The 57,671-nt window shown below is 50.2% G+C and carries 43 protein-coding genes and 3 pseudogenes (1 of these 46 running past the window's edge); 45 read left to right on the top strand and 1 reads right to left on the bottom strand.

What is annotated here, in order from left to right; translation table 11 throughout:
• From atpF to TY10_RS25515, 36 genes and pseudogenes are all read left to right on the top strand, one after another.
• Window positions 1-452, top strand: partial view of a F0F1 ATP synthase subunit B gene (gene atpF / locus TY10_RS25690; protein ID WP_042170227.1) — the 3' portion only. The gene continues 31 nt to the left of window position 1, outside the view; only the last 452 of its 483 coding nucleotides appear in the window; its start codon lies off the left edge, out of view; the stop codon is at window positions 450-452.
• The gene (locus tag TY10_RS25685) at window positions 449-985 is read left to right on the top strand and encodes a F0F1 ATP synthase subunit delta (RefSeq protein WP_042170224.1); all 537 of its coding nucleotides are present in this window, start codon (window positions 449-451) and stop codon (window positions 983-985) included. The genes atpF and TY10_RS25685 overlap by 4 nt, the downstream gene beginning before the upstream one ends.
• A 15-nt stretch (window positions 986-1,000) precedes the next feature.
• Window positions 1,001-2,518, top strand: a complete 1,518-nt coding sequence (atpA, locus tag TY10_RS25680) for a F0F1 ATP synthase subunit alpha (protein ID WP_042170221.1) — start codon at window positions 1,001-1,003, stop codon at window positions 2,516-2,518.
• A 114-nt stretch (window positions 2,519-2,632) separates the two neighbouring features.
• Window positions 2,633-3,493, top strand: coding sequence for an ATP synthase F1 subunit gamma (atpG, locus tag TY10_RS25675; RefSeq protein ID WP_042170219.1), 861 nt, complete (start codon window positions 2,633-2,635; stop codon window positions 3,491-3,493).
• An 83-nt stretch (window positions 3,494-3,576) separates the two neighbouring features.
• Complete coding sequence (atpD, locus tag TY10_RS25670) at window positions 3,577-4,980, top strand: F0F1 ATP synthase subunit beta (protein ID WP_042170218.1); 1,404 nt, start codon at window positions 3,577-3,579, stop codon at window positions 4,978-4,980.
• A gap of 24 nt (window positions 4,981-5,004) precedes the next feature.
• The gene (locus tag TY10_RS25665; RefSeq protein ID WP_042170216.1) at window positions 5,005-5,403 is read left to right on the top strand and encodes a F0F1 ATP synthase subunit epsilon; all 399 of its coding nucleotides are present in this window, start codon (window positions 5,005-5,007) and stop codon (window positions 5,401-5,403) included.
• Between the two features lie 153 nt (window positions 5,404-5,556).
• Entirely contained in the window at window positions 5,557-6,342 is a 786-nt protein-coding gene (locus TY10_RS25660) for a tyrosine-protein phosphatase (RefSeq protein WP_042170214.1), read from the top strand.
• A 247-nt stretch (window positions 6,343-6,589) separates the two neighbouring features.
• Window positions 6,590-8,812: a methyl-accepting chemotaxis protein gene (locus TY10_RS25655; protein ID WP_042170288.1), complete on the top strand. Its 2,223-nt coding sequence runs from the start codon at window positions 6,590-6,592 to the stop codon at window positions 8,810-8,812.
• 209 nt (window positions 8,813-9,021) lie between these two features.
• Entirely contained in the window at window positions 9,022-10,635 is a 1,614-nt protein-coding gene (locus TY10_RS25650; protein ID WP_042170211.1) for a spore germination protein, read from the top strand.
• Window positions 10,632-11,873 carry a Ger(x)C family spore germination protein gene (locus tag TY10_RS25645; protein WP_042170209.1) on the top strand — a complete coding sequence of 414 codons (1,242 nt, stop codon included), beginning with the start codon at window positions 10,632-10,634 and terminating at the stop codon, window positions 11,871-11,873. Before TY10_RS25650 ends, TY10_RS25645 begins: the two co-directional genes overlap by 4 nt.
• A 10-nt stretch (window positions 11,874-11,883) precedes the next feature.
• On the top strand, window positions 11,884-12,129 hold the full coding sequence (locus TY10_RS30875) for a hypothetical protein (RefSeq protein ID WP_042170206.1): 246 nt from the start codon (window positions 11,884-11,886) through the stop codon (window positions 12,127-12,129).
• Window positions 12,126-13,355 (top strand): GerAB/ArcD/ProY family transporter, encoded by a 1,230-nt coding sequence (locus TY10_RS25635; RefSeq protein WP_042170203.1) that lies wholly within the window; start codon window positions 12,126-12,128, stop codon window positions 13,353-13,355. The genes TY10_RS30875 and TY10_RS25635 overlap by 4 nt, the downstream gene beginning before the upstream one ends.
• Window positions 13,356-13,406: 51 nt before the next feature.
• The gene (locus tag TY10_RS25630) at window positions 13,407-13,817 is read left to right on the top strand and encodes an NADH-quinone oxidoreductase subunit A (protein WP_042170286.1); all 411 of its coding nucleotides are present in this window, start codon (window positions 13,407-13,409) and stop codon (window positions 13,815-13,817) included.
• Entirely contained in the window at window positions 13,802-14,320 is a 519-nt protein-coding gene (locus TY10_RS25625) for a NuoB/complex I 20 kDa subunit family protein (protein WP_042170200.1), read from the top strand. Before TY10_RS25630 ends, TY10_RS25625 begins: the two co-directional genes overlap by 16 nt.
• Window positions 14,317-15,045: an NADH-quinone oxidoreductase subunit C gene (locus tag TY10_RS25620; RefSeq protein WP_042170197.1), complete on the top strand. Its 729-nt coding sequence runs from the start codon at window positions 14,317-14,319 to the stop codon at window positions 15,043-15,045. Before TY10_RS25625 ends, TY10_RS25620 begins: the two co-directional genes overlap by 4 nt.
• Before the next feature lie 7 nt (window positions 15,046-15,052).
• Window positions 15,053-16,153, top strand: a complete 1,101-nt coding sequence (locus TY10_RS25615; RefSeq protein ID WP_042170195.1) for an NADH-quinone oxidoreductase subunit D — start codon at window positions 15,053-15,055, stop codon at window positions 16,151-16,153.
• Window positions 16,153-17,169 (top strand): NADH-quinone oxidoreductase subunit NuoH, encoded by a 1,017-nt coding sequence (gene nuoH / locus TY10_RS25610; protein WP_042170192.1) that lies wholly within the window; start codon window positions 16,153-16,155, stop codon window positions 17,167-17,169. The genes TY10_RS25615 and nuoH overlap by 1 nt, the downstream gene beginning before the upstream one ends.
• A 15-nt stretch (window positions 17,170-17,184) precedes the next feature.
• Window positions 17,185-17,634, top strand: a complete 450-nt coding sequence (nuoI, locus tag TY10_RS25605) for an NADH-quinone oxidoreductase subunit NuoI (protein ID WP_042170189.1) — start codon at window positions 17,185-17,187, stop codon at window positions 17,632-17,634.
• Window positions 17,635-18,237 carry an NADH-quinone oxidoreductase subunit J gene (locus TY10_RS25600; RefSeq protein ID WP_081735495.1) on the top strand — a complete coding sequence of 201 codons (603 nt, stop codon included), beginning with the start codon at window positions 17,635-17,637 and terminating at the stop codon, window positions 18,235-18,237. It begins immediately after the preceding gene.
• 1 nt (window position 18,238) lies between these two features.
• Window positions 18,239-18,541, top strand: coding sequence for an NADH-quinone oxidoreductase subunit NuoK (gene nuoK, locus TY10_RS25595; RefSeq protein ID WP_042170186.1), 303 nt, complete (start codon window positions 18,239-18,241; stop codon window positions 18,539-18,541).
• A 9-nt stretch (window positions 18,542-18,550) separates the two neighbouring features.
• Window positions 18,551-20,435 (top strand): annotated as a pseudogene (nuoL, locus tag TY10_RS25590) (NADH-quinone oxidoreductase subunit L).
• Window positions 20,435-22,042, top strand: a pseudogene (locus tag TY10_RS25585) (complex I subunit 4 family protein); the annotation flags it as partial. The pseudogenes nuoL and TY10_RS25585, both read left to right, overlap by 1 nt.
• A gap of 28 nt (window positions 22,043-22,070) precedes the next feature.
• Window positions 22,071-23,642, top strand: a complete 1,572-nt coding sequence (locus TY10_RS25580) for an NADH-quinone oxidoreductase subunit N (protein WP_042170183.1) — start codon at window positions 22,071-22,073, stop codon at window positions 23,640-23,642.
• 423 nt (window positions 23,643-24,065) lie between these two features.
• Complete coding sequence (locus TY10_RS25575; protein WP_081735494.1) at window positions 24,066-26,969, top strand: S8 family peptidase; 2,904 nt, start codon at window positions 24,066-24,068, stop codon at window positions 26,967-26,969.
• A 39-nt stretch (window positions 26,970-27,008) separates the two neighbouring features.
• A complete protein-coding gene (locus TY10_RS25570; protein WP_042170180.1) occupies window positions 27,009-27,272 on the top strand; it encodes a DUF1146 domain-containing protein in 264 nt (87 codons plus the stop codon).
• Between the two features lie 372 nt (window positions 27,273-27,644).
• Window positions 27,645-29,036 (top strand): UDP-N-acetylglucosamine 1-carboxyvinyltransferase, encoded by a 1,392-nt coding sequence (gene murA / locus TY10_RS25565; protein ID WP_042170178.1) that lies wholly within the window; start codon window positions 27,645-27,647, stop codon window positions 29,034-29,036.
• A gap of 1,122 nt (window positions 29,037-30,158) precedes the next feature.
• Window positions 30,159-31,640 carry an efflux RND transporter periplasmic adaptor subunit gene (locus TY10_RS25560; protein WP_042170175.1) on the top strand — a complete coding sequence of 494 codons (1,482 nt, stop codon included), beginning with the start codon at window positions 30,159-30,161 and terminating at the stop codon, window positions 31,638-31,640.
• On the top strand, window positions 31,637-32,401 hold the full coding sequence (locus TY10_RS25555; protein WP_042170172.1) for an ABC transporter ATP-binding protein: 765 nt from the start codon (window positions 31,637-31,639) through the stop codon (window positions 32,399-32,401). Before TY10_RS25560 ends, TY10_RS25555 begins: the two co-directional genes overlap by 4 nt.
• Window positions 32,343-33,515, top strand: a complete 1,173-nt coding sequence (locus TY10_RS25550; protein WP_042170170.1) for an ABC transporter permease — start codon at window positions 32,343-32,345, stop codon at window positions 33,513-33,515. The genes TY10_RS25555 and TY10_RS25550 overlap by 59 nt, the downstream gene beginning before the upstream one ends.
• A gap of 108 nt (window positions 33,516-33,623) precedes the next feature.
• Window positions 33,624-34,769, top strand: coding sequence for a stage II sporulation protein D (spoIID, locus tag TY10_RS25545; protein WP_042170168.1), 1,146 nt, complete (start codon window positions 33,624-33,626; stop codon window positions 34,767-34,769).
• Window positions 34,770-34,864: 95 nt separating this feature from the next.
• Window positions 34,865-35,596, top strand: coding sequence for a M23 family metallopeptidase (locus tag TY10_RS25540; RefSeq protein ID WP_042170165.1), 732 nt, complete (start codon window positions 34,865-34,867; stop codon window positions 35,594-35,596).
• Between the two features lie 166 nt (window positions 35,597-35,762).
• Entirely contained in the window at window positions 35,763-36,050 is a 288-nt protein-coding gene (gene spoIIID, locus TY10_RS25535) for a sporulation transcriptional regulator SpoIIID (RefSeq protein ID WP_042170162.1), read from the top strand.
• A 135-nt stretch (window positions 36,051-36,185) separates the two neighbouring features.
• Entirely contained in the window at window positions 36,186-37,187 is a 1,002-nt protein-coding gene (mreB, locus tag TY10_RS25530; RefSeq protein ID WP_042170159.1) for a rod shape-determining protein, read from the top strand.
• 181 nt (window positions 37,188-37,368) lie between these two features.
• Entirely contained in the window at window positions 37,369-38,235 is an 867-nt protein-coding gene (locus TY10_RS25525; protein WP_042170156.1) for a flagellar hook-basal body protein, read from the top strand.
• Window positions 38,236-38,264: 29 nt separating this feature from the next.
• The gene (locus TY10_RS25520; RefSeq protein WP_042170152.1) at window positions 38,265-39,092 is read left to right on the top strand and encodes a flagellar hook-basal body protein; all 828 of its coding nucleotides are present in this window, start codon (window positions 38,265-38,267) and stop codon (window positions 39,090-39,092) included.
• Between the two features lie 16 nt (window positions 39,093-39,108).
• Window positions 39,109-39,429 (top strand): DNA-directed RNA polymerase subunit beta, encoded by a 321-nt coding sequence (locus TY10_RS25515; RefSeq protein ID WP_042170149.1) that lies wholly within the window; start codon window positions 39,109-39,111, stop codon window positions 39,427-39,429.
• Between the two features lie 124 nt (window positions 39,430-39,553).
• Here the strand turns inward: TY10_RS25515 and TY10_RS29225 are convergent, their stop codons facing one another.
• Entirely contained in the window at window positions 39,554-41,752 is a 2,199-nt protein-coding gene (locus tag TY10_RS29225) for a hypothetical protein (RefSeq protein WP_052350771.1), read from the bottom strand.
• Window positions 41,753-41,993: 241 nt separating this feature from the next.
• On the opposite strand from TY10_RS29225, the pseudogene TY10_RS25505 reads away from it, so the two are divergent.
• The 9 genes and pseudogenes from TY10_RS25505 to TY10_RS25460 all read left to right on the top strand — a co-directional run bounded on the left by TY10_RS25505 (window position 41,994) and on the right by TY10_RS25460 (window position 57,614).
• A pseudogene (locus TY10_RS25505) lies at window positions 41,994-42,546 on the top strand (CDP-alcohol phosphatidyltransferase family protein).
• Between the two features lie 238 nt (window positions 42,547-42,784).
• Window positions 42,785-43,216 carry a 3-hydroxyacyl-ACP dehydratase FabZ gene (gene fabZ, locus TY10_RS25495; RefSeq protein WP_042170145.1) on the top strand — a complete coding sequence of 144 codons (432 nt, stop codon included), beginning with the start codon at window positions 42,785-42,787 and terminating at the stop codon, window positions 43,214-43,216.
• Window positions 43,217-43,276: 60 nt separating this feature from the next.
• Window positions 43,277-44,992 carry a phospho-sugar mutase gene (locus TY10_RS25490; protein WP_042170143.1) on the top strand — a complete coding sequence of 572 codons (1,716 nt, stop codon included), beginning with the start codon at window positions 43,277-43,279 and terminating at the stop codon, window positions 44,990-44,992.
• 100 nt (window positions 44,993-45,092) lie between these two features.
• Window positions 45,093-47,240, top strand: coding sequence for a DUF5693 family protein (locus TY10_RS25485; RefSeq protein WP_042170141.1), 2,148 nt, complete (start codon window positions 45,093-45,095; stop codon window positions 47,238-47,240).
• Window positions 47,201-48,352 (top strand): polysaccharide pyruvyl transferase CsaB, encoded by a 1,152-nt coding sequence (gene csaB, locus TY10_RS25480; RefSeq protein WP_042170138.1) that lies wholly within the window; start codon window positions 47,201-47,203, stop codon window positions 48,350-48,352. Before TY10_RS25485 ends, csaB begins: the two co-directional genes overlap by 40 nt.
• Before the next feature lie 64 nt (window positions 48,353-48,416).
• Complete coding sequence (locus TY10_RS25475) at window positions 48,417-49,121, top strand: WecB/TagA/CpsF family glycosyltransferase (RefSeq protein ID WP_081735498.1); 705 nt, start codon at window positions 48,417-48,419, stop codon at window positions 49,119-49,121.
• A gap of 103 nt (window positions 49,122-49,224) precedes the next feature.
• The gene (locus tag TY10_RS25470; protein WP_042170133.1) at window positions 49,225-50,364 is read left to right on the top strand and encodes a glycosyltransferase family 4 protein; all 1,140 of its coding nucleotides are present in this window, start codon (window positions 49,225-49,227) and stop codon (window positions 50,362-50,364) included.
• 416 nt (window positions 50,365-50,780) lie between these two features.
• Entirely contained in the window at window positions 50,781-54,425 is a 3,645-nt protein-coding gene (locus TY10_RS25465) for an S-layer homology domain-containing protein (RefSeq protein WP_052350770.1), read from the top strand.
• 537 nt (window positions 54,426-54,962) lie between these two features.
• The gene (locus tag TY10_RS25460; protein WP_081735492.1) at window positions 54,963-57,614 is read left to right on the top strand and encodes an S-layer homology domain-containing protein; all 2,652 of its coding nucleotides are present in this window, start codon (window positions 54,963-54,965) and stop codon (window positions 57,612-57,614) included.
• The last annotated feature ends 57 nt before the right edge of the window (window positions 57,615-57,671 follow it).

The raw sequence follows: 57,671 nt of genomic DNA, 5'->3' as shown, positions 1-57,671 counted from the left end.
CGATGGTTGCGTTCGGGATTTTGTACTGGTTGTTGAGCAAGTACGCGTTCGGACCATTGTTCAACATTATGGAGCAGCGCAGACAATTGGTGCTGGAACAGATGAATACGGCAGAATCCAGCCGCAAACAGGCTGAAGCGAATATGGCTGAGCAGAAGGCGGCGCTTGATCAAGCTCGCAAGGACGCTTACGACATTATCGAGCAAGCGAGAACGACAAGCACGAAACAAGCGGACGACATCGTTCAAACGGCGAAAACGGAAGCGACTCGCCTGAAAGATGATGCTTTGAAAGATATCGAAAGCGAGAAAAACAAAGCAATCGCTGCGCTTCGTACAGAAGTTGGCGGTATCTCGGTTAAAATCGCATCGAAAATCATCGAGAAGCAAATCGACGAAAAATCTCAGGAGCTGTTGGTTAATCAATACCTGAAAGAAGTAGGAAGCAAATGAGCCGGGATACAGTCGTAGCGAAGCGCTACGCCAAAGCATTGTTCGAGCTGGCTCAGCAGAATGGCATCGCAGCAGAAGTTGAAGATCAGTTGAAGCTAATCGTCGATACGCTGGCACAAAACGAAGAAGTCGTGAAGTTTCTTTCCTTCCCAAACATCGATCCGGCAAACAAAATTTCGGTTTTGAAAACGACATTTGGCGACAACGTATCCAATCTTGTATTGAATACGCTTGAATTGCTGGTCGTTCGCGGACGTCAGGATGTTATTGCGGAAGTATATGAAGCCTTCACTAAAATTGCGGGCGAGGTTCTTGGTCAAGCCCATGCAACGATATATGCCGCTACTCAGCTGTCCGTAACGGAATTCGCGGACGTTGTGACTCATTTCAGTCAAGTAACCGGCAAAAAAATTATTGCTCAGCAAGTTGTAGAGCCTGCTTTGCTCGGCGGCGTACAAGTACGCATCGGCGACCGTCTGTACGACGGAAGCTTGTCCGGCAAACTGGATCGTTTACAAAAATCGTTTAAGTAGATAGGGGTGAACGAATTGAGTATCAGACCTGATGAAATCAGCACGCTGATTAAACAACAGATCGAACAATATAAATCCGACATTCAAGTCGTCGACGTCGGTACCGTAATTACTGTCGGTGACGGTATCGCCCGCGTTCACGGTTTGGAGAATGCGATGCAAGGCGAATTGCTCGAATTCGCTAACGGTGTTGTGGGTATGGCGCTTAACTTGGAAGAAAGCAACGTGGGTGTCGTTATCCTCGGGCCTTACAAGGATATTAAAGAAGGCGACCAAGTTAAACGTACGGGCCGCATCTTGGACGTACCAGTTGGCGAAGAGCTGCTGGGCCGCGTTGTTAACCCGCTGGGCCAACCGCTTGACGGCAAAGGTCCAATCAACACGAAACATACTCGTCCGATTGAATCTCCGGCACCAGGCGTAATCGACCGTAAATCGGTTCATGAGCCAATGCAAACTGGGATCAAAGCAATCGATGCGATGGTACCAGTAGGCCGCGGCCAACGTGAGCTTATCATCGGTGACCGTCAAACGGGTAAAACGACGATCGCAATCGATGCGATCATCAACCAAAAAGGCAACGGCGTGAAATGTATTTACGTCGCTATCGGCCAAAAACAATCCACGGTTGCAGGCGTTGTTGAAACGCTTCGTAAACATGGCGCGCTTGATTACACAATCATCGTAACAGCTGGCGCTTCTGATCCGGCTCCACTCTTGTACCTGGCTCCTTACGCTGGTTGCTCGATGGGCGAATATTTCATGTATAAAGGCGAGCACGTTCTCGTTATTTATGATGACTTGACGAAACAAGCGGCAGCATACCGCGAATTGTCCTTGCTGCTGAAACGTCCTCCGGGCCGGGAAGCTTACCCGGGTGACGTATTCTACATTCACTCCCGTCTGCTGGAACGCGCAGCTAAGCTGAGCGACGCGCTGGGCGGCGGTTCCTTGACGGCTCTGCCTTTCATTGAGACGCAAGCATCCGACGTATCAGCTTACATTCCAACAAACGTAATCTCGATTACAGACGGTCAGATCTTCCTGGAAGCCGACCTGTTCAACTCCGGCCAACGTCCGGCAGTAAACGTAGGTATCTCGGTATCCCGTGTAGGCGGCTCCGCTCAAATTAAAGCAATGAAAAAGGTTGCCGGTACGCTCCGTCTGGACCTTGCGGCATACCGTGAGCTTCAAGCGTTCTCGCAGTTCGGCTCTGATCTTGATAAATCGACGCAAGCCCGTCTGAACCGCGGCGCTCGCACAATGGAGATTCTGAAACAAGGTGCTAACCAGCCGATGCCGGTTGAGAAGCAAGTTATCTCGATCTACGCTGCAGTTAGAGGCCATCTGGACGAAATTCCGGTTGTTGACATTCTGCGCTTCGAGAAAGAATTCCACGCGTTCCTCGACTCCAACCATTCCGAAATCGGCGAATCGATTCGCACGAAAAAAGAAATGGATGCAGACACCGAGAAAGCATTCGTCGACGCATTGAATAAATTCAAGAAAAGCTTCTCTGTAACAGAAGCTTAAATGAGAATCGCCTGACGCCCGTCCTGCATTGTACGGGCGTAGGTTCCATGCTCAACACCAGGCCCTGTGCATCGCGCGAAGCGCGGACCGGGCATCAAAGGCGGGTGAAATGAAATGGCTAAAGGCATGCGCGAGATTAAACGCGAAATTAAGAGTAAACAAAGCATGAAGCAAATCACGAAAGCGATGGAGATGGTTGCAGCATCCAAGCTGAGAAAAGCTCAGGAAGCAGCAGTAGCATCCCGTCCTTACGCGGATAAGCTGAAAGAAGTGGTAGCTAGCATTGCGGCCGGCTCGAAGGACGCGAAACATCCAATGCTGGAGACGCGTCCGGTCAAGAAAACGGGTTATCTCGTTATTACGTCGGACCGCGGCCTCGCAGGCGGCTACAACTCCAACATTTTGCGCAAAGTTACGCAAACGATTCGCGAGAAGCATAAATCGACAGACGAATACACGTTGTTCGTTATCGGTCGTAAGGGCGCGGATTATTTCCGCCGCCGCAATATGCCAATCACCGAAGACGTTATCGGATTGTCCGATTCACCTACGTTCGCTGATATTAAGTCGGTTGCTTACTCCGCTGTGAAGAATTTCACGGAAGGCACGTATGATGAATTGTACTTGTACTATAACCAATTCGTGAACGCGATCACTCAAATTCCGACAGAGACCCGCTTGCTGCCGCTTGATGAAGTAAGCAGCAACACGGCTGTATCCTCTTACGAGTACGAGCCTTCACCGGAGGGCGTACTGGAAGTGCTGCTGCCGAAATATGCGGAGACGCTTATTTACAGCGCTGTACTGGACGGCAAAGCGAGTGAGTTCGGCGCGCGGATGACTGCAATGGGCAGCGCGACGAAAAATGCTAACAAAATGATTAATCAGCTGACGCTGACTTATAACCGAGCTCGTCAAGCAGCGATTACCCAGGAAATTTCCGAGATCGTTGCGGGAGCTAATGCACAATCGTAAGACTAATGCTGCGCCATACCGCTGTTGCGTTTAGCGAGGGTGGTATGGTTTTCGCAGAACATGAGGAACCAGGAGGGAAAACCATGAAAAAAGGACGCGTTGTATCCGTCATGGGTCCGGTCGTCGATTTAGAGTTCGAACGCGGCAACCTGCCGGAAATTTTGAACGCTGTCAAAATCAAGGAGAAGGGCGAAGCAGGCGGAGTTCCAATCGATCTGACGCTTGAAGTAGCTCTTCATCTGGGAGACAACATGGTTCGTGCTGTTGCAATGAGCACAACTGATGGTCTTGTACGCGGCATGACCGCTACTGACACAGGCGCACCTATTACGATTCCAGTTGGCGCACCAACATTGGGCCGTGTATTCAACGTATTGGGCGAGCCAATTGACCAAGCGGGCGGCGTGAAATCGGAAGTTAATCTTCCTATTCACCGTGAAGCTCCAGCATTCGACGAATTGTCCACACAATCGGAAATTCTCGAAACCGGCATTAAAGTTATCGACTTGCTTGCTCCTTACGCAAAAGGCGGTAAAATCGGCCTGTTCGGCGGCGCTGGCGTAGGTAAAACGGTAACAATTCAAGAGCTTATCAACAACATCGCTCAAGAGCATGGCGGTATTTCCGTATTCGCCGGCGTAGGCGAGCGTACTCGTGAAGGTAATGACCTTTACCACGAGATGAAAGATTCCGGCGTACTGAGCAAAACAGCGATGGTATTCGGACAAATGAACGAGCCTCCAGGCGCGCGTCAACGCGTTGCACTGACAGGTCTGACAATGGCTGAGTACTTCCGTGATACGGAAGGCAAAGACGTATTGTTGTTCGTCGACAACATCTTCCGCTTCACGCAAGCGGGCTCTGAGGTTTCGGCCCTTCTTGGCCGTATGCCATCCGCGGTAGGTTACCAGCCAACGCTGGCAACTGAAATGGGTCAATTGCAAGAGCGGATCACGTCGACGAAAAAAGGTTCGGTTACTTCGATCCAAGCGATCTACGTACCTGCCGATGACTATACCGACCCGGCTCCTGCTACAACGTTTGCTCACTTGGATGCTACGACAAACTTGGAACGTAAAATTTCCGAGATGGGTATTTTCCCAGCGGTTGATCCGCTCGCGTCGTCGTCCCGTATTCTGAGCGCCGACATTCTCGGTCAAGAACACTACAACGTTGCTCAAGGCGTTAAGCAAATCCTGCAACGCTACAAAGAGCTTCAAGATATTATCGCGATCCTGGGTATGGACGAGCTGAGCGAAGAAGACAAACTGACTGTCGGCCGCGCACGCCGCATTCAACTGTTCTTGTCGCAACCGTTCCACGTTGCCGAGCCTTTCACAGGCCTTGCAGGCAAATACGTGCCGGTTAAAGAATCTGTACGCAGCTTCAAAGAAATTCTCGAGGGCAAACATGACGACCTTCCGGAAGAAGCTTTCCGGTATGTAGGTACGATTGAAGAAGCCGTGGAGAAAGCCAAAACGCTGTAATAGCGAAAGGCGGGAGGAATCCACATGAGTACGTTTTTAGTAGAAATCGTAACACCGGAACGCAAAGTTTACGCAGAAACAGCTAATATGGTTAGCGTTACGGGCGTGGAAGGCGAGCTCGGCATTTTGCCGAATCACATTCCGCTTGTTACGGCGCTGCGTATTGCTCCGATCGTCATCAAACGTGATAACAAAGTGGACGTTATCGCGGCAAGCGGCGGCTTTATTGAAGTCCGCAAGGATAAAATCGTTATTCTTGCCGAGAGCGCTGAGCTCGCGACTAATATCGATATTAACCGTGCGCAATCCGCGAAAGAACGTGCCCAGCAGCGTCTGGCTGCAAAGCGCGACGAAATCGATTATCGCCGGGCAGAGCTTGCTCTGCAGCGTGCGATGAACCGGATCAACGTCAGCGAGCGTTAATTTACAATAAGCACCGTTCAAGTCTCAATACTGAGCTTGGGCGGTGTTTTTCTTTTCAGTCTCAAAATTGGGGCTCCGGGCGTTTGACAGTAACGGCGCTGTATCCCACAATGGAGTGTAAGGAAACTGAACGTGAAGAGAGGTACCGCTCCAATGATCGATATACATTCGCATATCTTGCCAGGGATCGATGACGGCGCCGCTGACTGGGCCGATTCATTGATGCTAGCCCGTGCTGCTGTTGCTGAAGGCATTACCGATATTATTGCAACGCCTCATCATTACGACCGGAAATACAAAAACGATGCCGATCAGGTATTAGCGCTGGTTAATGAGCTGAATGACCGATTGAACAAGCAAGACATACCTTTAATGGTTCATGCAGGTCAAGAAATACATATCCATGAAGAGCTCCTTGCCCACTTGGATGAGGGAAATCTGCTTAAACTAGCAAATTCCGATTACATGCTGTTAGAAATGCCGCATTCCCGTATTCCGAATGCGATGGAGCACATCGTCTATGAGCTTTGTCTAGCTGGCATCAAACCTATCATTGCGCATCCGGAACGGAATGCCGAAGTCGTGAAGCACCCGGAACGTCTTGCAGCATTAATAGAGCTCGGCGCATTCGCGCAAGTAACGAGTCATTCCTTGCTCGGAGGGTTCGGACGGGAGATTGAACGTATTTCATGGGAGCTTTGCCGTCAGGGCCTCATTCATTTTATTGCTTCCGACGCCCATAATCTTGCTTGGCGGGGCTTCAGAATGCGGGAGTCGTTCGAGAAAACGGAAGAGGTGCTTGGCGTAAGTACAGCTGCTGCCTATGCGCGCAATGCCGAGCTGCTCTTGCACAATAAAGAGGTCGGTATGACAGCGATTCGCCAGTCGGAACGCCGGCATAAGGGTTGGAGCTCCTTTCGTTCTTTATTTCGAAAGTGATCTTCCCTTACATATAGGACAATAATAGAGTAAGGTAATAGGTTAATGTTGAGTTAAAAAATCATAATTATGACAAAAACAATCAATTTAACATGTTACTATTCATGTTTGATTGATTTTTTTGCGTTCATAGTACTTTATACATAAATAAATTTATCAAAAAAGCCCTGCAATGGATGTGATAAGAACTATTTTATGTTAATATTGTTGACATGAGATCGTACGACACAGGATGTGGGGGATGCGCATGTTTGACTGGTTAGGCGCGAAGAAAGGGCTGCCTCTATGGATTTCATGGCGGCTTAACAGTAAATTGAAAGATGACGTAGAACAGATATTCGAAGGTATTGCAGATACCCGTAAAGAGCTGCTCATGTCATGGGCCCATGAATACTGGGGACATATGAAGAAACTGGCCGAACAGCTAGGGCCCTATTTGCCGGCAGACAGCGAAGCGATCACAGATGTACAACGGCAAGCAGCCTCACGCTTGCTGGAGCGAACATATTTAAGAGGAATGGATTTCACCGAAATCTTCGTTCTGAACATAGCCAATGAGGTTATTTATTCTACATATCAGAAGCACGAGGGAAACGGTTACGGCGCAGATACAGACTTGTTTCCAGGTTTACAGCATCTTCACAGCAGTGGTCAGCCTAAGTCCTGCCTTTATGGTCCGTACGGAGATCCGATTACATTAGAGCTGGGGCCGAGGTCGTCCAGCTTCCACGATAAAATGACACTGACGTTTCTGCAGCCGCTTATCGTGGCTGGTGAATATCGGGGAGCGGTCTGCGGACGGGTGCCGAACGACGTCTTGGGTGATTTGATTCAAAGGGAATCAGGTCATGTGTACCCGGACTCCGGTGACAACTACTTGTTCATGGCGAAGCCTCAGTTGAACAGCCATATAGCGCTTGGTACGGCTTTGTCGAGAAGCCGGTTTGAGGACCACACATTTACGCATGGCGAGAATTTGAAGGATGGCGTGACGACGGACTGGGGCATCGTATCGATTAAGGAGCATACGGAGCTTGAAATTATTTTCACTGATCCGGCTACAGGAGAGCTTCATCCGGGTGTCACGAATACCATTCGGAACGGCAGCAACCTATTCGTTGAATTTCCGGGATATTCTGATTATCGTCATATCCCGGTTATTGGCAAAGGGGTAACGTTCCAGCTTCCGCATTGTCCCGATGTGTGGGGAATGATGTGCGAGGGGGATTTGGAAGAGGTATATCGCATTCGCAGCATCGAATGGCGTCAGCGCAGGGTTCAGCAGCGGCTGCTATTCATACAAGCGATATTGACGGTTGTCCTTGTAGGTTTTCTTGCCAGTCAGGCTTCACCTTGGGTGACGGGTGCCGCTGCAGGCGGGTTTGCGCTTCTGTTCGGACTAGTCATATCGGGGACGCTGCAGCGTAAAGAATCGAATCGCGTAGTTGGGCATTTAAGCCGAATTAACCGTTTTATCCGCATCAATGCGGAAGGAAAGGGAGACTTGACGCAGCGGCTAAAGCTCACTGAATTTGATAATGACGAGTCCAGAGAACTGGCGAAATGGATCAACAATATGATCGATTCTCTGGAGGGCATCATGCTGCAGGTGAAGCTCGCTGCATCGGATGTACTGTCCAGCCAGCATACGATGAATGAATCGGCGGTAGTTACCGCCAAATCGACGGAACGGGTAAGCGGACAGGTTGGCGAAATGATCGGCAGCATTCGCTTGCAGCTGAAGGACATCGATATGGCGAAGGATGCCGCGGATGCGATGAGAGATACGCTTCGCGCATTGGAGCTACAGGCAGCAGAGCAAATTGCGGTAGCGCAATCCGAAGTAGATCGGATCGGCGAGAAGATGCACCATATTTCTTCAAAGGTTGGCGACACGAATGATACGATTCGCCGATTCATGCATACGGTAGATGAAATTCGCGGTGTACTGCAAGTTATCGAGGAGATTTCAGCGCAGACGAATTTGCTTGCGCTTAACGCATCTATCGAAGCGGCACGGGTTGGCGAGCAGGGAAGAGGCTTTGCGGTCGTAGCCGCAGAAATCCGTAAGCTTGCGGATTTAACCCGCAAGTCGACGGAAGAGGTACATGGCATTACGCACCAAATCTATGAGGAAGCGAAGCAGGCCTATACTTCAATGGACGAAGGGACGCAGGTCGTCGAGGAAGGAACGCAATTGGTTGCCGCCGCTGCCAGCACGCTGCAATCGGCGCAAAATGAAGACAACCGCAAGACACAGGTCGTTGATGAGGTCGTGCAGCTGATGGAGAGGATTGCTGTGGTTAGCAAAACAAACCGTAAAGTATCCTCCAATGTAGAAGGAAGGGTACAGGAGTTAATTGTTGAAATGGCAAATGTCCGCCATACATCAGAGAGTGTAGAGTCGATTACGAGATTTCTTCAGCAGCTTGTCGGTCAATTCAAGCTGACGGAATCACGCCATCGTTAATTTTTCATCCTAATTAGTTATGGTAAGAAACGATGCAAGGCAAGGCGAGAGACTGTCTTTCGGGTAGAAGTATATCCCGTCAGACAGTTTTTTTGCTATGCCAATCGTTCTGCTTTTGTACGCGCCCAAATCTCGTGAGACGCATATTATTCCATGAAATAGATATCCTAATTGGTACTAATGGACGCGCGGCAGGAGGGAACGAAAAGATGTTCAGTGATTATATGCTCAGCCGAGGCCGAAAGAAATCAAAGAAACAAGAGGATAGAGAAAAAGAGGTTCAGCAAAATCAATTAGGCGACTATGAGCAGGAGCCGTTGTCTCCCGTACTCGCTGCTAATATTAAGCAGCTGCAATCCGAGATGGGCAACAGCAATGATATCGTCGTCCGCGAGCTTTCGCTCGAAGGAGAGGGCGGATCCATTGAAGCTGCGCTCATTTATGTGCAGGGCTTAGTTGATGAATACCGCATGAATGAATCAATCATTCAGCCGATGTTATCCGTCCCGTTCCAGGCGAGACCAAGCGACCCGGCAAAAGTACAGGATGAGTTGAAAAATAAAATAGTGGCGGCAGGCCGGGTGGAAGAGGCGAAAGATTGGAAGAAGCTGTTTGAAGGATTATTTCTCGGCAACGCGCTTATATTGCTGGACGGATGCAATACCGCGCTGACATCTTCCTGCGTAGGGGGTGAAAGGCGCGCGGTGGAGGAGCCGAAGACCGAGACTGCGATTCGCGGCCCCCGGGAAGGTTTTGTCGAAGCCTTGCGTGTCAATACGGCCCTGATCCGGCGAAAGATTAGAAGCCCCAAGCTTTGGATGGAGCAAAAAACGATTGGTCGTGAGACGCAGACCCCTGTCTGCATCATGTACATGAAGGGCTTGGCGAGTGAGGACACGCTGCAGGATTTGCGTGACCGGCTTGATGCGATCGATATTGACGGCATATTGGAGAGCAGCTATATCGAAGAGCTGATCACTGATCAGAAGTGGACGCCTTTTCCAACAATACTGAACAATGAACGCCCCGACGTCATCGCCTCCAATCTGCTGGAAGGCCGCATTGCCATTCTGGTAGACGGGACACCCTTTGTACTTGTTGTCCCTACGGAGTTGAATATGTTTTTTCAAGCGGCGGAGGATTATTATCAGCGCTATGACGTCGCTACCTTTTTACGTTTGCTTCGCTTCTTCTCATACGTATTGGCTCTAGTAATGCCTTCAGTCTACGTCGCTGTTGTCGGGTATCATCAGGAGATGATTCCAACGCCACTGCTCTTGAAGCTGGTAGCACAGCGTGAAGGGGTTCCCTTCCCTGTCTATTTGGAAGCTTTCATTATGGAGCTGGTATTTGAAATATTGCGTGAGGCGGTTGTGCGAATGCCGACCATCGTAGGCAACGCAATCTCCATTGTAGGCGGTATGGTTATCGGACAATCGGTTGTGGAAGCCGGTATCGTCTCGCCGCCCGTCGTTATCGTTGTTGCTTTTACAGCGATTACCAGCTTCGTCTCGCCGACCTATAATCTGGGCATCGCAGCGCGCCTCTTGCGGTTTTTGCTGCTGATGGCTGCATCTACGCTTGGCTTTTACGGCATTTCAATTGTGCTGCTGCTCCTGCTGTTGCACCTCAGTAATTTGCGCTCTTTAGGCATGCCGTATATGAAGCCGTTCTCGCCAATGTTTCGGAAGGATTGGAAGGATACGCTCCTGCGGGCTCCCATTTGGATGATGAAGGAGCGCCCGCAGGCCATTGCTGTCGATAATCTGGTGCGCGCGGACATGGATACGAAGGAGCTTGAAGGACAGGAGCCGGTGCAATGAGGAACTGCCTTCCCCTGTCATTCAGACGCAGAGCAAAAATTGCGGGTGCCGTGGCATTGCTGCTACTGGCGATGGTCTTGCTGAACAGCTGCTGGGATTTGCGCTATCTTGACCGTCTGAGTGTCGTAATGGCTATGGGCATCGATAGCGATCCGACGGGCAAGCAGCAGTTGCGCGTGACGATGCAGACGGTCCTGGCTCAGAACGCGGCTGCGGGCAACAAACTTGCGGCGGAAGGGATGGCGGTAACAACCTTTACAGAAACGGGGGATACGCTGTTCGAGGCGATTCGCAAGATGACCCGCAAGACGTCGCGGAGGCTTTTTTTCTCTCATACGCGGCTTCTTATTATCGGAGAACAGGCCGCTCGGAAGGGCGTTTATCCGCTGCTGGATCTTATCGAGCGTAATCCCGATATCCGGGGTGACATTGCGGTGATGATTGCCAGAGGTGCTACAGCCGAGCAAATGCTTCAGACGACCACACAAATGGATGCGATTCCGGCTAATCAAATGTACGATACGCTTGAAATTAACGAGAGTGCGCTCGGCATGGACTACATGGTCAGGGTACAGGACATTACCCGCATGGCTTTACAAGAAAAACAGCAGGTCGCGATTCCGGCTATTACACTTGAAGGCGATGCGACGGCTGGGAATGATGAGAAAAACATGAAGCGGATTCATCCGGACGTTCAGCCAAAGCTCAGTACGATGGCGGTCTTGAAGGAAGGTAAGTTAAAGGGCTTTTTGACTGTAAAAGAATCGCAGGGTTTGTCCTGGATGCTGAGCAAGGTCAGAAGTACGGTCATGAAGACGAATTGTCCCGATTCCGACGGTTACTTAATGGTCGAGATTAACGATGCGAAAGTGAAAATGACGCCGCGCAAGTCCGGGGATGGCCTGCCCATTATAAAGGTCGATATCCGGCCGGAAGGCAGCGTGAAGGAGATCATGTGCCCCGATTTGCCGGTAGATAAGGAAACGGAGCTCGATACGATCGGCAAATTAATCGATAAGGCAATTGAAGAGGAAGTACAGGCTGTTATCGTGAAGCTGCAGCAAAAGCTGAAGCTGGATACATTCGGCTGGGGCAGGCTGATCTATATGCAAAAGCCATCTCTATGGAAATCCATCGATAAAGATTGGGAAACGGTCTATCCGAAGGTCCGTCATGAGTTGAAGGTGAAGACGAAAATTACCGATACGGGGGTCCGCGGAGAGTCTATTGTGAAATGAGGAAAAGCGTATGGTGCTTTCGTTTATGGTCATTGTAATGGCGGCTCTTTGGGGCATCGGTATTGTGCGCCGCCGAATGAAGCTGAGGCAGGTCCGGGAGGCGGTCTGGGCGATCGTCATATTGGTTCTGGGTACAGCTTATTGTGTATGTCTGCTAATGCAGGTGCAGGTCCCCAATCCGGTGGATTGGATAACGGAGCTGTATATGCCGATCAGCAAGCCGATTACGGACTGGATCACGGAGGGAATGGAATGAGCGGGAATAGCAGATTGAACAACCAATTCATAGGGGCCAGCCAGCTGGCCAAGATGCTGTTTCTATACGCGCTTGGCACCGCGGGTCTGATGGTGCCGACGGCCGTAGTCGCAATCGCCAGACAGGATGCCTGGATCTCTATGGCGATCGCAGGTCCGATGAATTATTGGTTTTTGCTGCTCTATTTGGCGCTGGCCGATCGCTTTCCGGGGCTGACCCTTTCACAATATACGGAAAAAATACTCGGAAGCTGGCTGGGAAGAGTGCTGACGCTGCTCTACGTCTGCTTCTTCCTGCTGCTCAGTGCTCTCGTCCTCCGGAACATTGTCGATTTTCTCGGCTTGTCTGTACTTCCCGGAACGCCGAGCTGGGTTATTTCATCTACGTTCATGTTCGTCATTGCCTATGGTGCTTATCTGGGCATTGAGACGATCGCTCGCTCCGGTGAACTGCTGTTCGGCTGGACGTTTCTGGTCATTATGGTCATTATGCTGCTGCTTACCAATCAGTTCGATCCGAAAAATTTTGAGCCATTTCTCTATGATGGCTGGCTGCGTCCAATTAAAGGCGTCTATCCCATTCTGGGCTTCCCGCTGGGCGAATTCGTCGTCATGACGATGTTCTTTCCATTTGTGAAGCAGAACGACCGAGCCAAGCTGCGCAAGCACTTGAAGCTTTCTGCTTTGTTCATTGCAGTGTTTAGCGTCGGGATCAGCGTACTGCTGCTTGGCGTGCTTGGTGTCGACGAAACCCGCCGCAGCCCGTTTGCAATATACGATATGGCCAAAACGATCAACGTGGAGGATGTTATCGTCCGGGTGGAGGTGACGGTAGCCATCGTCTGGGTGAGCACTGTATTTATGAAGCTGATGATGACGTTCTACGGGGCTACGCTGATGGCAGCTCAAATGCTCAATTTGAAAACCTACCGGCCGCTTATTGTTCCATTTGTCTTCATCGTTGTTCCCTTATCAATTGCTGTGTACCGCAATTCTGCGCATGCCGAATTTTTTTCCATGCGAATATGGACCCCGTTTAGTCTAACACTCGGTGTCGTTATTCCGATGCTTTTACTGCTCTTTGCCCTCATAACCGGCAAGCGTTCTGTCCGGTCGAAAGGGGACAATCCGGTAAAGGCTTCTTATGAGGCGCCAAACACGGCTGTGAGCGGCGGAAAGGCTCAACAGAGCGGCGCGGGACAAGCTGGAGACGCAACTCCGTCATAGACGATTGTGGCAGCATTTGTTATAATTGTGAGGAAAATTGGACCAAGCGGCATGGGTCTGCTGCACTTCACAAATGACGGAGGCGATTGCGTGGACAACTACGTTAACCAGTATGTCGTTGTGGCTATTTTTATTGTGCTTGGCATTTTGCTGCCCGCTGCGGCGTTGACCGCAGGCAGGCTGCTCAGACCGCATAAACCGACCGACCCGAAGCAGACCACCTACGAAAGCGGCAATGAGCCGGTTGGGGAAGGGCAAGTGCGGTTTAACATCCGTTATTATTTGTTTGCACTGATGTTTGTCATTTTTGATGTGGAAACCGTTTTCTTATACCCTTGGGCCGTAGCGTACAACAAGCTCGGCTTATTTGTGCTGTTTGAGATGTTTATCTTCACTGGAATGCTGCTCATTGGACTTCTATACGCATGGAAGAAGAAGGTGCTGCAATGGAATTCAGTTTAGAGTCGATCTCGCTGGAAGAACGCTGCGAGCTGGAACGGAACGTTTTCATGGGTACGCTGGAGCAGTTGAAAGCATGGGCGCGAAGCAATTCCCTCTGGCCGCTGACCTTTGGCCTGGCTTGCTGCGCCATAGAAATGATGGGAACAGGCGCATCCCATTATGATCTTGACCGGTTCGGCGTCATGTTCCGTACTTCGCCGCGCCAATCAGACGTTATGATCGTGGCCGGCACGGTGACAAAGAAGATGGGCCCTTTGCTGCGCAGACTTTATGACCAAATGCCTGAGCCCAAATGGGTTATTGCTATGGGCTCTTGTGCAACGGCAGGCGGTCCGTATGTGAAATCTTACGCTGTTATTAAAGGCGTTGATCAAATCGTTCCTGTGGATGTCTATATTCCAGGATGCCCGCCTAATCCGGCAGCGCTGATCTACGGGATCAACAAGCTGCAGGAGAAAATCCGCTATGAAGCGAAGACCGGGAAGCGGGTGACCGGCAGGTGAGCGAAGAGGAGAAGAAGGCGCAGCAGGAGTCAGGACCGGCGGATGCTGAGAAGGACGAGAAGCAGAAGGCAGCTGAGACGACGCCGATTGCGGAAGCGGGGCAGACAGCTGCGCAGCAGTCGGTCGAGGCAGCAGATCCGGAGAAAGCAGCGAAGCTGAAAGCGGCTGCAGAAGCGCGCGCAGCCCGGGCTGCGGCGAAAGCAGCCGCAGAGACGGCAGAAGCGGCAGAGGCCTCAGCGCCGCCACCCCCGTCGCCCAAACAGCCGGAGCTGGACGCGGTAACTGCGCTCATTCGCCGTGAGGTGGCAGACGAAGCGCTAGAGGATGCTTATATTAACGAATTAAACGGGCATATGCCGACGCTCATCGTAAAGAATGAGTATTGGCGCAGCATAGCGGAACTATTGAAGATAGAGAATGATTTTACGTATTTGCGCAACGTATCCGGCGTTGATTACGAGACGCATCTGGAGGTCGTCTATCATCTCGTCTCGCTGCGGAGCGGGCGGGAGCTGGCCGTGAAGATAAAAGCCGACCGCGAGAAGCCGGAAGTGTCCTCTGCCACGCCGGTATGGGCAACAGCTAACTGGAATGAACGTGAAATTTATGATCTGCTGGGCATTGTTTTTCCCGGGCATCCCGATTTGCGGCGCATTATGATGCCGGACGATTGGGCCGGGCATCCGCTTCGCAAAGATTATGAACCGTTAGACTCGGAGGTGTAAGCCGCTCGTGATTCGTACCGAAGAACTGCTGCTTAACGTTGGTCCTCAGCATCCTAGCACACATGGTGTGTTTCGCATCGTAGTCAAACTTGACGGTGAAGTCATTACCGAGGCAACTCCGGTCATGGGTTACTTGCACCGCGGCACGGAGAAGCTTGCCGAGCAATTGAACTATACACAAATCATTCCTTATACCGACCGGATGGACTATGTCTCCGCTATGACTAACAATTACGTTCTCGTTCATGCTGTGGAGACGATGATGGGGCTGGAAGTGCCGGAGCGGGCTGAGTTTTTGCGCCTCATCGTAATGGAGCTGCAGCGGGTCGCGAGTCATCTGGTCTGGTGGGGTACCTACCTGCTTGATATCGGCGCGATGAGTCCATTTCTATATGCGTTTCGCGACCGCGAGACGATTATTAATTTGTTCAACGAGCTGTGCGGCGCCCGCCTGACCTACAATTACATGCGGGTTGGCGGCGTGAAATGGGATGCTCCTCCCGGCTGGATCGATAAGGTGAGCGAGTTTATTCCCTATATGGAAGGCAAGCTTCGCGAGTACGATAAGCTGGTCAGCGGCAATGAAATCTTTCTGGCCCGCATTAAAGGCATCGGCAAATATGATGCGGAAACAGCCATTGATTATGGACTATCCGGTGCCAATTTGCGCTGTACTGGTGTCGACTGGGACTTGCGCAAAGCGGAGCCGTACAGCCTGTACAGCCGCTTTGAATTCGACGTGCCGCTCGGACAAAACGGCGATTGCTATGACCGCTATCGCATCCGGCTGGAGGAAATCCGCCAAAGCCTGCGCATATTGAAGCAGGCGATCGTGCAATTTCCGAGCAGCGGCGAGACGATGGGCAAGGTGCCCCGGGCGATCCGGCCGCCTGCCGGAGAGGTATATACACGAATTGAATCGCCGCGAGGCGAGATTGGCTGCCATATCGTATCCAAAGGCAAGGCAGAGCCGTACCGGCTGAAGTTCCGTCGTCCATCCTTCGTGAACCTTCAAATATTGCCCAAGCTGCTTATCGGGGAGACGATGACGAATTTAATTACGATTCTGGGCGGCGTTGATATCGTCGTCGGGGAGGTCGATTGCTGATGGGCGCCTGGCTGAACGGACCGATGACCTGGGGCAATGCGGTAGTCATCTTTCTTTGGGGCGCTGTTTTCCTAATGATCGTCCTGGGCTTCGTGACCTATGCAATTTACTTCGAACGAAAAGTAATCGGCTGGATGCAATTCCGCCAAGGGCCGAACCGGGTAGGGCCGCTAGGCTTGCTCCAGACTGTAGCTGATATATTGAAGCTGCTCATTAAAGAGGATACGATTCCGCGGAAGGCGGACCGGCTTCTTTTTACACTGGCCCCCATACTTGCTTACGTGCCGGCATTTACTGTACTGGCGGTTATTCCATACACCCAGAAGCTTTATTTCGCCGATTTGAATGTCGGCTTGCTTTATTATGTCGCGCTATCCGGTATTTCCACGCTCGCTATTGTACTTGGCGGATGGGCTTCCAACAACAAGTATGCGCTGCTCGGCGGTATGCGCTCTGCGGCACAAATGATCAGCTATGAGGTGCCGCTTGTGATCTCTGTTGTTGGCGTTATTTTGCTGAGCGGCAGCTTGAATCTGCGGGATATTGTCGAGGCGCAAAGCGGAGGTTGGTTCTGGAACTGGAACTTCCTGCCGCAAATTATCGGCTTTGCTGTCTTTATCATCGCCGCTGTCTCGGAGCTCAACCGGACGCCGTTCGATTTACCCGAGGCGGAATCGGAGCTGGTCGCAGGCTATCATGTGGAATATAGCGGCTTCCGCTTCGCTTTCTTCATGCTGACGGAGTATGTGTATGTCTATGCGATTGCAGCGCTCACTACCGTATTGTTTCTCGGCGGCTGGCAGGCGCCTGCGCCGTTTCTCGAATTTGTGCCGGGTATCCTATGGTTTCTGCTGAAATTTGCTTTCATCGTCTTTTTCCTGTTCTGGATACGGGCAACTTTTCCGCGTATTCGTGTCGATCAGCTGATGGGGCTTGGCTGGAAGGTGCTGCTCCCGGTATCACTGCTCAACGTATTCCTTACGGCTGTCTATATTGAGGTTTTCATAAAAGGATAATAGGAGGCAGGGACGATGAAAGGATTGTTTCGCGGGCTTGGCGTCACGCTGAAAGCGATGGCCTCGCCTAAAGTAACCACTTCCTACCCTGATGTACCTTTTGAAATGCCGGACCGGTTCAGGGGCATTCAGCATTTTATACCGGAGCTATGCATCGTCTGCAACCAGTGTGCGAGAATTTGTCCGACGGATTGCATTACGCTGACTGGCAAGCCGAATCCCGACCCTGAAAAAAGAGGGAAGGTGATCGATACCTTCGATATTAATTTCGAAATTTGCATCCTATGCGATCTTTGCACCGAGGTATGCCCGACGGAGGCGATCGTTATGACGAATCACTTCGAGCTGTCGGCCTTCAGCCGTGACGACTTGTTCAAGGACGCGCAGTGGCTGACCGACAACAATACGCTTGTACGCAAAGACAACAACAATATCGGAGCACCGGCCAAAGGGGGCGCCAAGTAATTGTTTAATATCGAGTTTAACGGCGAGTTCGTGGCATTTTTTATATTTTCCGCCATCATCGTTTGCGGCGCCGTACTGATGATCAGCCTCCAAAAGGTCGTCCATATGGTGATTTCCATGGCTGGCGTATTTCTCGGACTGGCGGGCATGTTTGTGCTGCTGGAGGCGGAGTTCGTCGCATTCGTGCAGGTGCTCATTTATGCCGGCGCGGTGTCTATTCTTATGATCTTCGGCATTATGATGACGAATCATCAGGATGCCGGTACGGAAAAGGTGCTGCCGCTTCACGAAGGGCTTGCTGCGATTGGCGCTCTGGCGCTATTCGGCTTATTGTTCTATGCCATCCGCACGACGGACTTTCCCAAACCGCTTCCTTTCCAAGGCGGGGAGGACAATACGATGAAGATCGGCCAGCTCCTCTATACGGGTTACATTGTGCCGTTCGAGCTGCTGTCGATTTTGCTGACGGTCGCTTTTATTGGGGCAATCGCCATTGCGCGCCGCTTGCCGGAGAAGCTGGATGGCACTGCAGGCGAAGATACGGGCATCGACGGCGGTTCAACGGAGCAGGCGGTTCAATTGCAGACGAAGGAGGCGGAGTAGCATGCTTCCATCCTATTTAACGATGGCGGCGATCTTGTTTTGCATCGGCTTGTACGGGGCGCTTGTGAAACGGAATGCAGTAGTCGTTCTGCTGTCGGTAGAGCTGATGCTAAGCGGCGTCAATTTGAATCTGATCGCATTCTCCAAATATGGGGTTGTGCCCTCCTTGACCGGGCAAGTGTTCTCGCTATTCACGATAACGGTAGCCGCTGCAGAGGCTGCAGTTGGCGTGGCGATATTAATTGCGTTGTTCCGCGCCAGAGGTACGGTGAATGTCGACGAATATGATGAAATGAGGAGGTGACGCAAGCAAATGGAATTTTATACGCAATTGGCTTGGCTCATCCCGGTATTCCCGCTGGCGGCGTTTCTGCTCCTAATTGCACTAGGCAGAAGCTATCGGACGACAGCTATGCTGCTTGGGTCTGCCGGCTCGTTAGCGGCATTCCTTCTATCGCTGCTGGTCTTGTTCGAGCGGTTGGGCCCCGACGCCGTCGATTACAGCATAAGCAGCTTTAAATGGATCGTCATCGGCGACTATACGCTGCGTCTTGGCTTCGAAGTGACGAATCTGACTTCGCTTATGCTTGTGGTCATAACGACTGTCAGCTTGGCAGTTAACGTCTACTCTGCAGGCTATATGAAAAATGACGAACGGATCACCGTTTTTTACGGCTATGTCGCTTTGTTTACCTTCTCGATGATCGGGCTGGTGCTGGCGGACAATATGCTGCTGCTTTATATTTTCTGGGAGCTGGTCGGGGTATGCTCGTTCCTGTTAATCGGCTTCTGGTATGCGAGGCCAGCCGCTCGTGCTGCAGCGAAAAAAGCGTTCATCGTCACACGTATCGGTGATGCAGGACTGCTGTTAGCGATCCTGCTGCTGTTCTGGTATATGCCGGGTCATGCGCTGGACTTCACTAATATTTACAACGTCTTTCACGAGGGGCAATCCGGCGTGATGACTTCGGGCATTACGACGCTCATTGCGCTGCTCATCTTTGTCGGCGCCATCGGCAAATCCGGCCAGTTTCCGCTGCATGTATGGCTTCCGGATGCAATGGAGGGGCCGACTCCGATCAGTGCGCTTATTCATGCCGCGACGATGGTCGCTGCTGGCGTGTTCTTGCTCGCAAGAACGTTCGACATCATAAGCGCATCGGAAGCTGCGATGCAGACGACGGCGTATATAGGCGGCTTCACCGCGATATTTGCCGCAACGATAGCGCTAGCCCAGAATGATATCAAAAGGATTCTGGCTTACTCGACGGTCAGCCAGTTAGGTTATATGGTCATGGCGATCGGTTTGGGCTCGGTATCAGGAGGCATCTTTCATCTGTTCACGCATGCCTTCTTCAAAGCGCTGCTCTTCTTGGGGGCCGGCAGCATTATCCATGCGGTACATACGCAGGATATCCGGGAAATGGGCGGTCTTGGCGTCAAGATGAAGACAACGGCTTGGACCTTCGCTATTGGCGCGCTTGCGTTGTCGGGCATACCGCCCTTCTCCGGCTTTTGGTCCAAGGATGCCATTCTGGCAACTGCTTTGGACGAAAAGTCCGGTGCTGTTCGTCGTTGGGCTTGCAGCAGCGTTCTGCACAGCTCTCTATATGTCGAGACTGTTCTTCCTGGTCTTTGCAGGCAAGCCGCGAAGCGGGCATCCAGCGGTGAAAGAATCGGGTACTGTCATGACGATACCGATGATTGTTCTTGCAGCTATATCAGTCGTTGCCGGGTTCGTTGAAACACCGTGGAATGGCTGGTTAAGCGGCTGGCTGAACGGCTCGGGAGCTGCCGAAGCTGCGCATGGCTCAGGTATTGCAGCTATGGTGGCCTCCATCGGTGTAGGCGCATTGGGCATTTACTTGGGCTGGCTGTTCTTTGTGAAGAAAAGCATCCGAAATGGCTTGATGGCGGAGAAGCTTCCAGGACTGTTGAGAACAGTCGAAAGAGGCTACTACCTCGATGAATTGTATCGGGTAATTGTTGTAAAACCGCTGCGCGGGCTCGGTACTACGCTTGCTGCATTCGACGAATATGTAATCGGCGGAACCGTCCGGATGACGGGATCGCTGACGACTGCCGCAGGCAGGCTGGCAGCGAGACTTAGCAACGGCAAGGTTCAAACCTATGGTTTGGCAGCGCTAATCGGCTGTATCGTTCTAATCGTGGCTATCGTCGGAAGGAGGTTCTGGTAATGAACATTCTCTCTGATTGGCCGATTCTATCGATTATGCTGGCCTCGCCGCTAGCCGGAATGCTCGTTGTAATGCTGCTGCCGAGCCAGCGCAACCGATGGCTGCATGCTGCGGCGATTATTACGACGCTCGTGCCGCTGATTCTTTCATGCCTGCTCTATTCTGACTTTGTGAATATGCAAGGCGTCAGCGGCTATGAGGAGCAAGCGGCTTGGGTGGAGGTTCCGCTTAACAAAGAGACGCTTGAAGGCGTTACGAGCTACAAGTTCATTATTCAATATGCGGTTGGCGTTGACGGATTATCGCTACCGCTCGTCATTCTGACCGCTTTAGTGACGGCGATGGCTGCATTTGCCTCGGTTCATGTGAAAAAGCGCTGGAAAGCTTTTTACGCATGGTTTCTGCTGCTTGAAGCGGGAATGCTGGGCGTGTTTCTCGCACGGGATATCTTTTTGTTCTTCATTTCTTTCGAGCTGACGATTATCGCCATGTACTTCCTGATCGGGATATGGGGTTACTTCAATCGCGAGCGGGCCGCTAATCAGTTTCTAATCTATAACGGCATTGGCTCAGCAATTTTGCTTATCGCATTCATTATTCTCGTTAATACGGCTGGCTTTCACATAGAGCAGACTGGGAATATTCTTGAGTTTATCTATAGCGGCAATTATGCCGATTTGGCGAAAAACATGACGGACCCGACCGCATGGGTCAACCTTACGTCTGAGGCGCTGGGCGGACTTAACCCGTTCCATATGAGCGATACGATGCAATGGACGCTATTCGTTTTGCTCTTGGTCGGTTTTGGCATTAAGCTCCCGATCTTTCCTTTCCACACCTGGATGCTGAAGGTGCACACGGAAGCTCCGCCTTCCATCGTTATGATTCACTCGGGCGTACTGCTTAAGATGGGGGCATACGGCATGCTCCGTTTCGGCATTTATTTATTTCCGGAACAGGCGAAAGCATGGGCTGTCGTTCTAGCGGTGCTGGGTCTGGTCAATCTTCTGTACGGGGCATTAATTGCTTTCCGGCAGAAGGATTTGAAGCGTGTGCTCGCCTATTCTTCAATCAGCCATATGGGAATCGTGCTGCTCGGCTTTGCCGCTTTTAACGAAATCGGCCTGCAGGGCGCAGTATTCCAGCTCGTCTCTCACGGCCTGATCTCGGCGCTGCTATTCTTGTTGGTTGGCAGCTTCTATGAACGGACGAAGACGACGGAGCTGCCGCAGCTTGGCGGACTGGCGCGCAGCATGCCATTCATGAGCGGCATGCTGCTTGCAGGAGGATTGGCAGCGCTTGGCCTGCCAGGGCTTTCGGGCTTTATTGGCGAGCTGCTGTCGCTGCTCGGCCTGTTCGAATCGCATCCATGGCTGGCCGGTCTTGCGCTGCTTGGCATTATTTTGACGGCGGCTTATGTGCTGCGCAGCGTGTTGAAGGTGACATTCGGACCAATGGATCAGCAATATGCAGCAGCCAAGGATGCCCGGCTAGTGGAGGCCGTTCCCATGATTGTGCTGCTGGCCGTGATCATACTGCTTGGCTGTTATCCGTCCATGCTGACCGATACGCTTCATTACAGCTACGAGACGCTGATTCATCCAATACTTGCAACAAGGGCGGGGGGGTTAGCAAATGTACGAGGGTGTTTCGTTTTTGCCTCTGACGTGGCCGGATATGCTGAACATGGCTCCCGAGCTATGCCTTGCTGCCGTCTTTCTTCTTCTAGTCGTTGCCGATCTGCTGCTGCCGCAAAGGGTCAGCCGATTGTCGATCGGCTGGGTGACCGTTGCCGGGCTGCTTGCTTCCGCCGGATTCGTTGTCTATCGGCTTATTCAATTGCAGGACAGCGGCAGGGAAGCTGGCCAAGTTATTGAACTTCTTGGCGCAAGCTACGTGGTTGACCAATTCGCCAGCCTGTTGAAGCTGGTGTTTCTGGCAGGCACGGCGCTCGCAGCGCTAATAGCGCTAGGTTCAGTTAAACAGGATAAAGATATTACCGATCGTGCCGAGCTGTTCTACTTGTTGCTGCCTGCTGCAATTGGAGCCATGATCATGGCCTCCTCCGGCAACCTGGTTACACTGTATATTGGTTTGGAGTTGCTCAGCATTACCAGCTATGTGCTGGTTGCCTTGCGAAGACGATCATCCAAATCGGCGGAGGCGGCTTTTAAATATGTAGTGACCGGCGGTATTTCTTCTGCCTTTATATTATTCGGCATGTCCTACTTGTATGGATTAACAGGTTCGGTAGATCTCGGTGATTTCAGGACAGCCCTTCCCGAGGCTATGGCTAGCTATCCAGCGCTCATGTATGCCGGCTTCTTCCTCCTCATTGCCGGTTTTGCAATTAAGATTGCGGCTGCGCCTTTCCATGCCTGGGCACCCGATGTCTATCAGGGCGCTCCGACGCCGGTCTCGGCGTTTCTGGCCGTTGTGTCGAAGGGGGCGGCACTGGCGGCAGTACTGCGCATTGTCTATAACAGCGCCTTCTTCATCTCTGGAGGAGGGGGAGGCAGCGCTAAGCCAGTGGGCAATGATGTCTATCTTGCTCTGCTCGTTCTGGCAGCAGCAGCCATGCTTGTCGGGACGACCGCTGCGCTGCGCCAGCGGCAGATGAAACGTCTGCTTGCCTTGTCGGGAGTCGCGAATGCCGGCTATTTGCTGGTACCGATGGGACTGAATTTCACGTCCGTCCACAGCAGCAACGTCTCTGAGTTTATTTTTTATCTTATGGTCTACCTGTTGATGACGATGGGCGCATTCGCCGTGTTGACCGTCATCAGCCGGGCAGCTGGGCATGAGGAGCTAAAGGGCTTCTCGGGACTCTATTACCGGGCGCCATGGACCGCTGCAGCGATGGTTGTTTTTGTTCTATCGCTAGCGGGTCTGCCGGTGAGCGGCGGTTTTTTTGCCAAGTTGTTCATTCTGATGGGAGCTGCCAGCGCGAAGGTCTACTGGCTTGTTGCCATTATGGTGATCAGCAGCGTAATCTCCTACTATTTCTACTTCTCCATTATTCGTCAAATGTTCATGCGTTCCAGCAGTGAAGAGGAAAACGAGATTAGAGTGTCAGTGCCGACGGGAATCGTCATATGGCTCTGTGCCGGGGCGACCGTTGCATTAGGCTTGATGCCAGGTCCGCTTATGGACTGGATTCAAGCAGTTTTCTCCATTCGCAGTGATTTATTTATCGGTCTGGGATAACAGATTTGTCAGAATTGGAGGCGGGCATAGGCTGACGGCAGCGGAACCTGATTTCGCGGCGGTCAGCTTTTTTTTAGTAAGTAAGCGGTTAACAATTTGTGGCGGAGTTCATTTTCTGCGATAGGCAGCATATATACGATTAGTCACCGTTTCGTTTAAGAAACAGAGAATGGGGGTACGTAAATAGAAGCTCAGAAATTGCGGAGCTGGGCACAGCGGGGTATATAAGCAGATGCATCCAGAAACTTAAAAGATAAGCTGTTTTTCATAGGTCTTTTGTCGTGTATTTATAATAGGAAAGGAAAATTTAGTCGGTAAAGCGAACTGTATAACGATAGAATAAAAAAATTGTTCATTCTTCTATTGCATACAAATTTTCACTTCGCCAGCCCTACTAAATATGAAGTTACCGAGGCACAATAAATGAAATTTCCTCTCTGGCACCCTTACCCATACAAAAGGGCAGTCGCCATGCTATTGCTGGCGGCGCTTATTTGCGCCTGCGCCGCGCCTGCCTCTTCAGTTGAAGGGCAGCGGGTGCAGGCGCGGCCAGCCTCTGCTGAGGTGTCGCCGCATGGGTGGCTCCTCAAGTGGAGCAGTCCCGAGCATGCTCATGCGCTGCACGGGACGGTGCTGCTCCGCCGTCAAAGTGAGACGGCAGTTGATCTCATCGCGCCCGCTGATCCGTGCGCAGACATAGAGCCTTGGCTGCACGGTCTTAGGAGCACGCCGGGCGTAGAATACGTGCAACCGAATAGTCCGGTGCACGTATTAAATGAACCGTCTGCGGAAGGAGACGGCGCTTCGGAGCAGCGAATGCTGCAGGCGGCTGCAGCTGATAACGGTGAAGCCAACGACCCGGAGCTGGGCAAACAGATCTACCTTAAGCAGATCGGCGCACTGGAAGCGTGGAAGAGCGTTCGGACGCAAACCTTGCTGACGATTGCTGTAATTGATACAGGTGTCGATCTGAATCATCCGGATTTGAAGGATAACTTGGTGAATGGCATCAACCTTGTCCAGCCGAACCAGCCCCCGGATGATGATAATGGACACGGCACGAGTGTTGCCGGAGTTATTGCAGCTTCCGGCAATAATGGAACCGGTGTGGCAGGCATTCTGTGGAAAGCGAAGCTCATGCCGATCAAGGCGTTGGACCACCGCGGGGACGGTACAGAGCAGGAGCTAGGAGAAGCAATTCTGTACGCTGTACGCAAACAGGCAAAAATTATCGTGCTGTCGGTGGGGCTTTATCGTTATTCGCCGTACATGCTGGATATTGTGGATTATGCAGAGAGCAAAGGCGCTCTGCTCGTCGCCGCGGCCGGCAATGACGGCGTAAATCTAGGCAGCAAGGCTGCCGTGAAATATCCGGCTGCCTATCCGACGGTGCTTGCCGTTGGCGGAGCCCAAGCGGACGGCAGGCCGGACGCGCGATCCAACCCTGGACCCGAGCTGGATCTGGTTGCTCCGTGGAATGTGTATACGACGGCCGTCGGCGGCCGGTATAAGAAGGAAGAGGGCACATCGATGGCCGCTCCGCAAGTTGCAGCGGCTGCTGCGCTCATCTGGGCGCGTTACCCGGAGATGAAGCCCTATCAAATTCGGGAGCTGCTTCGCCAGACGGCCAAGGATATCGGTGCACGAGGTTTTGATAATCAATCCGGTTACGGGCTGCTGCAAATCGATAAAGCTGTGACCACTTCTTTGAAAGCGGACGGATACGAGCCGAACGATCGGATGAGCCAAGCGAGCTATTTTCCGTTACCTAGTCAGCTTACAGCCGTACTTGAGACTGGCGGGGATAAGGATTGGTATGCAATCGATGCTCCTTATGATGGGGTGTTGAACCTCCGCTATGAGTCCATGCTTCCGCAAGGGAAAACAGCGCCGCCCATTCGCCTCTCGCATTATGCGGATGGCAAGCTGCTGAAATCGGAAGAGACGAAGCTGGGGACCCGGGGTATGGAATGGAAGGTTCGCAAAGGACGCCAGCTTGTGTTAATGGAGGCGATCAACGCCGGTAACAATACGAGGCTGCCTTATATGCTGAACGTCTCCTTTCGAATGGCTGAGGATGCATACGAGTCTAACGACAAGACGTATTCAGCTTTTACGCTTCAGCCGCGCAGCCAGACAATTAACGGAAGTTTCCATCAGACCGCCGACCGCGATTGGTATGTCATCAATTTTACGCATAGCGGCACGCTCAGACTGAGACTAAGCACAAACACAGTGCGCATCGATCCCGGGCTCGCTGTTCAGCGGGCAGGTCAGACGCTCGTTGTCTATGATGATCAGCATGAAGGAGAGACGGAGCAATCGCCGCTTCTCACCGTTACTCCAGGCAAGTATTATATTCGCGTCCATAATGCGATTTCGGCGGAGGCGAGCCCAACCGTCGGCACATATACACTGAAGCTGGAGTACAGTCCGAAATATGATGATCCGAACGAACCAAATGATAAGTATTATGAAGCATTACTGGTTAGTCCAGGTACGGAGTATGTAGGGGTAATCGGCACAAAAAATGATGTTGACTGGTTTCAGCTTCGCCTGCAAAAACCAAGTATCGTCGATATGCGGCTCAAAGACGTTCCGGAAGGCTTTAAAATGAAGCTGGAAGCCTATGATAAGAAGCAAAAGCTTATTTTCTCTCAGTCCACGGGCAGCTCTGGCAGTCTTGAAGCAAACGGAAGGCTTTTTCAACCAGGGGTCTATTATGTTAAACTGACATCTAACGCACCTTTCGATAATCAATACTACCGTTTCCGAATTAATGCCGATGAACTGACAGCGGGTTTTCGCGATATAAGCGACCACTGGGCCAAGGAAGCGATCGTGGCTATGAACAGCCGCGGCATTGTGTCGGGAACGGGAAAATATGTGTTTGAACCGGATCGGCCGATTACTCGTGCAGAAGCGGTGGCGATGGTGGTGAAAGCCTATAAGCCTGTATCGCTGCTAAAGCCGGCAAACACCGTTCGATTTAAAGATGTCGACTCAAAGCACTGGGCGTATGACGCCATCAGAAGGGCAGTAGAGCAGGGCTGGATCAAGGGGTTCCCGAGCGGTCAATTTAAGCCGGATCAGCCCGTCACGCGTGCCGAGATGACTGTCATTGTCGGCCAGGCGGATGGTGTGAAGCCGATTCAGCCTACTTCTGCACCCTATGCCGATGTTTCCAAATTGCATTGGGCCGCTCCCATGCTGCAAGCTTTGAAGCTAAAGGGCAGTGTCTCGGGCAAAGAGGGCAATCGGTTCCAGCCGGATGCGAAGGCGAGCCGGGCAGAGTATACAACATTATTGTTCCGGTTATACGTCTAAGCAATAGGCAGGATCGGATGAATAAGCAGGAGGATGTTCATGGGCACCGAGCAAATGGCAAGAGATATTGCAACGACAACTGGAGTGACTGGGTTATTTTCCATTGTCGTGACTATCATCAGCATTATTTTTGTATGGTACATTTTGCAGGAAGTGAAAATGGATACTTTTTTCAAATCTCCGCGCAGTCCAAAGGCTCGCATGGTTCAAATATTAATTGCGGTTATACTGGGGCATGCGTTCGCCGGCTTTATTCTGGACTATTGGTCCTGGTCGGTCATGCTGAGGAGTTTTGTCGAATAACAATCGCGAAAAGAGTCAACAATGGGTAATACATGACGGTACGAAAATGACAATAGTGTCCGAATAGTTATAAATCGCGGGATGAAGACCACAATGCTGCCTGCTTTTGCCTGTATGCCGGTACAGCTTATGCCGCTATTCGCCGCCGATCGACGCGAAACGTACGGATCTCATTGGGAAACATGTTAAAAACGCCGCTCAAGCACATCATTCGACACTTTTTTCTTATAAAAAAGCAATTCTTGCGATGGAATTAGCAGGTAACATTTGGATTTTATTTTATGCTTGTCGATTTGTGTAAATTAATGCTATGATGAAGGTTGGATGAATAAAAGCGATGAACGAAAATCAGTTCGCGGAGGGAACTATAAGATGACCAAAATTATCGTCCGCGGAGGCCAGCGCTTGTCGGGAACTGTCCGTGTCAGCGGTGCTAAAAATGCAGTACTCCCTATATTGGCGGCCTCTTTGCTCGCAGCGGAAGGAGACAGCGTCATCTGTGACGTACCCCTCCTCGATGACGTGATGACTATACAGCAGGTACTGGCGTCACTGGGCGCCAAATTAAGCTATAACAATGAGACGATGCGCATTTCTGCGGCATCGATTACATCCTTTGAAGCACCGTATGAATTGATTCGTAAAATGCGGGCATCATTCCTGGTAATGGGACCGCTGCTTGCCCGTATCGGCAAAGTACGGATTTCGCTTCCGGGCGGCTGTGCGATCGGTACTAGACCGATTGACCAGCATTTGAAGGGCTTTGAGGCGATGGGCGCCGAAATTACGCTGGGTCACGGCTTTATTGAAGCCAGTGTTGCAAAGCGGCTCAAGGGTGCCAAAATTTACTTGGATGTCGCCAGCGTCGGCGCGACTGAAAATATTATGATGGCGGCAGCTCTTGCCGAAGGTACGACCACGATCGAGAATGCGGCCAAAGAACCGGAAATCGTTGATTTGGCTAATTATTTGAATGCGATGGGCGCGAAGGTGCGCGGCGCGGGGACAGGCATGATCCGCATTGAAGGCGTAGATCAAATGCATGGCGCAAAGCATAACGTGATTCCGGATCGTGTAGAAGCAGGCACGTATATGATTGCTGCGGCGATTACAGGCGGAGATGTATTTGTTGAAGGTGCAATTTCCGATCATTTGACGCCGGTCATTTCGAAGCTGCAGGAGATGGGCGTTGAAGTATCGGAGTCGGATAGCGGTATCCGGGTAACAGCAGGGCGCTCGCTGAAATCAGTCGATGTGAAGACGCTGCCTCATCCAGGCTTCCCAACTGACATGCAATCGCAAATGATGGCATTGCTCCTTGTGGCAGAAGGTACGGCGGTTGTTACGGAAACGGTATTTGAGAATCGTTTCATGCATGTTGAGGAATTCCAGAAGATGAGCGCTCAGATCAAGGTTGAAGGACGCTCCGCTTTCGTAAGCGGCGGCGCTCAGCTTTCGGGGGCTAAAGTTTGCGCAACCGATCTGCGGGCAGGAGCAGCGCTTATTTGCGCGGCGCTGCGCGCGGACGGTGAGACCGAAATTAGCGGCATTCACCATGTGGACCGCGGCTATGTGAACATTACAGGCAAGCTTGCATCCCTTGGCGCGTCGATCAGCCGTGTGGAGGCTGCCGCGGTAGCAGCAGAAGCTCCAGTGGCGGTAGCTGCTGCAGCAGTATCTGCGTCGTCGCATAGCACTGAATCGGCAGCTGCGGAGACGTCCAGCAGCTACAAACGTGTGAAAGTACAGCCTACTTGGGCGTAACTGAATATGATGTAATAGAAAAGCTTCCGATTGGCGGCCTAACTTGGGCCTCCGATTGGAGGCTTTTTTGTGTTTTGTTCACGATGGGTTATAGCGAAGCGGGTTCGCAAAAGAACGAAGCTGGATTCGTTAATGCGTTGGTTTTGTTGTGATGCGGCGGATTAACGAAGCGGGTTCGCAAAAGAACGAAGCTGGCTTCGCTAATGCGTCGGTTTTGTTGTGATGCGGTGGATTAACGAAGCAGATTCGCAAAAGAACGAAGCTGGCTTCGCTAATCTGTTGGGGTTTGCTGTGGTGAGCGTGATTAGCGAACCAGATTCGCAAAAGAACGAAGCTGGCTTCGCTAATGCGTCGGTTTTGTTGTGATGTGGCGGATTAACGAAGCGGGTTCGCAAAAGAACGAAGCTAACTTCGTTAATCGCCAGTTATGCTGGGGGTCAAATCTTACAGCGAAGAGAAGTTCGCTAATGGTGAACCAAGGTTCATGAACTGCGAAGTTAGCTTCGCTAATTGAGCTAATGAAGCTGTCTCTAGAGGTTGCAGCGAACTTGGCTTCGTTAAATAGCGAAGGTGCTTCGCTGATAGGGTAGAGATTGGTATGTTAGAGCGGATTGAAGCAGAATGGAGCAGAGTTTGGGACCCATAAACATCCCCTGTTGTAATAAAAGTATATAAAATAGCGGCAAGAGTGAAAGTACTGCATTTAAAGAAATTGGCAACGTTGCAGGAGTAAAGGTGGCTGGAAGTAAGGAAGTTGGGTACATGGCGCAGTGTGTGCAGATTAGTTAGTTGAGTAACATTAGTGCAGTAAAGACAGAGTAGCTAGTCGAACAATATTCGCTTAGCAGTGGACACGGTGGGCAGTTGAGTAACGATATTGCAGCAGTTTGGTACTAGTAGTATTTATCTGACTTTGTTGAACAACAAAAGTGAAAAGAGGTCAGCACCAAGACAAGAAGGAGGAGAATTACTGGAAGCCCATACGGGCACTAAAGTATTGTTACATATACCTCAATATGCCTCCACAAGTCTCTGATTAGAAAGGGTACTCGTTCATCTAACGTTCATTTTTGGATGATATATTCGTCCTTATTCATGACCGATAGAGAGGTGGATGCGCCCATGAAAAAGTGGACGTTATGGATTGGAGTTATTGTTATTCTGGTTGCTGCAGGTGCGGGAGCGTATTATTATTTTTTCCGCGATAAGGCGGCGGAGACGCAGAAGCCAACTGCACAGACGGTAAAAGCAACAAAAGGCAATATTGAAGTGAAAATTAGCGGGACAGGCTCAGTTACGGCCGATAATCGTGCAACGGTATTGGCTGGAACAAGCGGAACGGTGAAGACAGTCGGCTTTAAGGTCGGAGACATCGTCAAAAAGGGGCAAGTGCTCGTTACCTTCGAATCTGCAGACGTCAGCAGCCAGATCAAAAAAATGGAGCTGTCAATCAAAAAGCAGGATATGCAGATGGAACAGTATCAAACACAGTACAAGCAGGCAACAGGAACGGAAAACGAAGATGCACAAAAGGAATCTATCGTTAACAACATAGACATGCTAAAGCTGGACATGGAGCAGAACAAAGCGGATCTTGCCGATTTGTATGAGCAGCAGTCTGAGGTGAAGCAAGTTACGGCGCCAATTGGCGGCCAAGTCACAACTGGTGATATTGCAGCGGGTGATGAGTTGCAAGGTAATGCAACGGTTGCTGAAATTGTAGACTATGCGGCTTTAAAGTTTAAAATTCAGGTCGATGAGCTGGATATGCCGAAAATGAAGGTCGGGCAAGCTGTGCGTGTTAATCTGAACGCTTTGCCGGACAAAACGTTTGAAGGCACGGTGGAGGAGTTAGCAAAAGAAGGTACGTCCTCTAACGGAGTTGCGGCGTACGACGTGACAATCACCCTTGCTGAGACGGAAGGAATCATTGCCGGAATGTCAGGTCAGGCGGATATTGTAATTGAATCGAAGAAGGATATTGTTGTAGTGCCAGTGGCAGCTGTACTCCAAATGATGGGCAAATCATTCGTACGAGTGCCTGATGATAGCAGCACAGCGGCTGCGGGAACGCAGGGTTCCCGGCAAGGAATCGGTTCTGGGCAGGAGGGTGTCGAAGGCGGTCAAGGTGCTGGAGGTACACAAGGAGGCGAAGGTACTAAAGGAACTCAAGGCACACAAGGCACCCAAGGTACCCAAGGTGCCAAAGGCACTCAAGGTACCCAAGGTTCTCAAGGCACCGCGCAAGACGGACGCACCGGCGGCAATGCAGGAAGCGCCGCTGCGTCAGGCAGAACGGGTCAAGCAAACCGGATGCCGGGTGCTGCATTAGGCGGGAAACTGGTCGAAGTAACGACGGGGATTAGCGATGAGACTTATGTTGAAATTGTATCTGGACTTAAAGAAGGAGATTCCGTACTCATTGCGCTGCCGCAAGGAACGGTCGGCACGAGTACGTCGTCTTCCTCTCAGCAGCAAATGTTCCCTGGCGGAATGGGCGGTTTTGGCGGCGGAGCAGGCGGATTCGGCGGTGGTGGTGGCGGATTCGCTGGAGGCGGAACGACCCGTGCGAGCGGCGGCGGAGCAGGTGGTGGCGGCCGATGACACGAACAGAAGCGAGCCGAGAAGTTCTAATCGACATTAAAGGCGTGTCCAAATCCTATGTGATGGGGCGCGAGACGGTGACGGTGCTGCATCAAGTATCGCTGCAAGTGAACCGGGGCGATTTTGTAGCCATCGTCGGGCCGTCTGGTTCCGGAAAGTCTACACTGATGAATGTGATTGGTTGTCTGGATACACCCTCGGAAGGCAGCTACAAGCTGGACGGGCTGGAAGTTAGAGGACAAAGCGACAATAAGCTGGCGCAAATACGCAACAGTAAGATCGGATTTATTTTTCAAGGATTCCATCTGCTTCCCCGTTTGACTGCTCTGGAAAACTGCGAGCTTCCGCTTATCTATCGTGGACTGTCTGCAAGGGAAAGGCGGGAGCGTTCGTCGAACGCTTTGAAGCAGGTCGGGCTCGGCGAGCGGATGCATCACCGTCCCAGTGAGCTGTCGGGCGGTCAGCAGCAGCGTGTCGCCATCGCCCGTGCGCTGGCAACTCATCCGCCGATTTTGCTGGCGGACGAACCTACCGGTGCGCTTGATTCGAAAACCGGCCAAGAAGTGCTGGCGATGATTGAGCAGCTTAACCGGGAGGGCCATACCATCGTGCTTATAACTCATGATATGGATGTGGCCAAACGGGCGGGCCGGACGGTCGTTATTCGAGACGGGGTGCTCAGCGAGGAAAGGGGTGGTGCGAATGAAGCTCACACAAGGCTTCCGAATGGCGTTCAAGAGCGTCTTATCGAACAAGCTTAGAACCTCTCTCTCTATGCTAGGCATTTTGATTGGCGTTGCGACGGTAATTGCGCTGGTTGCAATGGGCAAAGGCTCGTCTAATCAGGTAGAGGAGCAAGTGTCCAGCCTGGGGACGAATCTGTTATCTATTACAATTACAGGCCGCGGAACAGCTACGTCGTTGTCGAAGGACGAGGCGATGGCTTTTGCCGATCTGCCGAATGTAGAGGGGGTATCCCCGGTCGTCAGCAGCAGTCTGTCCGTAAAATATAATACGACCAGCACGGACGTTACGGTGGAAGGCATCACGCCCGAATACGAGCAGGTTAATGATTTTAGCGTTCAGACCGGCCGCTATATCGTGCCGATTGATGAGAGTAATAGCCAGAAAGTGGCTTTGATCGGCGTATCCACTGCGGAGGAGCTGTTTGGCACGGATGATCCGCTTGGAAAAGTTATTTTGCTCAACGGTTACCGGTTTACAATCGTAGGACTGTTAGAGGCAAAAGGAAGCTCGTTGTCGGGCTCCAACGATGAGAAGGTGCTTATACCACTATCGACCGCTCAGCGGCTTTTCAAAAGCGTCGGCGTGCGTACAGTCTATGTGAAGGTAACACAGCTTGATTTAATGAATACGGTCGTTGCGATGCTGGAGGTGAAGCTGACGGAGAAATTCCGCGGCGATACGAGCAGCTACCGGGTATTTAATCAGCAGGACGCGATGGAGACGTTGAATTCGGTCAATAAAACGATGAATACGATGCTGCTCTATGTTGCGGCCATTTCACTTATCGTAGGCGGCATAGGCATTATGAACATTATGCTTGTCTCAGTAACGGAACGAACGCGGGAGATTGGTATTCGGAAGTCTTTAGGAGCAAAGCGGCGTGATATCCTGTTCCAGTTTCTCGTAGAGGCGGTTACGATAAGCGGTCTGGGAGGGGTATTAGGTATCGGCATCGGTTATATCGCATCCATTGTAATTGGAAGAGTCATGGGTACGCATACCGAGGTTCCTTTCAATACGGTGATGATCGCCTTTGCTTTCTCTGCGGCCGTAGGCGTCGTATTCGGTATTTTCCCGGCGAACAAGGCGGCCCGATTGCGCCCTGTAGACGCACTGCGCCACGATTAGTGTTCCCTTGGAAAAAGTTCTATCCTATCATTTTCGCTCATAGTATAGACCATCAGGCTAAGAGAGAGCGAGCTTTCGCCTCGCCTCGAACAGGATGGGAGACTAGCGATGAAGCGAATGATAGGAAAAGGTGGCAGGCGCAAATTACGGCCCGCGGATGTTCAGTGGCTCACATTGTTTGGTATTGGCATTATGCTCGGTATAACGCTCGCTGCTTTCAAACTGTCAGCTTCAGCACTGGATGAGCATCGTGCCCACGAGCGTCAAACAGCGTCAGAGCAGGCTGCACCTTCAGATGAACGAACCGTTACAGAAGTGCGGGACAAGCCGGACGGGACGCAGGAGACAAAAGGCAAGGGAGAAGATGATCGGGACGGACTGGAACAGACCATAGTCAGCGTCTATCTGACGAAAGAGAAACGGATCGAACGTGTGCCCCTCGAAAGCTATGTGCGAGGTGTTGTCGCAGCAGAGATGCCGATGGATTTTGAGCTGGAGGCCTTAAAAGCGCAGGCAATTGCCGCTCGCACTTATATTGTAAGAAGGCTTGCCCTTCATGACAGCAGCGGAATGCCACCCGGGAATGAAGCTAAGGGAGCGGAAGTAACGGATACGGTAGAGCACCAGGTATACGTGCCGTTTGCTGAGCTGGCGAAGCGATGGCCCGAGGACAAACGAAAAAGCTATAGCGAAAAGCTGAAGCAAGCGGTCGAGCAGACGAAGGGACGTATTATTACGTATGACGGCGAACCGATCCAAGCTGTTTTTTTCTCCACTAGCAATGGTTATACCGAAAATTCAGAAGATTATTGGGCGCAGGAAATCCCTTATTTGCGAAGCGTATCCAGCCCGTGGGACAAAGAGCTGTCTCCCCGTTACAAGGAAACGATTCGATTCGATATAACCGAATTCTATCAAAAGCTCGGGCTGGGGGATGAAGGTCGCGGCAAGCCTGTCATCCGGGTTGTTAATAAAACGGCTGGTGGCCGTATTGGCGAGTTAATAGTAGGGAAGAAGCGGCTGACTGGCCGGGAGGTGCGAGAGAAGCTAGGACTAGCCTCCTCTCAATTCATCTGGACGATAAAGGGAGACTCTATCGCTTTTACGACTTACGGCTACGGGCATGGCGTTGGCATGAGCCAGTGGGGGGCCAACGGAATGGCTAAGGCAGGCGTTAAGGCGGAGGACATTCTGGCCCACTATTATTCCGGAACAAAGGTCGAACAAGCTTCGAAGCTATCGAGCCGTTATTAATGAAAAGGTTGAAGACAATGGAAAATATAAAAATAGTATTGCCTCACGTATAAAGCTAGACATACTGGCAACAATGGCTAGTGAGGTGATAGCAAATGAATGAAAATCAAAACAAACCGAAGCAAGAAGCTCCCAAAAATGCAATGGGAGAGGCATCTGCCGCTAAATCTAGCAACGGGGTGAGAAAGCTGCTGACGCGGAAATGGGTAGCGCCTGCAGTATTTATGGCCGCGGCAGCAATTATCGTAACCTTAATGTGGATCTATCAGGGAGCGGACAACAGCAAGGAAACTTCTACTAACGAGACCGTTCAGACTGAAGCCACTAAAGGCGGCGAAGCAGTAAAACCGACTGACAAAGAGCTCGAAGGTATTCGCAAGGGCGAGAAGCTGGCATGGCCGGTAGCAAATGTGGAAGATTTGCAAGTGGAGCTTCCATTCTATGATGAAGCCGCAAGCGACGAAGATAAAGCGAAAGCGGTCGTTCAAATGGGCGATACGTTCTCGGCGCATCTTGGTGTAGATCTGGTTGCTCCAGATGACCAGACGTTCCCGGTTCAAGCAGCTCTGTCCGGCAAGGTTACATTGGTCGACAGACACCCTACGAACGGCAACACGGTTGAAATCAGCCATGGCGACGGTCTCGTGACCGTGTATCAAAGCTTGAGTGAAATTTCAGTTGCGGTTGGCGACGAAGTGAAGCAAGGAACGATCATCGCCAAAGCAGGCCGCAACGAATTGGAGCGTGACCTTGGCGTCCATCTCCACTTCGGCGTCCTCAGCAACAACGAAGCGATCAACCCGGCAACGGCAATCGCAGTGAAATAAGTTGAAAATAGTTCTTTAGTCGCACAGGCAGGGGCCAAACCCCTGCCTGTTTCATGTTTTTATGAAAATTTTCGGCCAAACAGGCTTGTCAGGCTTGACCACAAAGAATATATACCCGACCCACTCATATAATGTACCAAACTATCTCGAGTAGGGAGGCGGGAACGTGCACGATTACATCAAAGAGCGCACCATTAAAATAGGCCGTTGCATCGTTGAAACGAAGCATACGGTGCGAACGATCGCCAAAGAGTTCGGCGTTTCCAAAAGCACGGTGCATAAGGATTTGACCGAGCGCTTACCGGAAATTAACCCCGACCTGGCTGACCAGGTCAAGCACATTCTCGAGTACCACAAATCAATTCGGCACTTGAGAGGGGGAGAAGCGACGAAGATCAAATACAAGAAGACGAGCACGAAAAAGAGGGAAGTTCTGGCCGCGGGCAAAAGTTAATTTTTTTCGATATTATTTGCACTTTAATAGAGGATTTTATTGCTTTTTGGCGAATAATGTATGCTAGCGGTTTCTGCGTCATGGGAACTAAATTGAACGATACGCCTACATTATTCGTTGGAGGACTTAAGCCTTATGCTGAGCAAGGACATTGGTGTTGATTTGGGTACGGCAAATGTATCCATTCATGTAAAAGGAAAAGGCGTAGTTCTTGACGAGCCTTCTGTCGTCGCGATTGAAAGCGATTCGAAGAAAGTGCTGGCCGTTGGTGAAGAGGCCCATCGCATGGTTGGCCGTACACCGGGCAACATCATTGCGATTCGTCCGCTGCGCGACGGAGTTATTGCAGATTTTGAAATTACTGAAATTATGCTTAAAGCGTTTATTGACCGGGTTGAAGGCCGGAAATTTTTTAGCCGTCCCCGCATTCTGATCTGCGCCCCTGCGAACATTACTTCTGTTGAACAGAAGGCAATTCGCGAGGCGGCCGAACGGAGCGGAGCGAAGGAAGTTTATTTGGAAGAGGAACCAAAGGCTGCCGCAATCGGGGCTGGAATGGATATTTTCCAGCCCAGCGGCAACATGGTTGTCGATATTGGAGGCGGTACGACCGATGTGGCCGTGCTGTCAATGGGGGATGTCGTAACGGCATCTTCAATTAAAGTTGCGGGGGACAAGTTCGACGCAGCCATTATGAAGTACATTAAGGACAAGTACCGCCTGCTGATCGGCGAGCGGACAAGCGAGGAAATCAAGATCAAGATCGGCACCGTGCATGAAGGAGGCCGACGTGAGGAGATTGATATCCGCGGCCGTGATATGGTGTCCGGTTTGCCGCTTACACTTACGATTCACTCGGATGAAATTCGCGAAGCGTTGTGGGATCCGGTAATGTCGATCGTGTCCGCAGCAAAGTCCGTTCTGGAGCGGACGCCGCCGGAATTGTCTGCCGACATTATTGATCGCGGTGTTATTCTTACCGGCGGCGGTGCGCTGCTTGACGGTCTTGATACGCTGCTGTCCTCTGAGCTTAAGGTTCCGGTGCTTATTGCCGAGGATCCGATGCACTGCGTCGTGAAGGGAACTGGCATTCTGCTCGATAATTTGGACAAGCTCGGCAAAAAAGCGCGGCTGTAAGGCGGGTTCAAACGGACGGCAGAACCGGCTTTGCGCGGGTAGGGCGCCATGGGGGGCGCGCTGAGGCGTAAATTGGGTCGAAGGTCGCATGAACAAGCTATTACAGCGATTGCTTCAGAAGCCGATATTATAGAGTAGGAATACGGCTTCAATTACTGACCGGCCGGGGAGGCGACAGCTTTTGTTAAGAGGTCTTTATACCGCAGCAGCGGGCATGACTGCTCAACAGCGCAGACATGATACGGTAACGAATAATATTGCGAATATAAATACGCCAGGCTATAAACAGACGAACGCGGTGGCGCGTTCGTTTCCGGAGATGCTTCTCAGTCTGACAGGCGTTGAGCCGCAGGAATCGAAGCAAGTGGGGAGAATCAGCACAGGCGTAATGGCCGAGGAAAGCTTGTCCATCCATTTGCAAGGCGATATGCAGCAGACAGGCAAGTCTTCTGACTTTGCCATCAGCTCCAGTCTCACTATTCCGGGCATGGCATTCGATGCCTCTGGTAAAAATGTATCGCCCGATGGAGTAGTGACCTTCCAGCCGCAAGCCTTTTTTACGGTGCAAAATGCAGCCGGAGAAACCCGTTATACACGCGGCGGCTCCTTTCTGCTGACGGATCAAGGGAATCTCGTTACGGGTGACGGCTCGAATGTGATCGGTGCCAATGGACAACCTATCCGTTTTGCAGCCGGGGTGAGTCTAGACGATCTGGTGCTGAATGATCAGCGTCGCTTTATAAATACGAAGACTGGCCTGGATACGGGTGTTCAACTGCTTATTACGCGTGTGGACAATCCGAACGAGCTTGTTCGTGAAGGCGACGGCAAATATCGTCTGAACGGCGACGCGGCTGGCACACGGCCGGTGGCTCTTAATGAAGCGGTAGCGGTTCAGCAAGGCTACATCGAGCGCTCTAATGTTGATCCGGCGCAATCCTCTGTTGACTTGATGGCGGCGCTTCGGGCATACGAAGCGAACCAGAAGGTTGTTCAGGCTTATGATGAAAGCTTGGACAAAGCAGTTAATCAGATTGGCCGCATCTAAAGCATCGATGAAGGGAGCGTGAATCCGATATGAACAGCTCAATGATTAATGCGATGGTGTCGATGAACGGGCTTCAAAAGAAGCTGGACGTTATGGCAGACAATGTTGCGAATGTAAATACAGTAGGCTACAAGAAAAAAGAAGCAACCTTTCAGGATTTACTGAATACAGTTTATGAGCAGCCTGGGGAATTTCAGCAGCAGGGACGTATGACGCCGCTTGGCTTCAGTCAAGGCTGGGGCTCCAGATTGTCGATTATTCAGCCGAATCTGGAGCAAGGGCCGATTACTGATACGGGCAATATCGCGGACCTGGCCATTCAAGGAAATGCGATGTTCGAGGTCATTGTGGATGGAGCGGGCAACCGCGCCTATACACGCAATGGCGCGTTTCAGTTGACGGTGAATGGAAACGGTGATACGATTTTGGCAACGGCTGAGGGATACCCGGTCGTAGCGAATGTTGCAGGCAATGAAGGCCCTGTTGTCGTTCCTGACGGATACAAGCTGCGTGTGAACCCTGATGGTTCCTTGCAAGGCGTGAAGGACGGAGGGGCTGCGATCGATTTGGGTACCCTCAAGATCATGCAACCGTCGCGCCCTGCTGCGTTGACTCAGGTGGCCGACAATCTATTTGCGGTTGCCGGTAATATTAATGTGGATGATGTACTTCAGCGAATTACGCCAAATGCCGATAACGGGGTTGCAATTCTGCAAGGCGCGCTTGAGCAGTCTAACGTTAATCTTACCGATGAGCTGACGGAGCTTATCAATGTGCAGCGTGCTTATCAGCTGGCAGCCAGAGCAATTACATCAAGCGATACGATGATGGGGCTGGCCAATAGTCTGCGCAGATAGATAGGATGATGGTGTAATGAGTATGGCCGAAGAACGGACAGAGCTGTCACGCAGAGCTGCTGCTAGTAAGGAAACAGAGCGCAGCCGGGACAACGACAGCGGCAAGACGGCTGAAGAATGGCCTGCCGATGAAGGAAAGCAGCGGAAGCAGCGTTCAACAGGAGCAAGAATAACGTTATGGTTATTGCGCAAGAGCATTGTTCCCATTATTATGGTCATCATGCTCGTTGCGGGATTATATATTGGTTATACCGTATTGGGCAAGCAACCAGGCGATGAAGTATTCTCCTGGGGCACTTGGCAGCATATGTACGATCTCGTGTTCTCGGACACGTAGGGATATAAAAGGCGTGTTGTCCTTTCCGTTATGGCGGGAACGGCGACATGCCCTTTTTTAATTGTAAGCAAATAATAACAGCCTCTCCGTACATCACGGAGAGGCTGTTATTATTTCTTCTTACTTATTTTACAGTTACGCGGACGGTTACTGTTTTACCCGCATAGGTCGCTTTAATAGAAGCTGAGCCTTTGCCTACAGCCGTAATCCTGCCATTTACAACGGTTGCTACACTGGATTTGGAGCTCGTCCATACAGCACCGGCTGTTGCATCTACAGGACTGCCTGTCGTATAGTTGGCCGTCAGCTTCACGGTGAACGACTGTCCAGCGCTTAACTTAACTGCTTTGTCCGATAGTGCCAATGACTTCAGCTTTGGAGATACGATTACTTTAACCTCAGCGGCTTTACCTTGATAAGAGCCTGTAAGTTTAGTTGTACCAATATCTACTGCTCGAACTGAGCTTGTACTTTTCACGGATGCGATTTTTTCCGAAGCCGATTCCCAATTCATCTTGGAGTTGAGGGAAACCGTCTTGCCGCTCTTGTAGTAGCCTGTTACTTTAATGGTTTTGGAGCCGCCTGGGTAGAGCTCCACAGTACCTGGCTCAACGACGATCTTTACGATCTCTTCTTCGATTTTCACGCGAACCGTAACGGATTTGTTCAAATAAGTGCCTGTTAACGTCACAGAGGAAGCTTCTAGACCCTTCATCGTCTCTGCTTTGAGAACAATATTGTCAGAGGACGTTTTCCAAGTAATTTTTTTCGAAATATCTTCTTCTTCTCCGTCTTCGTTCACAACGGTTACGCCAGGCAGTGGAAGCTCTTTGCCGATAATGGCACTAACTTCTTTCTCGTTGGCAATGAGCTTTAGCGGCTTAACGTGAACGGTTAGCGTTACTTCTGCTTTAAAGCCTTGAGCCGTTGCCGTCATTACAACTTTGCCAAGCGCTTTTGCTTTCCATTTGCCGTCTTCGATCTCGACGATTTTGCTATCAGCCGTTGTCCAATTCACAAGCTTGGATACGTCAACTTTATCGCCGTTGAAAGTAGTTGCAAATACTTTTGGCAGCGCCTCGTTGCTGTCAACGAAGCCGTCCAGCTCTTCTTTCTCAACAGACAAAGCGCTGATGCTCGGATAGACGGTTACATCGATGCTGCGGCTAAGTCCTTTATAGGTTACAGTAATTTTAGTTGAGCCGACTGCACGGGGTTCAACTTTACCCTGGCTGACAGTAGCGGCTACCGGATTGGAAGTCGTCCATACCGCATCTTCGTCTAATGTAATATTTTTCAAAACGGATGAGTTGTCCAGAATTTCGGCTTTAAGTTCTACAATACCGTTCTGCAACTGCAGATGCAGTTCCTTTTCAGGCGTAAGTTTAATGGCTTGAATAGCTGTGCGGACTACGACTTGAATCGTATCCTTCACGCCTTTGTGAGATACAGTAATCGTAGCTGTACCCGTACCGACTGCCGTCACAACGCCTTCTTTAACGGTAGCGACCTTCGTATTGGAGCTGCTCCATTCTGCTGAAGTCGTTACGGCCTCGGTCGTGCCCAGTTTGCTAAGCGCGGTAGCGGTCAGCTTGGCATCATCTTCCCCGATATTCAGCTCAATGGAGCCCTTTGGCTCGATCGTGATTGATTTATAAGGTGAAGTTACATTCAGCTTAATCGAATCGGACTTGCCTTTGTACTTGGCAGTAATCGTAGTAGTACCCGTTCCGACTAACGTAATCTCGCCTTTGTTGACGGTAGCCACAGTTGTGCTGGAACTTGTCCAAGTCGCTTCGTCGGTAATGGTATCTGTTTTATTGCCTTTCGTTCCAGCAAGATCGAAGCTAAGCCTCTGACCGAGCTCAATATCTTTCGTTGCTCCTGCGTCCTTATCACTCTCAAGAATGTTGACATCGTTGTATACAAAGTCAGAAATAGCTCTAATTGAAATCGTGTTTCCTTTATAAGTAGCGCTGATCGTCGCGGTGCCCTTTCCAACGCCGGTCAAAACGCCTTTCTCCACTTTAACGTAGGAGGTGTTGGAGGATTTCCAGGTTGCCTCTGACGTTACATCCCGCTGTGTAGAGGAGTTTGACAGTGTGGCGTATAAAAGAACCTCAACTTTATCATCTTCAACGAATACCTCAAGTGCCGAAGAACCGGAGTTATAATCCGCTGCGTCATATTTAAACTGAATATCGGTGACAGTATCTTCTGCTGCGTTCGCGGTTCCAGCCAAGCTGGTCAGTATCAGTACAGATGCCAACGCTGCTGCCAGCCATTTACGGCCTTCTTTTTTCCAATTTAAGCTAAAATTCACTACATCCCTGTCCTTTCTGCGTTAAAATGTTTGTTTCTATTAATAACGGCAGAAAGAGGCTTGGAATGAAGGTTTTTGGGAAAATTTGCAGGGAAACGGCTCAATTAGTCTACGAAAAATAAGCTTTTAAATGAGCAGGGAAAGGGATGGAGGGATACCGCTGTTTTATTTTTCATATGGTAGTTGTATAATAATTGGGAACCTCGAAAGAGGTTCGATAAAGGTAGAGGGGCGTGCGCGTTTGAATCTGCCGAATATGTTAACTTCATTGCGTTTTGTAATGATTCCTTTTTATGTCGTCGTGTTTGCCAAGGGGCATCTCATTCCGGCATTTCTCGTCGTGGCATTGGCGGGAGTTACGGATATCCTTGACGGATATATTGCGCGGCGGAGCGGCCAAGTAACGGCGTTAGGCATGATGCTGGATCCCTTAGCGGATAAGCTGATGTTTATTACAGTTATCGTATCGCTGCTTCTTGCTGGTTACATATCCTGGGGGTGCGGCAGGAGCGATCTTCCTGCGTGATATTGGGATGATTGCAGGAGGGCTATTCTTTCATTTTCGGGGAAAAAAGACGGTGCCTGCCAATTGGATGGGGAAGCTGACGACGGTACTGTTCTATATCGGTATTATGTTCGTCTTTTTCAAAGCGCCATTCGCTGAAGTGTACCTATGGGTCGTTATCGCCTTCTCGTTCGTGACCTCCGTCATGTACATTGTGCTGTTCCAGGCGTTAAATAAAATGAAGCAGGCCGAGCTGCCGCCTGCCGATGCTCCGACGCTCCATTCCTGAATGCGTCATTCATTTCCATCTAAAAGCGAAAATTAAAACCGGCATGAAAGCCGCGAAGAAACGGCATACCCGGCTGCTGGGGCAAAGAATGAACAAAGAGGCTTGGCCGCAGACGCTTCAGGTCTACAGTCAAGCCCCTTATCTTAACCTCCATAACTGCAGTTACGAAGGATAAGCTTAGTTTCTGTCAAGTAAAGCATTTTTATACCTACCTTATTAAAAGAAAGGAGTTTTTTGTATGTTGGATATTAATCAAATCCAAGAAATTATTCCGCACCGTCCGCCGTTTCTGCTCATTGACCGTATTTTGGAGGTTGAACCGGGGGTAAGGGCAGTAGGCACGAAAAACGTTACGATGAACGAACCTTATTTTGTAGGTCATTTCCCGGGCTATCCGGTTATGCCAGGTGTATTGATTGTCGAGGCACTTGCGCAGGTCGGAACGGTAGCAATGCTCATGGTAGAGGCTAACCGCGGCAAGCTGGGTTTCTTCGCCGGCATTGACGGCTTCCGTTTCCGCGATCAGGTAAAGCCAGGCGACGTGCTGACGCTGTCCGTAGAAATTACGCGGCTGAAAGGCATGATTGGCAAAGGACAAGCTGTAGCAAAAGTAGGAGATAAAGTGGTAGCGGAGGGCGAGCTCATGTTCGCGCTGCAGGACCGCGGCTAAGCGCCGGATTTTGATAACAAGGCCTGGAGTGCCTGCATTTGAACTTAAGGAGATGACGATTTGAGTCAAAATGAAACGGCTGTTGCACGCTACAACGCATGGTTAAATGACCCGCTAATTGATGAAGCAACGAAAGCTGAGCTTCGCGGCTTGGCAGGCGATGACAAAGAAATTACGGACCGGTTCTACCGTGATCTTGAATTTGGCACTGGCGGCCTGCGCGGCGTCATGGGAGCGGGGACGAACCGCCTGAATGCATATACGGTTGGTAAAGCGACACAAGGGCTGGCAAACTGGCTGCTCGCTGGAGCAAAAGGCGGGGCGCCTTCCGCTGTCATTGCACATGACTCGCGCAATCTGTCACCTGAATTTGCACTGGATTCCGCGCTGGTATTGGCGGCCAACGGCGTGAAAACGTATCTGTTCCCGTCGCTTCGGCCTACACCGCAGCTGTCGTTTGCAGTCCGTTCGCTTGGCGCATCGACAGGCATTGTTATTACGGCGAGCCATAATCCGCCTGAATATAACGGCTACAAAGCTTATGGCTCCGACGGCTGCCAGTTGATTCCGGAGGATGCGGAGCAGGTAATCGCATCGATTCAGCAAATTGACGGTTTTGATGAAGTGAAACGCATGAGCCGGGAAGAAGCGGAAAGCCAAGGACTGCTGGTCTGGCTGGGTGCGGAAGCTGATGAGCAATTCGTCGATACAGTCGTTGCCCAGAGCTTGAACGGTGAATTGCTGAAAAGCGGTCTAGGCGATAAATTTAAAGTTGTCTTTACACCGCTCCACGGTACAGGCAATTTGCCTGTAAGAGAAGTACTGCGCAAAGCGGGCTTTAATAATGTGCATGTTGTTGCGGAGCAAGAACAGCCGGATGGCTATTTCTCCACCGTTAAATCTCCGAACCCTGAGGAGCGCGAGGCGTTTACGCTGGCTATTAAGCTCGCTCAGGAAACAGGCGCTGACATTATTGTCGGAACCGATCCCGATGCGGACCGGATGGGTGCGGTTGTTAAAAACAACGAAGGCGAGTACGTCGTACTCACTGGCAACCAATCGGGTGCGTTGATGGTTCATTATGTATTGAGCCAGTTGAAGGAACGCGGTCAACTGCCTAATAATGGCGTAGTCATCAAAACGATTGTAACGAGCGAGATGGGCGCAGACATTGCCCGTTCTTACGGAGCGGCAGTGGAAAATACGCTGACTGGCTTTAAGTACATCGGTGAGAAAATGACTGCTTACGAAGCATCGGGTGAACGTTCTTTCTTGTTCGGCTATGAGGAAAGCTACGGTTATCTCACCGGCACGTATGCGCGTGATAAAGATGCTATCGTTGCAGCGTTATTGATCTGTGAAGCGGCGGCATACTATAGCAGCCAAGGAAAAACGCTTTATGACGTATTGCTTGAGCTGTACGAGCAGCATGGCGTTTACTTGGAGGGTCTTGAATCACGGACACTCAAGGGATTGGACGGCGTGCAACAAATCGCAGCCATTATGGATGATTGGCGCAATGCGCCGCCAGCCGATGTGAACGGCGTGAAGGTGGAGCGTGCGCTTGATTATCTTGAAGGTCTCGACGGCTTGCGTCCAGAAAACGTATTGAAATTTATGCTGGCTGACGGTTCATGGTTCTGCTTGCGCCCATCCGGTACGGAGCCAAAGATTAAAGTGTATTTTGCAGTGCGCGGTCAATCGACTGAGCAAGCGGCAGATGCGCTGGCGAAGCTGCGTACGGCAGTTATGGAAAGAGTAGACCGGAACGGTTAGTGTTGTCAGGAAGATATATTTTAAAAAATGAAAGAATTGCCCAAAAGAATGGCGGATTACAGGTTATATCCGGCATTAAGCAATAGAACGGAGGATTGTCGTGCTTCAACGATGGCAGCACTGGAACCGGAAAGCTCGCCTATGGCTGTGGATTATTACGCTGATTGGGGTAATTGCCGCATTGCCGTTAGGCATCAACCGAATGACGATGGAATCGACGTCGAAGCAAGTGGAGTATGTATTCGACTATCGCGATTTGGTCGAAATCGCCGAGATTCAAGCAAGGCCCAAAGCCTTTTTGGAAGAGCAGCTTAAAAACATGAAATATGTCGGCATCACGACGATGTCGCTGTATGAAAGCTCCTTGCGGGAGCTTCAACAGGCCGGCAGATTGACCTACTACAGCTCTAAAGATGCTGCGCTGCTGCAAAGCCAATTGGAGCCGGTTGGGCAAAACTTCACTTATATTCTCTTTACGGGAGAACGGGAAGAAGCGGAAATTGGTCCGCTCCTCCGCGAGGCTTTCGACCGCGCAGGCGCTGTATACCGTCCGTGGTCGTTTGGCGGCCGCAGCGGTATGGTCATCGAACGGCCGGTGCAGGATTCTGTACTCAAGCCGATCAGCTTTGACCCGATTACGATGGATACGCTGCGGGACGCCGGGTTCCATATTTTGGCCCGTTTTACCGATCGTGTTCTTCCATACGACGAAGAGGAAGTGGATAAGCAGCTTGCCAAGCTGAAAAGCTACGGCGTTACCCGTATATTGTTCGACGGGGACAAGGTGAAGGGCTTTACCGATCAACAGGAGTCGAGAAGCATCAATTCCTTCGCATCTTTGCTGAATAAATACGGCATGGGCGTCGCGACAATAGAAAATTTGAAAAAACCGCAACAAGGCATAAATAAATTAGCATTTATTACAAATTATAATGTTGTCCGGCTCTATTCCCTGTCTCCTGACGATGCGATGGGCATGAAAGCGGAAGCGATTGCCGACCGGTTCTTGCTGGCAGCGAAAGACCGCAACATTCGGATGTTCTTCCTAAATTCATCCGCACAGTCCAGCTTGGAAAAGTCAGCGGTCGTGAACTCGCTCGATAATTTGTATATTTCCATGAAGGGCGAAGAAGGCGTTGTTCAAAAATTGGCTGATGCGGGCTTCCCGTCCAGCATCGCCGAGCCGTTCAAGGTGGAGCATCCTTCCTACGCGAAGCCGCTTAAGGCGGTTGTAGCAGCTGGTGCGGTTGCCCTCATTGCGCTTCTGATCAATACCTTCCTGCCTGGCCTGCTTATTCCGGTGTTTCTGCTCGGACTGGTCGGCAGCGCAGGGCTGTATGTGCTCAAAGGTCCATTAATGGAGCAGTCGCTGGCGCTTGGCGCCGGTATTGCAGCACCAACACTTGCGCTCGTATGGGTTATGAATCGGATCTACTCCCGCACGGAAGGCAACCAGCGGTACGTAGGCGGCCCAGATTGGCCGCTGCGGTTCTCGGGCCGTCAAGGCGCTGGAACGGATGGCGTGACCGCGTCTGGCCAATCAAGCGGTCTGAAGTGGGTATTCGAAGGATTAACAGTTGGACGCCGTTTAGGTCTGGCTATCGTATGGTTCATTGTGACGGCTCTCATGTCGTTGATGGCCGTGCCATTCGTCTTCGGCTTATTGAATAACATTACGTACAGCCTGGTACTGGAGCAATTCCGCGGCGTAAGCTTATTGCATTTGGCTCCAATCGGACTAACAGCTGTTTATGTTCTGCTGTATACAGGAGAGGCTCCGATCCGCAGACTCCGCAAATTGCTTTCGACGCCGATTACGGTATTGATGGTCGTTGCAGGCGTCGCGATTGCAGCAGCAGGCTTGTATTACTTGTCCAGAACAGGCAATGCCGGCACGACGCTGCCGTTTGAGAAAGAGTTCCGCGTTTTCTTAGAAACGACATTTGGCGTTCGGCCGCGGAACAAAGAGTTTTTGCTGGCGCACCCGCTATTCCTGGCCGGTCTGTTCCTGGCGCTTCGCTACCGGGCGGCTTGGGTACTGATTATCGTTGCCTCAATCGGCCAGCTGTCGATGGTTGACACGTTCGCCCATATCCATACGCCGCTTTATATCTCGATTATCCGAGTGTTCTTGGGTCTTGGTCTGGGAGCTATCTTCGGCATCATTCTGATTGGAGTATGGCAGGTATTGGAGGGAGTATGGCGCAAATGGTCACCAGCGTTGAAAAACAAGATTTCCGAATCGTAATTTCCGGTTATTACGGATTTCACAACAGCGGCGATGAAGCGGTGCTTCGTTCGATTCTGCTCGCTTTGGAGGAACAGAGTAAGCTCGCAGGCATGCGAATCATTCCTGTTGTCCTGTCGGGTGATCCGGCATGGACAAGTCAGATGTATGGTGTGGAATCGGTTCACCGGATGCAGCCTTCCGAAGTATGGAAGGCTTTGAAGGGCAGCGACGGACTCGTCAGCGGCGGAGGCAGCCTGCTTCAGGATGCAACCAGCGCCAAGACGATTCCGTATTATACCGGAGTCATTAAGCTTGCCCAATGGCTGGGAAAGCCAACTTTTATTTATTCGCAAGGCATCGGGCCTGTTAACCGCCGCTGGATGGATCCGCTTATCCGCAATGTCATGCGGAAGAGCGCTTATGTTTCGGTGCGGGATGCTGAGTCCGCTGAACTGCTGGGGAGGATCGGTGTTCCGAAAAACCGGATCGAAGTCGTGCCTGATCCGGTTATGGGCTTGCCGCTGCCTGCATCAGCGGCTGCGGCAAGTGAAGTGGCAGCAGCGGACAAGCTGCCGGTGCTGGGGGTTTCCTTGCGGCACTGGCGCAAGGATGGGGAAGATCTCGCCCGCGCTGTTGATGCGCTGGCTGAGCTAGCCAGCCGCCGTGCTGTGCGGCTGAGATTTCTGCCGTTCCATACGCCGGATGATGCGGAAACATCGAAGCTTGTCATGGAACGACTGAACGGCAGACTTGGCAGCCATGGAAGCATTGCTGAGCTAGCCGCCCCAGGCGACGATCCTCAGCAAATGCTGCTGGAGGTCAGCCGCTGCGACGCGCTGTTCGGCATGCGGCTGCACGCGCTCATCTATGCGGCCAATCGGGAGGTCCCGATGCTTGGCTTATCTTATGATCCGAAGATCGATCAGTTTCTTCATCGGCTTGGTCTCAATGCCGTCGGCACAACAGAGCATCTGGATGCTTCTGATTTTGCAGATTCGGCGGAGCTTTTACTGGACGACGCTGAGGGTTGGAAGCGGGATCACCGCGATGCCATCGACAGATTAAAACAGCAATCGCAACAACCTGCGCAACAAATTGTGCAGTTGCTGCGTCAAAACATATCGAGGTGATAGTCGCTTGTCGAACCAAGTGCCAACGGTGCCGATTTATGGGATTCCATTCTCTAAACTGAGTATGGACGAGACGGTCAGTTATTTAACAGATTCAATTGAACAAAAACGCCAGACGCATATCATTACGGCGAATCCGATTATGATTATGTCGGCGGTGGAAAGCACAGACTACTACCGCATGATGCGGAAAGCGGACTTGATTGTGCCGGATGGAGCAGGTGTTGTCTGGGCGGCTAATTATGTCGGCACGCCCGTAACTGAGCGTGTAGCCGGCTTTGATCTGTTGCACCGGCTTATGCAGATTGGCGAGAAGCGAAGATGGACAGCCTACTTACTGGGCACTTCGCAAGAGATTATTGCCGCAGCTGCGGAGAAGCTTCAACTGCAATACCCGCAAGTCCGCATTGTCGGATTTCGCAACGGTTTTTTTGGACCCGAGCAGGACGCTGAGGTCGTTGCTGCGATCCGCGAGCTGTCGCCGGACATGCTTTTTGTCGCCAGAGGCGCCGATACGCAGGAGCCCTGGATTGCCAAATATAAGCAGGAGCTCGGCGTACCCCTAATTATGGGAGTCGGCGGCACCTTTGACATCGTTGCGGGCCGATTAAAGCGAGCTCCAGTTCTGTTCCAGAAGCTGCGCCTGGAGTGGTTTTACCGTCTTTTACAGGAGCCGAAAAGGCTGCCGAGAATGCTCGTGCTTCCGAAATTCGTAGTGAAAGTGATGCGCGATAAAGAAAACGTCACAAAACCTAGGCCAATATCGTGAAAAACCTCCCAAAACCGTGAAAAATGAATGAAAACGGGGTTGGAGTTTCTTTTTCCGTCGGAGTATAATTCACTTCGGTAGAAAGAAAAGGGGAGCTGCATAAATGTCAGCAGGTTTACTTTATACAATTGGATTTATTCTTTCGGTAATAATTGCGCTCGTGATGACGCCGCTGGTGAAGAAATTTGCTTTCAAGGTAGGCGCCATTGATAAACCTAACTATCGTAAAGTGCATACACGCATCATGCCGCGCATGGGCGGCTTAGCCATTTACGCAGCATTCGTAGTAGGACTACTGCTGCTGCTGCCATTCGTACCGGACGGTTTGCTTACCGCTTCGAATATGAACCTCATTTGGGCAATGCTAGCTGGCGGTACGATTATTATCGTGCTTGGTTCTTTTGATGACCGGTTCGAGCTGTCGGCGAAAGTAAAGCTGCTGGGGCAAATTGCTGCAGCATGCGTAGTCGTATTCGTGTTTGATATTAAAATCGATTTCTTGAACTTTCCGTTCGGCGACGCGATGCAGCCAATCGCTGCATGGCTGTCCATTCCGCTGACGATCTTCTGGATTGTAGGCGTGACGAATGCCATCAACCTGATTGACGGCCTGGACGGGCTTGCAGCCGGTGTATCCGGTATTGCAATCGGAACGATTCTCGTGATGGCGATCATTATGGGCAACGTTCCAATTATCTTGCTCAGCACATTGCTATTGGGCGGCATTGTCGGATTTTTGTTCTTCAACTTCCATCCGGCGAAAATTTTTATGGGCGATTCGGGCGCGTTGTTCCTGGGCTTCTGCCTGGCGATGCTGTCCATGATCAGCTTCAAGCAGATCACGATCGTCTCGTTCGTTACTCCGCTGCTGATTATCGGCGTACCGCTGTCGGATACCTTTTTTGCAATTATCCGCCGCCTGGTTAACAAACGTCCGATCTTCGCACCGGATAAAGGCCATTTGCATCACTGCCTGCAGGAGCTTGGCTTCAGCCACCGTAAGACGGTTCTTATCATCTGGGGCGTGGCTGCGATTTTCGGCGGTTTTGCGATCCTGCAATCGACCGTTGTCCAATCTAATGCAGCTAACTGGATAACGTTCCTTGTGATTTGTCTAGTGATGCTATGTCTGCAAATCGGCGCCGAGCTGATCGGCATCGTCGACAAGACGCGCCGGCCGGTTATTAACTTTCTGAATCGGATGCGTCTGCGGCTGAAAGTTGATGCGGACCGCTCGAAATAATTCAAGATTGAGCATGTAAGAGCCTGGGGGCTAGGAGCCCCTGGGCTTTTTTCATGCGCGTTTGTGGGAAGTGTGAAGTGAATGATTTCGAATATGGAAGAAAAAAAGCAATTTGACCGCCTCATTTTCCATGATTCGACTAAAATTTCAGCGCGGAAAAGCCGATAAACACAATACAGAACTTTTCTGCGGCTCTTGCGTCTAATAATGTCGAAATGGCAGATAAAGGAACAGGCTAAAGAGGAAAAGGGAGGAAAGAAAATCGTTAAAAGGGTCGGTTGGTAAATCGGGAACGGGCATATGTGAGAATTGCGTATAAGCAGAGTTTGGAGACCGTCTAGCCGCGGTGCTGTGAAAAAGCGGCGGCGCATTAGGCGGTAATTGCCGCGAGGCTATATATGGAGGAGGATAACAGCGTGAACAGATTGTGGAAAAGTTTTCTAAGCAGCTTGGTTGCAGTTGCCTTATTGGTAACGATGCTGCCAGTCAGTCCGGCAAAAGCGGATTCGATTTATTTTCAATTTACAGACTTTAGTACCGTTCAAAGCAGTCCTACCGTCGTTAATACAAGTACAGTAGATTTACGAGGGTCTTTCAGTGACGTCTCTTCAGGATCTATAACTTATAAAGTGGAGCGTCTGGTTAACGGCAACGTCGTAGCCTCCACGAATGGCGGCATTACGCCGTCTATTATCGGCAATACCTTCTTCTTTGCCGGTATCCAGCTGTTTGAAGGCTTGAACCGGATTACCGTTATCGGAACTAGCGGCAACGGCTCCGGCGGTATCGTTGAGGGCGTAAGTTATGTCAGCTACGGCAACGTGCCTGTTATTACTAGCGTTCAGCTCGCTAATGGCACGCCATTAACAGAGGGTCAGCCTGTTGTTGTAACGACAGCTAATCCTTCTTTGATGGTTAAAGCAACGAATGCACAGGACGTGCTTATCAATGGCGTTGCAATGTTTAATGGCGGCGCGGGCACGTTTGTATTGTCCGATCTTAATCTGCAGCTGGGATTGAATAAACTGCAGATCGTTTCCCGTAATGGAGACAAAAGCTTTACGGTGAACCGGGAGCTTGTTTATTTTAAAGAGAATACACCTACTCCATACAATGTTTTTGCAGGAGCAACGCAATTGGACGGTAAGCCGATTGTAGCTCCGATTACAACTCAACCTATTACGGGTAAAATTTTGTTTAAAACCGCTACAGCTCCGTCAACACCTAATCCGACTATTGATTTGGAACTGATCAACGAGGCGGGAACTTCGCTAGGTGTTTTGAACACGACTGTACAAAAAGGTACAGTAAATCAGGATTGGACCGAATTTACTTTTACCAGCACAACAGATCTGACTGCTGGCACTAGCGGCAAATACCAGCTGCGGGTGAAAAGTAATTCCTATGATGGCTCTACGGCGAACTTTCCGGTAGAGTTTACGGTAAGAAGTGTGAATGCGCCTTATATAACTGATTTGAGACAACTGTATGATGTTGCTGACGATGGAACGGCAGCTACATTCGGCTCCAGCACACGGTTCTCCAACAATGTTGCCGTTACTCAAGTGCCGCTTTGGATCGCGGTGGATACGTCGAACTTTGATCTTTCTACAGGCACAACGTCCATTTCTGCGAAAGTAAACGGAGTTGCAGCCGGATCTTCCTTCTCGGCGACAGCGTTTACGACAGACGACGGCAAACAGCGGATCTATCGGATTAATGCTATGCCGCAAGGAGAAATTGAGCTGTCTTTCACCGTTACTAAAGGAACGGAAAGCAATACAGTAACCAGAACGTTCCAGTATAACCCGATCTCTTCAATTCAAGTTACGAATACTTATAACGGCGCAGTATACTACGATATCAATCCGCTTGGGTCAATTATGGGCAAGCTGATCAATTTTAAAACTACAGACATTGCGTCGTTCAAGTTTTCATTAAATGGTGTGACTAGAAACGTAGCTGCTAATGAAGTTATTCCAGCTACAGGTGTATTTAACATTCAGTTTGGACAGCTTGTATTCGGCAGCAATGAGTTAGTGCTTTCAGGTACGGCAAATGGAGTAGCTGTAACGACTACGCTCGTAATTTATCGTTTCTCTGATAAACAGCCAACGGTTTCGGGTATTAAGCCTGTTCCGTATACCGTTGATCCGATTAACGATTCGGAATCCAAGCGATTGTTCGCCGATCCGGATCGCAAGTTTATTCCAGGCTCTTCCGCATTCAGCTACACGACTTCACAGAAAAAAGCGGATATTTTGTTTACTGTAACAAATCTTGCAAATTTAATCATTAAAGTGGATGGCGTTGACTATGCGACGGCGACTGTCAGTACAGCCAACAATGCAATGACCGTAACACCGGCTGATTTATCGAAGCTTTTCATCGAGCCTTCGACCAGCCCAACACAAAAAACATACAATTTGCGTTTGTTTGGATTGAATCTTCCAACTACGGGAGTAAAAAGTATTACGATTATTTCCCAGGTAGGTACGGAAAGTGTAAGCCAAACAATTACCATTAGGCGTGAATTGCCGCCTTACGAGCTGTTGTCCCCTAAGCTGCCGCAAGAAGCAGTTATTAACCAGAACTTCCTTAACGTAAGTATCCGGGCGGAAGGCGCAGACCGCATCGTAATCGGCAAAGACAACATGATAAAAAGCGTAAACGACGAAATTTTCCGCTATGAGCTGCAAGGTCTTAAAGCGGGTGTTAACAAAATTAAATTTACTGTCTATCGCGGTACAGAAAAATTGAACGGAGAATTCTCCGTCAACTATGCAGCGGATAATTCGATCGGCGCTCAGTACAAAGCAGCGATACCGAAGACCGGCAAGCTGTCGGCATTTAAAGGCGAAGTTACGGTAACTTTCCCTAAGAATACGTTCCTGCGGCCGGCTAATATTAACCCGGGTCAAGATGTAAAAACAATCGACCTGTTCGACTCGCAAAAAATTCTGTTCGGCATCGCAGACCGTACAGACGGAAGAACCGTTAAGGTATATAACGCAGTTGGCGAATATGATGGCGCCAATGCTAAAGACGGTACCTTTAGCACGGTATCGTTCAGCGACTTTGGCGCAGCGGTTATTCGTCCGACTACTCATTTCGGATTTGCTTCTAACTTGTTCTGGATCGACCCAGGCTATGTCGAAGGGACCGTACAGACGGGATATACCTTCCAACAAGGTAAACAGCCTTATAGCACGACTAATGAGTTTTTCAGCCGCCCGTTAACACGTTGGCTTGAAACATCAAATTCGGGTGAAATTACACTGAAATACGATTCAAAAATTGTAAATACAGCAGCAAACACGCTCAGCATCTGGCGTTATTATAATGGTAGATGGGAAAACATGGGCGGAACTATCAATGTAGGCAGCAAAACGATTACAGCACCGATTAATGGCTTCGGCTATTATGTGGTTATGCAAATTCGTTACAGCTTCACAGACATTATTGGTCACGAATATGCCCGTAATTCTCTGGAACTGATGTATGGCCGCGGTATCATGAACTCGAAGAACAATAACGAGTTTGGCGTCTATGACAACATCACTCGCGGAGAGTTTGCACAGTTGCTCGTCAAGATGTATCAGATTCCATTGGAGTATAACCCGAACGACATGACGTTCGATGACGTAGTGCCTGTTCTTGGTCTCAGTCCTTTCTGGGATTACCGTTATATCGAGACGGCAGTACGCAAAGGGATTATTAGAGGCAAAGGGCCGCGTCAATTCCTTCCGAACGAGTCTTTGACTAGGGAAGAAGCTGCGGTAATGATCGCCCGCGCCGGAAACCTCGTAAAAGACGGCAAAGAGGATCAGACTCGAGACAGAGCGGCACTGCAAAAATCGTTTACAGACGCTAATATAATCGATGGCTATGCGCTTTCTTCGGTACTTGCGGTCAATAAAGCTAAATTTATTGAAGGCTTGCCGAACACAACGACTGGTACAGCTAAACCAACGTTCCGTTTCGATCCAAAATCGAATTTGAAGCGTGCGGATGCAGCCATTATCGCCGAGCGTGTTATGCGTAAAAATAAACTCTTGTAATATATTGTAGATTTTTGCAAAATAAGAGGACAGAAAAGTGCTTCCATTTTCTGTTCTCTTTTTCTTTGTGAAGTAAGTTTATCCATGGAAAATCTTTAGCATCGACGGAAGCGCTAGGTACAAGCTATACTAGCAAAGTACCTTAAAAGCGTAATAGACAGCAGAAAATTAAACGCGAAATACATAATGAATCGAATAAGAAGCAGCGTACAAGCCTTTCAAAAATCTTTTCAACATTTTTGAGCGAATACCGCAACTTTTTCGACTCCAGTGCGTTTAAATACATGTCGCTATTACGATAAAGCATTATATATGGTGAAGAACCTCCGAATTTCGGAGTTAGTTGGAATGAATTCTCAACTTTCTCTTTACGGTGAGGGTAGCCCATTGTATAATGTTATAGTGGTATAGCTTCTCTATCAATTTATTACAAGGTTTACAAGTTTCTGCGACATGTTCTTACATAGGGTTAAACATGGCGGCAGACATCATTTATACTAAATACTGCTCTACTCTGGGAAGGGGGTGACAACGGCTATGAGGGAAACGAGCAATTCATTAAGCAAACAAAACTCTCAACAACCGAAGCATTTTAGAGGAGGAGAAAAAAAGGTTATGAAGAAAAGTTTATTAGCATTCGTGCTGGCTTTCTCTTTGGTCCTTTCCGTCGCTGTTCCAGCATTCGCTGCAACGCCAGCTGACGTAGTAGGCAAAAAAGAGCAATCCGCAATTGAAGAGCTTGTCGCTCTTGGTATTATCAATGGTTATGCAGATGGTACTTTCAAACCAGAAAACAAAATTACTCGCGCTGAATTGGCGAAAATCGTTGTAGAAGCAACGGGTAGCGGTAGCGCTGCAACGCTGATGCAAACAGTTAAACCAACATTCAAAGACGTTAAAGTTAATGAATGGTACACTGGTTACATCAACGTAGCTGCTACTAAAGGTTTCATCCTTGGTGACAAAGGGACTGGCAAATTCCGTCCTAACGACAACATCAAGTTTGAAGAGGTTGTAGCAATCGTAACTCGTGCACTGGGTTACCAAGATGCTAAACTTCAAGGCTCGTGGCCTTACAACGTACTGGTGAAAGCTGAAGACCTTGGTCTGTTCAGCAAAGTAGAAATTACACCTGGTACGCTTGCAACTCGTGCAATCGTTGCTCAAGTAACTTCGAATGCATTGCAACAAGAACTGGTTGCTTACAATGCTGATGGCGACCAATACTTCGTTACTAAATTGAACGACGACGGCAACACTTACAGCCGTGTTAAACTGATCACTAAACTGGGCAAATCGGTATCTTCCGTTTTGACTAACAGTGCTCTTGACAGCAACGGTAAAGTAGAACTGAACGATGCTTGGACGACTACTTCTTCGAAGTTCATCGTTACTGGCGGCAAAAAACTTTCCCAACTGGCTGGTCACGAAGTAGTAGCACTTCTTGACAAAGACGGTAAAGTTCTTGCTTTGACTGATGCACAACCTGCTGACCGTACAGTTGCAGGTAAACTTGATGCTGTTCCTGCTACAACTGGCGCGGATGCTTCCAAGATCTTCGTTAAAGTAGGCGACGACAAAAAAGAATACACTATCAACACTGTAGCTAGCACTACTTACGGTGTAACTGATTTCTTCAAAAACGGCGACGTAGTTTCCGTTGCTAACCGTGGCACAATCGCTTCCGGCGCAACTGTTGACGTATTGCTCAACAAAGACGGTTCTGTACGTGCTCTGGTTGCAAAAGAATACGCTCCAGTTAACGCTCTGTATGTTGGTTATGTAGCTAAAACTTCTTCCAACGATGCACGTATCACTCACACTGGCGGTTACTCAGTGGTTAACGACAACACTGTTTACACAATCAATGGCGAAGTGAAAGCTGTAACTGATCTTGCAGCTGACGACGTATTGGAAGTTGTACGTAATGCTAAACAAGTAGCTTCTGAAGTTAACGCTACTCGTAACGTTATTACTGGTAAAGTAACTGCAGTATCGAAAGTTAATGCAGATACTTTCTACACAGTAAATGGCGAGCAATACAAAGAAGCTATTGGCGGTCTGGCTCTGAAAAACGGCACTGAGTACAAATTGTTCCTGAACAAAGACAAAGGTATCGTTAAAGCTACTGTCGTAACACCAGGCGCAGCTGACAACAACCTGGCAATTGTTCTTGGATACACTGCAGATGCTCAAGTAATTGTTGATGGCATCGTAGTAAAACGCGATGTTCTGAAATACTACTCGGTTAAAGAAGACAAAATCGTTGCAGTTAATCTGCCAGCGGCTGGTCAAGATAAGCATGATCAAATCGGTACTGTAGTTGTTGGCGCATTTGCTAAACTGAAATTCGACGGCGCAACAGTTATCGGTATTGACGGAGCTCCTAAAGGCAATGTTTTGGGAACTACAACTGTAGCGGAAAAATCCGATACATCTGTTAAAATCGGCAACAGCACATTCAACATCAATGGTAGCACTGTAGTTCTGGATGCAACTAAAGTTGTTGAAAACAATGCTGTTAAATCCGATGCGAAAATCACTAAAGGCGATATCGCTCGTGTAACGAAAAACGACATTGCTTTTGCTGTAACTGACGATAGCGGCTACAATGCTTCGTACATCGTATTGGTTAAAGATCTTGAAGCGGCTGAAAAAGCTCTTCCTACGATCGCTGGTAAATTCTTGGCTGTTACAAAAATCACTAGTGATAACGTAAGCGACTCGGTATACAAAGTTAAACTGAGCGTAAACGGTAACGAAAAAGAAGTTGAAGTTAAAGATACGGTTTACAATGTACTGGCAGCTAAAAATGCTGACAACAACGTAATCGTAAAACTTTCCAGCATTCTTGATGGCAACGGTAACCCAGTTTCGTCGAAATACGATGGTCTGAGCGTTGTTTACGAGAAAAACAGCACTACTGATCTGATCAACAACTTCACTGCTGCTAGCCAAACATACAACACGTTTGTAGCTAACAACGTGAACTACGTATTGACAGCAGAATCTTCTGTTGTAGTAATTGATGCTAACAACAATGTTAAATTCGGTTCGATCGCAGACGTTGTAACTGCACAACTGACTGATGATCAAGGCGACAATGCATACAGCGTATTTGTAGCTAACACTGGTAAAGAATTCGGTGTTAACAAAGAAGTTGCTGTAGTTGTTATCAAAAAAGGCTAATAATCTTCTAGAAGGTTAAAGGTCTTATAGAAAAAGGGTTCCTGACCATGTCAGGAA

This window comes from Paenibacillus gorillae (genome assembly GCF_000513275.1).
Taxonomy (GTDB): Bacteria; Bacillota; Bacilli; order Paenibacillales; family Paenibacillaceae; genus Pristimantibacillus; species Pristimantibacillus gorillae.
The sequence above is the reverse complement of the archived record's forward strand: the minus strand, read 5'-3'. Positions and strand labels throughout refer to the sequence as shown.

Bases quoted from the DNA above. Each gene is read 5' to 3' on its own strand.
- TY10_RS25685 (WP_042170224.1), top strand. From the start codon at position 449: ATGAGCCGGGATACAGTCGTAGCGAAGCGCTACGCCAAAGCATTGTTC.
- atpG (WP_042170219.1), top strand. From the start codon at position 2,633: ATGGCTAAAGGCATGCGCGAGATTAAACGCGAAATTAAGAGTAAACAA.
- atpD (WP_042170218.1), top strand. From the start codon at position 3,577: ATGAAAAAAGGACGCGTTGTATCCGTCATGGGTCCGGTCGTCGATTTA.
- TY10_RS25665 (WP_042170216.1), top strand. From the start codon at position 5,005: ATGAGTACGTTTTTAGTAGAAATCGTAACACCGGAACGCAAAGTTTAC.
- TY10_RS25660 (WP_042170214.1), top strand. From the start codon at position 5,557: ATGATCGATATACATTCGCATATCTTGCCAGGGATCGATGACGGCGCC.
- TY10_RS25655 (WP_042170288.1), top strand. From the start codon at position 6,590: ATGTTTGACTGGTTAGGCGCGAAGAAAGGGCTGCCTCTATGGATTTCA.
- TY10_RS25650 (WP_042170211.1), top strand. From the start codon at position 9,022: ATGTTCAGTGATTATATGCTCAGCCGAGGCCGAAAGAAATCAAAGAAA.
- TY10_RS25645 (WP_042170209.1), top strand. From the start codon at position 10,632: ATGAGGAACTGCCTTCCCCTGTCATTCAGACGCAGAGCAAAAATTGCG.
- TY10_RS30875 (WP_042170206.1), top strand. From the start codon at position 11,884: ATGGTGCTTTCGTTTATGGTCATTGTAATGGCGGCTCTTTGGGGCATC.
- TY10_RS25635 (WP_042170203.1), top strand. From the start codon at position 12,126: ATGAGCGGGAATAGCAGATTGAACAACCAATTCATAGGGGCCAGCCAG.
- TY10_RS25630 (WP_042170286.1), top strand. From the start codon at position 13,407: ATGGGTCTGCTGCACTTCACAAATGACGGAGGCGATTGCGTGGACAAC.
- TY10_RS25625 (WP_042170200.1), top strand. From the start codon at position 13,802: ATGGAATTCAGTTTAGAGTCGATCTCGCTGGAAGAACGCTGCGAGCTG.
- nuoH (WP_042170192.1), top strand. From the start codon at position 16,153: ATGGGCGCCTGGCTGAACGGACCGATGACCTGGGGCAATGCGGTAGTC.
- nuoI (WP_042170189.1), top strand. From the start codon at position 17,185: ATGAAAGGATTGTTTCGCGGGCTTGGCGTCACGCTGAAAGCGATGGCC.
- nuoK (WP_042170186.1), top strand. From the start codon at position 18,239: ATGCTTCCATCCTATTTAACGATGGCGGCGATCTTGTTTTGCATCGGC.
- TY10_RS25580 (WP_042170183.1), top strand. From the start codon at position 22,071: ATGTACGAGGGTGTTTCGTTTTTGCCTCTGACGTGGCCGGATATGCTG.
- TY10_RS25575 (WP_081735494.1), top strand. From the start codon at position 24,066: ATGAAATTTCCTCTCTGGCACCCTTACCCATACAAAAGGGCAGTCGCC.
- TY10_RS25570 (WP_042170180.1), top strand. From the start codon at position 27,009: ATGGGCACCGAGCAAATGGCAAGAGATATTGCAACGACAACTGGAGTG.
- murA (WP_042170178.1), top strand. From the start codon at position 27,645: ATGACCAAAATTATCGTCCGCGGAGGCCAGCGCTTGTCGGGAACTGTC.
- TY10_RS25560 (WP_042170175.1), top strand. From the start codon at position 30,159: ATGAAAAAGTGGACGTTATGGATTGGAGTTATTGTTATTCTGGTTGCT.
- TY10_RS25555 (WP_042170172.1), top strand. From the start codon at position 31,637: ATGACACGAACAGAAGCGAGCCGAGAAGTTCTAATCGACATTAAAGGC.
- TY10_RS25550 (WP_042170170.1), top strand. From the start codon at position 32,343: ATGAAGCTCACACAAGGCTTCCGAATGGCGTTCAAGAGCGTCTTATCG.
- spoIID (WP_042170168.1), top strand. From the start codon at position 33,624: ATGAAGCGAATGATAGGAAAAGGTGGCAGGCGCAAATTACGGCCCGCG.
- TY10_RS25540 (WP_042170165.1), top strand. From the start codon at position 34,865: ATGAATGAAAATCAAAACAAACCGAAGCAAGAAGCTCCCAAAAATGCA.
- mreB (WP_042170159.1), top strand. From the start codon at position 36,186: ATGCTGAGCAAGGACATTGGTGTTGATTTGGGTACGGCAAATGTATCC.
- TY10_RS25520 (WP_042170152.1), top strand. From the start codon at position 38,265: ATGAACAGCTCAATGATTAATGCGATGGTGTCGATGAACGGGCTTCAA.
- TY10_RS25515 (WP_042170149.1), top strand. From the start codon at position 39,109: ATGAGTATGGCCGAAGAACGGACAGAGCTGTCACGCAGAGCTGCTGCT.
- fabZ (WP_042170145.1), top strand. From the start codon at position 42,785: ATGTTGGATATTAATCAAATCCAAGAAATTATTCCGCACCGTCCGCCG.
- csaB (WP_042170138.1), top strand. From the start codon at position 47,201: ATGGTCACCAGCGTTGAAAAACAAGATTTCCGAATCGTAATTTCCGGT.
- TY10_RS25475 (WP_081735498.1), top strand. From the start codon at position 48,417: ATGGACGAGACGGTCAGTTATTTAACAGATTCAATTGAACAAAAACGC.
- TY10_RS25470 (WP_042170133.1), top strand. From the start codon at position 49,225: ATGTCAGCAGGTTTACTTTATACAATTGGATTTATTCTTTCGGTAATA.
- TY10_RS25460 (WP_081735492.1), top strand. From the start codon at position 54,963: ATGAGGGAAACGAGCAATTCATTAAGCAAACAAAACTCTCAACAACCG.